Genomic DNA, 55,824 nt, shown 5'->3' with positions numbered 1-55,824 from the left:
AAAATATCCGGCGGATAGCGCCGCTGCCGCTGCCGTCGCGACACCGGCGTGTCGCCGGTGCGGGTCTCGATCCGGATCGGCAGCCCCATCTCGGCGACCGGCGTCTCCAGATTGCGCGCGATGTCGACCGCGAGGGCTTTGAGCGGCGAGATGTAGAGCGTGTGCAGCCCGCCAGTGCGGCGAACGGAGCGGCCGGTGGAGATGAGACTGGGGCGAACTTTCTCCGCGGCCGTCTCTTCGCCGCTTGCGAGTTCGTCAGGCTCCTTCCCACTGAAAGGGGGAAGGTTGGGATGGGGGTCAGCCGCTTGCTCCGTGCCCGCGGCTGACCCCCACCCGTCCCGCTCGGTTGCGCTCGCGCGCCCCCGAGCATGCCGACCTCCCCCTCTCAGGGGGAGGTGAGAATCCTTGCGGTCCTGCTCGCCACTCAACTCCACCAGCGTCGGCAAAAACCCCGCCAGCGTCTTGCCGGCGCCGGTCGGCGCGATCAGCAGCGCCGAGCGCTCCTCGCGCGCCTTCGCCAGCAGCGCGAGCTGGTGCTCGCGCGGCGACCAGCCGCGGGAAGCAAACCAGTCGCGAAACCGGCGCGGCAAAAGATCGGCCGCCTCGGGCGGCGTGACGGAAAACAGATCGAGCGTCGACACGCCCAAGAGGTAGGCGGTTCAGGCGGGTTCGTCGAGGGTGGACGGAAATGGCAGCAGGTGGCAGGGGGCATGCCCCCGTCGAACTTTTGATGACGCGAAGCGCCTCGAAAGTCACCTCGCCTCACTTGCGGGGAGAGGTCGGATCGCATCGCCAGATGCGATCCGGGTGAGGGGGTACAGGCCTCGCAACTTACACCGCCTGATGGAGAGATGCCCCCCACCCCGCCCTCTCCGCGCGAAGGGCGGGGAGAGGGGGACGAAAGAGCGTGCGCCTTCCCCTACTCCGTCACGGGCTTGTCGGAGATATCCCAGTCCTTGCCGTTGAAGATCGAGATGTAGAGCGTCTTCATCGGCGTGTAGTCGTCGGGCGTGTAGCTGTAATTGACGCCGTCGAGGAAGAACGGCGAGTGGTAGCCGGCGAGCGTGGTGGCGTGCTTGAGCACGTTGGCGCGGGTCAATTCGTCGCCGCAGCGGCGCAGGATTTCCGCCATCGAGGCCACCTGACCATAGCCGGCATAGGCGATGGTGTTATCAGGGTCGACATTGGGCAGATACTTCTTGCGCAACTCCTCGAACGCCATCGAATCCGGATCCTTCTCCCAGCGGCCCGGCCCCGCCTCCTTGGCGTAGCGGATCGCGACGATGTCCTTGGCATTCTCGAAGCCGGCGGCGCTGAGGATCGAGCGGCCGGTCGAGCCGGCCGACAGCAGCTGCAGCGGCTTCCAGCCGAGCTCGGCAACTTTGCGGACCGACTGCGACGTCGCCTTGCCGGTGGTGATGTTGTAGAAGACGTCGGCGCCCGACTTCGAGAGATTGATGAGCTGGGAATCGACCGTCGGATCGGTGAGATCGTAGGTCTGCTCCATGATCACCTGCGCGGTGCCGCCGGCATCGGCCAGCACCTTCTTGAAGGGCCCTAAGAAGTCGCGGCCGAAATCGTCGTTCTGGTAGAGGATGCCGATCTTGGCGTTCGGCTTCACGGCGACGACGTGCTTGGCGAGGATGCGCGCCTCGGTCGGATAGAGCGGCAGGCCCGCCATGGTCCATTTGTTGTTCTTCGGGTCATTCCACTTCGAGGCACCGGTGTTGAGCAGCAGCTGCGGCACGCCCTTGGAATTGAGATATTTATGCACGGCGGTCTGCGGCGCGGTGCCGAGCGAGCCGTACAGCGCCAGCACCTCCTCCTGCTCGACCAGGCGGCGCGTCGCCTCGACGCATTTCGGCGCGCTGTAGGCGTCGTCCATGGTGAGGAATTTTATCTTGCGGCCGTTGATGCCGCCCTTCTCGTTGATCATCTGGAAATAGGCTTCGCCGACGCGGCCGAGCACGCCATAGAGCGAGCCGGGTCCAGAATGCGGCACGGTCTGGCCGAGCTTGATCTCGGTGTCGCTCGCGCCCGGATCGTATTTCTTCTCGGCGGCCCAGACGAACGGTGCGGGCAGCACGGAGGCTGCGATGGCTGACAATGCGGTGGCGCCGAATTCGCGCCGGGTTTGCTTTTTCATTGTTTCTCTCCCTTGGAGCGCAAGCTGTCGCATTCCGCCATGCAGCGGGCAAGCGCGAAGTCATCACCGCGCGGCGCAATGCCGCGTCACGGCAAATGCGTAGCGTGTAGACTCAAGTTCTGGGCGCGAGGCAGATGACGCTGCACCCTCTCCCCTTGTGGGAGAGGGTGGCGCAATCGAGCGGAGCGAGATGAAGCCGGGTGAGGGGTATGTCTCCGCGGATGCAGACCCCTCATCCGTCGCGGACTACGTCCGCGCCACCTTCTCCCACAAGGGGAGAAGGGAAGAAGGCACTCACGCCTTTACGGCGACTGCGACGAGTCCCGGCGCCGGGACGTTATCCTCATTACGCGCCGACAGATCCTCGAGCAGCGCCAGTGTCAGTCCCGCCGCGGCGACCGACGCGCGGACATGCGCCGCACTGTGCGCATAGCGCAGGCCCTCGCCGATGATGACGCCCTCGCCGTCATGCGTTTCGGTCGTGAAGGCGAGCACGCCGCCCGGCACCAACACGCGTTCCGCCTCGGCGAGCACCGGCGCGAGATCGGCGACATAGACCATCGCGTCGGCGGCGAGGATCAGTTCCGCGCTGGCGTCCGGCTTGCTCGCAATGCCCTTCAGCATGTCGTCAGTCTCGAGCTCGGCATAGAGGCCGGTCGAGCGCGCCTTCTCGATCATGCGCGGCGACAGGTCGATGCCGGTGAAGCGGTCGACGTGTTTTGCGAACGCGCCGGCCGCAAGCCCGGTGCCGCAGCCGAGATCGATCGCGCGCTTGAAGAACGCCGGCTTCTTGGCGCTCGCGCGCACCGACAGCACCGCCTTGAACAGCAGCGCCGGCCCGCGATAGCCGAGGTCGCCGACCAGCGCGGCCTCGAAGCGCGGCGCATATTGGTCGAACAGGGTCTGAACATAGGCCGGCGGCATCGCGCTGACCGCCTCGGCGCCGAGCTGCATCAGGCGCAGGCCGGCGCCATGGCGGTCGTCGGGATCGGCCTCGCGCGCGGCGCAAAGGGCGGCGATGGCGGCCTCGCGCTGGCCGAGCTGCCGACGAATTTCGCCCAGCGTGAACCAGGCGGAGACGAAGTTCGGGGCGAGCTCGATGGCCTGCTCCAGCAGCTCGGCGGCGGCCGGCAGATCGCCCTTCAATTGCAGGTCGCGCGCGAACTCGAAGCGGCGGTCGGCGACGAGATCGCCGGAGGACAGGAACAGGCGGGCAGGCATTCGCTGTTAAGGAACCGATGTTGTCGTGAAAGCCGGGACTTTTTCCGAAGAAGCACGCGGCGGTCAAGCCCGCGCATGACGGCTAAACATCGCGGATCGAGCCCCTATATTGGCACCATGCGCCCGCACGACATCCTGATGCCCGTCCCGGCCGGCCTCGCTTGCAAGGTGGGCGGCTTCCATATCGACCCTGTCAAGCCGGTCGAGCGCGCGCTGATCACCCACGGCCATTCCGACCACGCCCGCCCCGGCCACGGCGCGGTGCTCGCCACCCAAGAAACGCTCGACATGATGCGGCTGCGCTATGGCGACGATTTCGCCGGCTCGACGCAGGCCGTCGCTTACGGCGAAGAGATCAGGCTCGGCGACGTCACGGTGACGTTCCATCCTGCCGGCCATGTGCTGGGTTCGGCGCAGATCGCCGTGACCTGCAAGGACACGCGCATCGTCGCCTCCGGCGACTACAAGGACGCGCGCGATCCGACCTGCGCGGCGTTCGAGCTGGTGCCGTGCGACGTCTTCATCACCGAGGCGACCTTCGGGCTGCCGGTGTTCCGCCACGGCGACGCCGCCGACGAGGTCAACAAGCTGCTGGCCTCCGCAAAATTGTTTCCGGAGCGCGCGCATCTGGTCGGCGCCTACTCACTCGGCAAGGCGCAGCGCGTGATCGCGCTGCTGCGCGAGGCCGGCTACGACGCGCCGATCTATCTGCACGGCGCGATGGAGAAGATCACATACTATTATCAGGAGCGCGGCATCCCGCTCGGCGAGCTCAGGCCGGCGCGCGGCATGAAGAAGGCGGAGCTCGCCGGCACCATCACGCTGGCGCCGCCGAGCGCGACATCCGACATCTGGACACGACGTTTCCCCGATCCCGTCACCGCCTTCGCCTCGGGCTGGATGCGGGTGCGCGCCCGCGCGCGGCAGGGTGGTGTCGAGCTGCCGCTGGTGATCTCGGATCATGCCGACTGGGACGGCCTGACCGCGACGATCGCCGCCACCGGCGCCGGCGAGATCTGGGTCACGCATGGCCAGGAAGATGCGCTGGTGCACTGGTGCAAGACCAGGGGCCTTGCCGCGCGGCCGCTCGACCTGGTCGGCTATGGCGACGAGGACGAAGGCGAAACGGCAGCGCTGACCGGCGAGGCCGAGTCCGCCGGCGAGGCTGGCGCATGAACCGCTTTGCCGAGTTGCTCGACCGTCTCGCCTACGAGCCGGGCCGCAACAACAAGATCAAGCTGCTGGTGGCCTATTTCCGCGCGACCGAGGACCCCGACCGCGGCTACGCGCTGGCGGCGCTGACCGGCGCGCTGTCGTTCAAGCATGCAAAACCCGGCTTGATCCGCGACCTGATCACCGAGCGCGCCGATCCGGTGCTGTTCGGGTATTCCTACGATTACGTCGGCGATCTCTCGGAAACCGTCGCGCTGATGTGGCCGAAGAGTACCGGCGCGTCTCACAACGAGTCTTTCCTGGGCCACCCCTCTCCCCAGCCCTCCCCCGCAAGGGGGGAGGGAGCCCAACCATCGCGCTCACCTCACGGCGATCTCGACGTGATGGACGTCGGTGAGGGACGCATCAGCGGAAAGGCTCCCTCCCCCCTTGCGGGGGAGGGTCGGGGAGAGGGGTACCGCGGGCGCGATAGCAGTGAGATTCCACGCACGCACAACAACCCACCCCCACCCACCCTCACCGACGTCGTCACCACGCTGCGCACGCTCGGCAAAACCGAGTTGCCGGCGCAACTGGCGCGCTGGCTGGATGAGCTCGACGAGACCGGGCGCTGGGCGCTGCTGAAACTCGTCACCGGCGCGATGCGGATCGGGATTTCGGCGCGGCTGGCGAAGACCGCGGCGGCGGCGCTCGGCGACAAGGACCCGCACGAGATCGAGCTGATGTGGCCGGGGCTGTCGCCGCCCTATCTCGACCTGTTCGCCTGGCTCGAAGGCCGCGGCGACAAGCCGATCAATCGCGATCCGACGCCGTTCCGCCCGGTGATGCTGGCGCATGCGATCGAGGATACGGATTTCGCCGGTCTCGACGCCGCCGATTTCAGCGCGGAATGGAAGTGGGACGGCATCCGCGTGCAGGCGGTGTCCGGCCGCGACGCGCGCGGCAATATCCAGGCGCGGCTCTATTCGCGCACCGGCGAGGACATCACCGGCAGCTTTCCCGATCTGGTGCCGTCGCTGCATCTGCCCGGCGCGCTCGACGGCGAACTTTTGGTGCTGCGCGACGGCCGCGTGCAGACGTTCAACGTGCTGCAGCAGCGGCTGAACCGCAAGGTCGTCTCGCCAAAGCTGCTCAAGGAGTTTCCGATCCATCTGCGGGCCTACGACCTGCTTGGCGACGACGAGAACGATTTGCGCGAGCTGCCGTTCGTCGAGCGCCGCGCGCATCTCGAACGCTTCGTCGCCAAGCTGAACGATCCGCGCATCGATCTGTCGCCGACCGTCCCGTTCGCAAGCTGGGACGAACTCGCCGCGGCGCGCGCCGATCCGAAAAGTGCCGGTGCAGGCGACGACGCCGACGCGGTCGAGGGCGTGATGCTGAAGCGGCGCGATGCACCCTATCTGCCGGGCCGCCCAAAAGGGCCGTGGTGGAAATGGAAGCGCGATCCGCACATCATCGACGCGGTGCTGATGTATGCGCAGCGCGGCCATGGTAAGCGCTCGTCCTATTATTCCGACTACACGTTCGGGGTCTGGACCCGCGGCGACGCCGGCGACGAGCTCGTGCCGGTCGGCAAAGCCTATTTCGGCTTCACCGATGAGGAGCTGTTGCAGATCGACCGCTTCGTCCGCCGCAACACCACGGAGAAATTCGGCCCGGTGCGCCATGTCGTGCATGAGCCCGACCAGGGGCTAGTGCTGGAAGTCGCCTTCGAGGGACTGCAGCGCTCGCCGCGGCACAAATCCGGCGTCGCGATGCGTTTCCCCCGCATCAGCCGCCTGCGCTGGGACAAGCCGCCGCGCGAGGCCGACCGGCTGGAAACGCTTGAACGGCTGTTAATGTCCGTGACAACGAATTAATTCCAACACCGCATGGCAGCCATTGATTGAGGTTCCCGGGTTCCCCATGTGCCCCGCCGTGACTTATAATCGAGGCGATTCCGCCAGGAGACAGCAATGCCGAACGACGTCAGGGATTTGCCGGCCGGCCAGAGTGACGGCCTGTACCGCTTTCTCGGCGGATCGCCGCTCTCGGTGGCGTTCCGGCTGATCCTGCTCTCGATCCTGGTCGGCGTCGTGCTCGCCGCTGTTGGCCTCGACCCGTGGAATATCCTCTACAGCATCCGCCGGCTGTTCCAGACCATCTGGGATTTCGGCTTCGACGCGATCAATTGGGCCTGGCGCTACTTCCTGCTCGGCGCCGTGATCGTGATCCCGATCTGGCTGCTGTCGCGGCTGCTCGGCGCGCCGCGCGGCCGCTAGGGAGAGCGTGCAGTCGATGCAATTGCAATTTGTCGGCTGCGGCGATGCGTTCGGCTCCGGCGGCCGCTTCAACACCTGCTTCCACGTCAGCGGCGCGCGGGTCAATTTCCTGATCGACTGCGGCGCTTCGTCGCTGCCGGCGCTGAAGCGGCTTGGCGTCGACCGCGACGCGATCGACCTGATCCTGATCACGCATTTCCACGGGGATCACTTTGCCGGCCTGCCGTTCTTCCTGCTCGATGCGCAGTTTTCCCGCCGCATAAGGCCGCTCGTGATCGCAGGCCCGGAAGGCATCGAAGCCAAGCTGCCGAAGGTGATGGAGGTGATGTTCGAGCACTCCTCCAAAACAAAACAGCGGTTTGATCTCTCGGTGGTCAGCCTCGCGCCGGAGCAAAGACGCGGCTTTGGCGAAGTGAGCGTGACGCCCTACCCAGTCGTGCACGGCGAATCCGGCGGGCCGTTTTTGGCGTATCGCATCGAGGCCGAAGGCCGCGTCATCAGCTACAGCGCCGACACCGAATGGACCGACGCGCTGATACCAGCCGCGCAGCATGCCGATCTCTTCATCGCGGAAGCCTATACCTACGACAAGACGGTGAAAAACCATCTCAGCCTGAAGGCGCTGGAAGCGCATCTGCCCGCCATCGCCGCCAAGCGCGTCGTGCTCACCCATATGAGCGACGACATGCTCGGCCGCGCTCTGCCCTACACGGCGGCGAGCGACGGCATGACGGTCGAGTTCTGACCATGCACGCGCCGGTCCATCCCAAGATCACGACGCGCCATGTGTTCGCCATCGCCGGCCCCGCGATGGTCGCCAACCTGACCACGCCGCTGATTGGCATCGTCTCGACCACGGCGATCGGCCGGCTCGACGACGCCGCGCTGCTCGGCGGCGTCGCCATGGCGTCGGTGATCTTCGACTGCCTGTTCTGGCTGTTCGCCTTCCTGCGCATGAGCACCTTGGCGTTCACTGCGCAGGCGCTAGGAGCGGGCGAGCCGCAGGAATTTTCCGCGATCCTGGTGCGCGGCTTCATCGTCGCCGGACTGATCGGCGCCGCCCTGATCGCACTGCAGGTGCCGCTCGCCGGGGTCACGTTCCAGCTGATGGGTGGCAGCGAGGGCGTGACGCGCGCGGCGAAAACCTACTTCATGATCCGGATCTGGTCGGCGCCGCTGGCGCTCGGCAATTACGTCATCCTCGGCTGGCTGGTCGGGCAGGCACGCGCCAATCTGGCGCTGGCGCTGCAGATCGTGATCAACGTCATCAACATGGTGGCGACCGTGCTGCTGGTGGAGGCCTATGGCGCCGGGATCGCAGGTGCTGCGATCGCCGCCGTGCTTGCCGAGGCGGCCGGGTTTGCTGCCGGCGTCATCGTGGCGTGGCGGATTTCGCAGAGTGGCTTCGCCGTTCCGCGTGCCACCCTGTTCGACCGTGCCAAGCTGATGCGGATGCTGGCGGTCAACCGCGACATCATGATCCGCACCGCAGCGCTGATCATCGTGTTCCTGTTCTTCACCGCAAAGGGCGCGCGCGAGGGCGACGTCACGCTGGCGGCGAATTCGGTGCTCAACAATTTCCTGCTGGTCTCCGCCTTCTTCCTCGACGGCCTCGCCAATGCCGCGCAGCAGCTGTGCGGCCGCGCCTTCGGCGCGCGCGATGCCCGCGGCTTCGCCGATTCGACCCGCCTGGTGCTGCTCTGGGGGATCGGCTTTGCGCTGGTCGTGTCGGCGCTGTTCGCGCTGTTCGGGCCCGCGCTGATCGACCTGATGACGACCAGCGCCGAGGTGCGGCGCACCGCGCGCGACTTCCTGCTGTTCGTGATTCTCGCCCCGCTGCCCGGCGTGTTCGCCTTCGGCTTCGACGGCATCTATGTCGGCGCCACCTGGGCGCGCGAGATGCGCAATTTGATGCTGGCCTCGCTGGCGAGCTTCCTCGTCGTCTGGTGGGCGCTGAGCGGGTTCGGCAACACCGGACTTTGGATTGCGCTGCTCGGCTTCTATATCGCGCGCGGCGGCTTTCAGGGCTTGCGCTATCCGGCGCTGCTGAGGAAGTCGTTCAAGTCTTGACCGCTCTCTCCGCCCCTTCTCCCCGCGTGCGGGGAGAAGGTCGGGATGAGGGGGAGTCTCCGCGAGGACGGTGATAGTTGTGCGCGTGGAGAGTCCCCCTCACCCGGATCGCATCTGCGATGCGATCCGACCTCTCCCCGCAAGCGGGGCGAGGTGAAGAGCAGGCTGCCGTAGCCCGGATGCAGCGAAGCGAAATCCGGGGTCTGTATCGGCGGTGAGGCTGTCCCGGATTGCGCTGCGCTCATCCGGGCTACGGGGCTAAGGAAGTCGTTCAAGTCTTGACGCGCTCTCTTCGCTCCTTCTCCCCGCGTGCGGGGAGAAGGTCGGGATGAGGGGGAGTCTCCGCGAGGACGCAAGCAGTTGCATTCGCGGAGACTCCCCCTCACCCGGATCGCATCTGATGATGCGATCCGACCTCTCCCCGCAAGCGGGGCGAGGTAAGAAGCACCTACTGCACCGGCCAGTCCTCGGCGGTGATGGTCGCAGCATCCGCGCCGACGATTTCCGAAAGCGAGTCGCGGCCGGTGCGCAGCAGCGTCGACGACAGATCGCGCTTGATGTCCTCGACCAGGCCGAGGCCCTTGTAGACCAGCGACGAATAGAGCTGGATCAGGCTGGCGCCGGCGCGGATTTTTGTCAGCGCGGCGCCGCCGGAGTCGATGCCGCCGACGCCGATCAGCGGAAACGCGCCTTCGACGCGCACATAGGTCTCGGCCACCATCCGCGTCGACAAACGGAACAGCGGCCGGCCGGACAGCCCGCCCTGCTCCTTGGCCCGGTTCTCCTCGCGCAAGGTCGAGGGCCGCGCCAGCGTGGTGTTGGCGACGATCATGCCGTCGACCCGGCGCGAACGCGCGATGTGCACGACGTCGTCGAGCTCGGCGAGGCTGAGATCCGGCGCGACCTTCAGCAGCACCGGCGAGTCGCCGGCGTTGCGGCGCACGCGCTCGCGGGTGTCGATCACCCGCGCCAGGAGATCGTCGAGCGCGGCGGATTGCTGCAGATTGCGCAGCCCCGGCGTGTTCGGCGACGACACGTTGACGGTGAAATAGCTCGCGACCGGCGCGAACGTCTCGATCAGCTTGACGTAGTCGGCGACGCGATCCGCCGAGTCCTTGTTGGCGCCGACATTGACGCCGATGATGCCGCCTTGGCTGGCGCGGGCGGCGAGCCGCCGCAGCGCCGCCTCGGCGCCGTCATTGTTGAAGCCCATGCGGTTGATCACGGCTTCGTCGCGCTCGAGCCGGAACAGCCGCGGCCGCGGATTTCCGGCCTGCGGCTTCGGCGTCACCGAGCCGATCTCGACAAAGCCGAAGCCGAGCCGCAGCAGCGCGTCGGGCACCTCCGCGCTCTTGTCGAAACCCGCCGCCATGCCGATCGGGTTCGGGAAGTTCAATCCGAAGGCGCGCACCGCAAGCTTGGGATCATCCGGCCGCTGCCGGATCGGCGGCAGCAGCTTCAGGCCCTGGATCGCCATGCGATGGGCGTCTTCCGGATCGAACCAGCGCAGCAGCGGCAGCGAGAAGGCGTCGAAGGCGCGGATCACGGCTTCAGCTCCGGAACGTCGTGGCCACCGTCGGAGCGCGCGCGCAGATCGAGGATCTCGATGACAGCGCCGAGATCGAGCTCGCCATAGAGATGCGGAAACAATTCGTCGTTGCGCGATGGCTCCCAGCGCAGCTCATCGCCGAGCGCGTCAGCATCGACCGCGACCAGGAACAGGCCGGTTTGGCCGAAATAGTGCTTGCGCGCGGTCTCGGCGACCTGGGCGGCGGTGGAAAAATGGATGTAGCCGTCGCGTAGATCGTCCGCACTGCCCCGGTACACGCCCTGCCGCTCGGCCTCGCGCCAGGCCGACGCGGGGGTGATTTTATAGATCGTAGGCACGTGCCGGCCTTCCCTTTTGTCCTTGAGTCTTCTGGGATTTTTTCCGGATTGATGGGGAAAAGCCCCAGAGGTGGGCGACCGTATCGACGGCCGCGGCGCAACTCAAGCGGCGCCACGCCACACCTGTCGCCAGATTTGCGCAAACCGCCACTTTCAGGCAATAATTCCTACCGCACCGGGGATGATCACGATGGCCAAACAACCCAAAGCCGCCCGGCCGCTGACCCACGCCCAGGTCTGGGCGGCCCTCGACCGGCTCGCCGAGCGCGCCGGCCTGTCGCCGTCAGGCCTTGCCAAGGCCTCCGGTCTCGATCCCACCACCTTCAACAAGTCCAAGCGCATCACCGGCGACGGCCGCGAGCGTTGGCCGTCGACCGAGTCGGTCTCCAAGGCGCTGGCGGCGACCAATGCCAGCATGGAGACTTTCGTGCAGCTGCTCGGCGACGGCCCGCGCGGCGGCCAGTCGGTGCCGCTGCTCGGCTTCGCCCAGGCCGGCGCCGGCGGCTATTTCGACGACAGCGGCTTTCCGGCCGGCAAGGGCTGGGACGAGGTGGCGTTGCCGGCGACCGGCGACGAGCACGCCTATGCGCTGGAGATCGAGGGCGACTCGATGCGGCCGGCCTATCGCGAAGGCGACATCATCGTGGTCTCGCCGGCGACCGCGATCCGCCGCGGCGACCGCGTCGTGGTGCGCACCACCGGCGGCGAGGTGATGGTGAAGGAGCTGCGCCGCCGCACCGCCAAGCTGCTGGAACTCGCCTCGCTCAACCCCGAACATCCGGACCGGACGCTGGAGGCCGAAGAGGTCGAGTGGATCGCGCGCATCGTGTGGGCAAGCCAGTAACTCAGGCCGTCATTGCCGGGCTTGACCCGGCAATCCATCACTCTTGAAAGAATCGATTTTGAGATGGATGCGCGGGTCAAGCCCGCGCATGACAGGTGAGTGCAGCTTACGTCGCGTAGTCCGGCTCCTTGCGGTCCAGCATCCGCTTCAGCGCATCGAAATGCCGCTGCGATGGGCTCGGGCCGGTGTAGAGGTGGTCGTCGCGGTAATCGCGCTTGGTCTTCTCGACCACATGCGCCGGCAATTGCTTGAGCGGCTGCTGGGTCCACATTGCGTAGATCTGCACCTGCGCGGCGCGCTCGATGTAATAGAGCCGGTCATAGGCATCGGCGACGGTCTCGCCGACGGTCGAGATGCCGTGATTGGCCATGAACAAAATGGTCTTGTCGCCGATCACATTGGCAAGCCGCGCGCCTTCCGCCGGATCGAGCGCGGGACCGGTGTAGAGATCGTCATAGGCGATCGCTTCCGACAGCCCGACCTCGGTCTGCCCGATCTCCTTGATGCGCGGATCCTCGAGCCGGGTCAGCGCGCTGGCGTACGGCATGTGGGTGTGAAACACCGCTTTGGCCTGCGGCAGCGCCTTGTGGATCGGCGCATGGATGCAATAGCAGGAGCGCTCGACCTCGCCCTCGCCGCGCTTCACCTCGGCATCGTCGATCCCGACCTCCATGAAGGACGACGCGGTCACCTCCGACCAGTGCATGCCGAACGGGATCTGGTAGTAGCGGTCGGTGCGGCCCGGCACCACGAAGGTGAGATGGTTGAAGATGCCTTCGGAGAAGCCGTGGATATAGGCGAGCCGGTGCGCGGCGGCGAGATCGACCCGCGCCTGCCATTCCTCGGCGCTGGTATCATTCCGCAGCGATGACGGCGAAACCCTGAACTGCATGCGCGTGCTCCCATCTGTGCCGGCCGCTCGACGGAGGCCGTGCTGATTTTATGGCAGGGAGTGTAGCGCAATCCGCGGCCAACCTCCGGTGAAAATGCCGATGGGCTGCCATCCGGATTTTGCGGGCCCGCTGCACCTATGCGATGATGCGCCGCAGGGGACATGACATCGGACTGGGCTGCAATGACCGACGACACCAAGCCAAAACCTCCGGCATTTGATCCGGATACAGTCGCTGAGAGCAATTACACCAGCTATCCGCCGCTGCACCGCGCCGCCAACCAGTCGCGCTACAACCGCCGGCTCGGCGACCATGCCGGCCTGACCAATTTCGGGGTCACCTTGACGCGGATTGTTCCGGGCGGGCAGTCCTCTTACCGCCACGCGCATTCGCGCCAGGACGAGTTCGTCTATGTGCTCGAGGGCGAGGTGGTGATGGAGACCAACGGCGGCGCGCAGGTGCTGACATCAGGCATGTGCGCCGGCTTCCCCGCCGGTTGCGGCGACGCGCACCGCTTCGTCAATCGCACCACGACCGACGTGAAGCTCCTGGTGATCGGCGATCGCACGGCCGGTGACGAGATCAGCTATCCCGATGTCGATATGCACGCCGTGCTGGGAGCGGACGGGGCCTATCGATTCACCACCAAGGCGGGCGAACCGCTGTAACCGGCGGCAGCCGGGCGCGCAATTGCCGCGCACGGAAGTCGTCGAACGGCTCGTGCCTCGCGAGTTGTTGCCGGATGGCGCCAACGGGTCGCGCGAACGCGCGCCCGATGACAGGCTCCGCACAATCAAGGGCTGTTGGACCACAGGCAAGATTCCCGGATTTCGCTTCGCTGCATCCCGGCTACGCTTCTTGCCTCGCCCCGCTTGCGGGGAGGGGCCGGAGCGCATGCAGCGAAGCGAAATGCGATCCGGGTGAGGGGGAGCCTCCGCGAAGCCATCTCTCACCGTACGCGCGGAAAGAGGCCCCTCACCCCAACCCTCTCTCCGCAAGCGCGGGGCGAGGGAGAACCACGAACTGCGCTACAACTACGCCGACCGCGCCAGCGCGCCGTCGATCATGTTGACCGCGTTCTGCACGCCGTAGACCGCGACGAAGGAGCCGAAGCGCGGGCCCTTCTCCTGGCCGAGCAGCACCTGGTAGAGCATGTTGAACCAGTCGAGCGAGACGCCGGGGCGGCCGTCCTTGCCCTTCTTCACCTGGTCGAGGAACGGCTCGCGGCGGCCGATCTCGTAGACCACGTTCTGAATGTCTTCCGCGCTCGCGTCCGCGGGCAAGCTCGACAGCGCATCGCGCAGATCCTGCAGCGCGGCGCGTTCGCCCTCGGTCGGCTCGCGGAATTGCTTCGTCGGCGCCACGAAGTCGCGATAATAGTTGATGGCGTAGCCGACCATCGCGTCGAGCTTCGGATGGGTCTGCGGCGTCACGCCGGGCCGATAGCGGCCGATGAAGCCCCACAGCGTTTCGGCATTCTCGGCGTTCGACGACGACACCAGCGTCAAGAGAAGCTGGAAGGTGACCGGCATGTCGGCCTGCGGCGGCTTGCCGGAATGGATGTGCCAGACCGGGTTCTGCAGCTGCTGCCGTGCTTCCTGCCGCGAAAAGCCGTCGAGGAACTGCTGGTAGTCGTCGACGTTGCGCGGGATCACGTCGAAGAACAGCCGCTTCGCCGCCTTCGGCTCGCGATACATGAACAGCGACAGCGATTCCGGCGAGGCGTAGCGCAGCCACTCGTCGATCGTCAGGCCATTGCCCTTCGACTTCGAGATCTTCTGGCCCTTCTCGTCGAGGAACAGCTCGTAGTTAAAGCCTTCCGGCGGCGTGCCGCCGAGCGCCGAGCAGATCTTGCCCGACAGCTTGACCGAGTCGATCAGGTCCTTGCCCGCCATCTCGTAGTCGACGCCGAGCGCGTACCAGCGCATCGCCCAGTCCGGCTTCCATTGCAGCTTGCAACGGCCGCCGGTGACGGGAACGGTGACGCTTTCCTTGGTATCGGGGTCTTCGTAGGAGATCGTGCCGGCCTTGGCGTCATGCGCCGTCACGGGAACGTACAGCACCGTCCCGGTGCGCGGGCAGATCGGCAGGAACGGCGAATAGCTCGCCGCGCGCTCCTCGCGCAGCGACGGCAGCATGATCGCCATCACCTTCTCGATCCGCTCCAGCATGCGCAGCAGCGCGGCGTCGAACTTGCCGGTGGTGTAATACTCGGTCGAGCTCGCGAACTCGTAGTCGAAGCCGAACTGGTCGAGGAAGGCGCGCAGCCGCGCATTGTTATGTTCGCCGAAGCTCGGATGGGTGCCGAACGGATCGGGCACCTTGGTGAGCGGCTTGCCGAGGTTCTGTTCCAAGAGCTCCTTGTTCGGCACGTTGTCCGGCACCTTGCGCAGGCCGTCCATGTCGTCGGAGAAGGCGAGCAGGCGGGTCTTGATCTTGTCCTCGGTGAGCACGCGGAACGCGTGGCGCACCATGGTGGTGCGCGCGACCTCGCCGAAGGTGCCGATATGCGGCAGACCCGACGGGCCGTAGCCGGTCTCGAACAGCACTTCGTCCTTGGGATTTTTCTTCAGCCGCGCCACAATCGCCTTCGCTTGCTCGAACGGCCAGGCGTTGGATTGTTCGGCAAGCGCCCGCAGGTCGCTCGGGCTGGCGGCAAGATCAATCACGGACATTCTTCTGGTTCTCTCCAAAAAGGCCGCGAAAACTAACGCTTTCGCGGGAAAATGCAAAACGGCTGCGGGACGGTCGCCGCCTCCCTCGCCCCGCTCTCTTGTCCGCCGAAGCCCGCCTTCGGGCGAAGGCGGATGCGGGGAGAGGGTTGGGGTGAGGGGCTAGATCCGCATCAACAGCAAGAAGACGGATTCGCGGAGGCTCCCCCTCACCCGAAATTCAAGCTGCGCTTGAATTTCGACCTCTCCCCGCAAGCGGGGCGAGGTGAAGAAACTCCGCGGTCAGAACGGGCTGATCGAAAAATACCGCAGCCACAGGTCGGTGAAGCGGCCTTTTTCCCAGATCCGGAACAGCGCCCAGTTCAGCGACTGCCGCAGCAGGTCGTTGCCCTTGCGCACGGCGATGCCGACGCCCTCGCCGAAATAGCGGCTCTCGACGAACGGGCCGCCGGAAAAGGCGCAGCATTCAGCGGAATCGGTGCCGTTGACCCAGAACGCCAGCGAGATCGCATCGCCAAAGATGAAATCGACCTCGCCGCGGCGCAGCGCCGCGCGCAGCGCGTCGTTGTCAGGATAGGCATGGATCTCGGCATCGGTGAACATCGCCTTGAGATAGGCCTCGTGCGAGGTGCCGCCGATCACGCCGACCTTCTTGCCCTCGAGATATTCGGGGCGGATCTCCGGCAGCACGTTGTCGCGCCGGGAAACAAAACGCGCCGGCGCACGATAATACGGATCGGTGAAATCGACCCTGGCGCGCAGCTGCGGCGTCACCGCCATCGAGGCGATGATGGCGTCACCCCGGTTGGTCGCGAGCGCGTCGATCAAGGTCTCGAACCGGCGCATCTGGATGGTGCAGGTGACCTTGATCTCCTCGCAGAGCGCTCGCGCCAAATCGACATTGAAGCCGGCCGGATTGCCGTCGGGGCCGGTGAAGTTGAACGGCGGATAGTCGGTTTCGGTCAGGAAGCGGATCACGGTCAGCCGCGACAGGTCCGGCCGCTCCGGCCGGCGCCGCGGGTCCCAGAACCCGGGCACCGCCTGCGGTGCCGCCTCGACGGCGGGCTTGGACGGGGTGGTCTGCGCCGGCGGGGCGGCCGCGGCCGGCGGCGCCGCGGGTGCAGCCGGCGCAGGGGCCGGCTTTGCGGTTGGGGCTGGAGCAGGCGCGGTCTTTGCCGCCGGAGGCTGCGGCGCTGGTGCTTGCGCCGCCGCGGGCCGTCCCGAAACCAGCAGCGCAGCCGCCGTCATCCCCACAGCCAGACAGAGCTGGCGCGAGCGGACGGCAAAGGGCTGGATGGACGGCACTGGCATAAACTAAGCGATTTCAAGGGAATTGGACGGCCTTATAGACCATCCGGCGCGCGATGCGAGCGCCGATTCGGTCGATTCCGCCTGCGACCAGGGGGATCAGAGATACCGTTTCAGGTCGGTCGCCGCCGCTTCGGGCGTCCGTTTCAGGTTGAACGGCGAGACGAAACGGCCGTCGCGGTCCATCAGATAGATCAGCGCGGTGTGGTCCATCGTGTAGTCGCCATCCTTCAGCGGCACCTTCTTGGCGTAGACGCGATAGGCCGACAGCACCTTGGCGATCGCGGCCGGGTCGCCGGTCAGGCCCCTCAGGTGCGGATCGAAGCTCGAAAGATACTCCTTCATCGCAGCCTGGGTGTCGCGCTCCGGATCGACCGAGACGAAATAGGCGTTGACGCGGTCGGCGTCCTTGCCCATCGCCTTCAGCACCTCCGAGATCTCGAACAGCGAGGTCGGGCAGACGTCGGGGCAATGGGTGAAGCCGAAGAAGATCAGGGTCGGCTTGCCCTTGAGGTCGTTGTCGGTGACGGGCTTGCCGACCTGATCGGTAAGCTGGAACGGCCCGCCGATCGCCGACGGCGCGGCGACGGTGCGCAGGCCCCCGACCAGCCACAGCGTCAGGAACAGGCCGACCGCGAGGCTGGCGGCGAAGGCGGCGAAGATCACCAGCGGGCGGGTGGTCCGGGTCATGACGTCAGGCGATCCTTGTCAGAAGCAGGCCGAGATGCCGGCAGCGATCATCTCGAAGAACACCGCGGTCCCGTAGTGGAACCAGAGCGCGGCGGCGGCAAGCAGGGCCAGCCCGCCGATCCCGGCGGCGCCCCACAGGATCGCAGACGCCAACCGGCCCTGCGCCGGGGCGGCGATATCGTGAGGCTGGGCGGAGATCGGCTGAACCATGCATGTGAGATAAGCCGGGTTCCGGCGAGCGGCAAGCGCCATGGCGGCGGCGTGCCGTCACATCATGGCGAGGGAGTTTTCCACCCGCCTGATTGGTCGTGGCCGTGCCCGGCCTTGCCTGACTGACGGAAGAAGCAGCCGCCGCTTACCGCGTAGACGGTTTGTTCGCCGAAGCCTGGGCGTCGTAGAAGCAGGGCCGGTACAGCGCCTGCAGCTGCTTGCCGCGCAGGAAGATCATGCGCCGGGTCAGGCCGCCTCGCGCCGTGATCCATTTCCGCACCGCCGGGGGATACATCAAGTACAGCATGTGCGTTGCTTCGGGATTGGTGATGGCGCGTCCATCATCGCCGTAGTCCCAGGCGGCATGGAAGCCGAGCGTGGCGTGCGAGGTCACACAGATCCGATCGTGAGGAACCTTGCCGAGCACGATGGTGCAGGCCGAGGCGCACAGACCGTCGATGATCACGGTTTCGCCCGATGTTCGCAGGTCTTGATATCTGTCGACGTAGATTCCGATTTTTCCGCCGCGATCGTCGGCGATCCTGACCACTGCTTGAGACGCCCCCATTCCCGCCAGCAGCAGAACCGCAGCGAGCAACCCCGTCATCAACTTCATTGGCCTGCCCCAGTCGAAATCGAATCTGTTGGTCTTGTGATGCAAGATTGGCGTGAGCGTGTTGCGGACTCGGATTTTTGTCCAGACGACGCAGGCCAGTCAAAACAAATTCAAATTGGGTGTTGCGCCCACGCTGCAGTCACGTGTGGAAAGGTCCCAATCTGGAACAGATTGCCGCAACCGCTTGATGCCGCGCCGCCACAGGCAACGGGCTTTCGGGGACGATTTGCCGTTGACCCCGTGCAATGACGGGGTCTTCAATCTCGGCGGGTGGGGGAAATCAGAATGGCTGACGATGCAGACGTAATCGTGGTCGGCGGCGGACTTGCGGGTCTGGTCGCGGCAACCGAGATCGCCGACGCCGGCAAGCGCGTCATCCTGCTCGATCAGGAAGCGGAACAGAGCCTCGGCGGCCAGGCCTTCTGGTCGTTCGGTGGCCTATTCCTGGTCGATTCGCCGGAACAGCGGCGGCTTGGCATCAAGGATTCTTACGAACTTGCGCTGCAGGACTGGATGGGCACCGCGGGCTTCGATCGCGAGGAGGACCACTGGCCGCGCCAATGGGCCGAGGCCTATGTCGCCTTCGCCGCCGGCGAGAAGCGCGACTGGCTGCGCGCGATGGGCCACCGTATTTTCCCGGTCGTCGGCTGGGCCGAGCGCGGCGGCTATGACGCGATGGGCCACGGCAATTCGGTGCCGCGCTTTCACGTCACCTGGGGCACCGGCCCCGGCATCGTCGAGCCGTTCGAGCGCCGCGCGCGCGAGGCCGCCACGACCGGACGGCTGATCTTCAAGTTCCGCCATCGCGTCGATGCGCTCAGCGTCGCCAACGGCGGCGTCGACGGCGTCAGCGGCGCGATCCTGGAGCCGAGCAGTGTCGAGCGCGGCAAGAGCTCGTCGCGCAACGTCGTCGGCGATTTCACGCTGCGCGCGCAGGCGGTGATCGTCGCCTCCGGCGGCATCGGCGGCAACCATGATCTGGTGCGGCAAAACTGGCCGAAGCGGCTCGGCGAGCCGCCGAAATTCATGATCTCCGGCGTGCCGGAGCATGTCGACGGCCGCATGATCGGCATCACCGAGGCCGCCGGCGCGCGGCTGATCAACCGCGACCGCATGTGGCATTACGTCGAGGGCATCCAGAACTGGAACCCGATCTGGCCGCGCCACGGCATCAGGATTCTGCCGGGACCGTCGTCGCTGTGGTTCGACGCGACAGGCAAGCGGCTGCCGGCGCCGCTGTTCCCCGGCTCCGACACGCTGGGGCAACTGCATTACATCATGGGCACCGGCTACGATTATTCCTGGTTCATCCTGACCCAGAGCATCATCAAGAAGGAATTCGCGCTCTCCGGCTCCGAGCAGAACCCCGACCTCACCGGCAAGAGCTGGCGCATGACCATCAAGCGCGCCACCAACAAGGGCGCGCCGGCGCCGGTGGAGGCGTTCAAGCAGCACGGCGTCGACTTCATCGTGCGCGACAATCTCGGCGATCTTGTCGCCGCCATGAACAAGCTCGTCGGCAGCGATCTGTTGAAGCTCGATCACATCAAGGCGCAGATCGAGGCACGCGACCGCGAGATCGCCAACCCCTATGTCAAGGATGCGCAGGTGATGAACCTGCACAATGCGCGCCGCTACATCGGCGACAAACTGATCCGCACCGCCAAACCGCATCGCATCCTCGACCCCGAGCACGGCCCGCTGATCGCGGTGAAGCTGAACATTCTGACCCGCAAGACGCTCGGCGGCTTCGAGACCGATCTCGATTCGCGCGTGTTCGGCAACGATCACCAGATCATCCGCGGCCTCTACGCAGCCGGCGAAGCCGCCGGCTTCGGCGGCGGCGGCGTGCACGGCTATCGCTCGCTGGAGGGCACCTTCCTCGGCGGCTGCCTGTTCTCCGGCCGCAACGCCGGACGCGCCGCGGCAAAGGCGGTGGGCTAAAGCATGATCCGGAAAAGTGTGAAGCGGTTTTCCGGAAAGATCATGCTCAAACAAAGAGCTAAAGCGCTATGATGATTCAACCCAATCTCATCGCGCTTTAGTCGCGGCCCGCCGGGGTGAACCGACGGGCCTTGTTGCTCTGTCCGTATGTCTTCAGGCCGTCTTGGTGAAAAGCGTCAGGACGCCGTCGGTGAGATTGACCGCGACAACTTGTGCCGAGGTCATGCCCTTCGCCTTGAGCGCGGATACGGCTTCCTTGGACCCGTCGATGGAACCCCGCAGCCTCTGCAGATCGTCCTCGCTTGCCTTTGCGACCACAGCCTCGATCCTTGACCGGACCTCGGGCTGCAGTTCCTTGACGTCTACGACCTGTATGCTCCGGATGGTGGCGGACTCTTCTGACTGAGCCTGCGGCGGCGTCTTCGGTTGCGTTCCCTGCATTTGCGCCCAAGCAGGCGTTCCAAGCGAGAGCGCAGCAGCGATGACCGATGCCGTAAAGATGCGCATGCGTATTCCTTATGTTGATTGCCCCCAACATCCCGCGACAACGAGCCTTCCTTGCATAAGGTTCCGGCCGGAACTCCACTCTCTCGACGAGTGCGGTATGTAGTTGCGGGAGCGTCACAGGGGGCGCATTGCCAATATGGCGAAAACAACCCCATGCAAAGTAGCCCCGGCGGTCCGGCGGGTGACATGGCCACGGGCGTTCGATGGCCGCTTGACACGTCGGGCAAGTCAGGGGTATTCTTCCAATATTCCGAAATTGTCCCAAGTGGCGCGCCGCGCATGGCGGTAAGCTCCACTGTCATCGTCCGGCCTGTGCGCAATGCGCACATGGACCGGGCGATCCAGTATTCAGAGGCGGTTGTGATTGATCGAGAGGCCGCGGCGTACTGGGTCCCCCGGTCCCGTTTCCGCCAGGCTTCGACGGGGCTCGGGATCAGGCACGCCGAAGCACCTTGCGAAGGCGGCGAGCCGGGGGACGACACTGGGTATGTGGTGCGCCATGCCGTGACGCGATTTGCGTGCGAGGACGTATTCCGTTCGCACGGAAATGCGATAAGCGTTGCGCATGGCGGACTACGATCTTGCGATCATCGGCGACGGCTTGAACGGCACCAGCGTTGCGCGTGACGCCGCCGGCCGCGGCCTGCGCCGGCACCATGCCTTGCGACGGCGGATGGCCGGCCGAGCGCGTGGCCCTGTTCACGCGGTGGGCCGCGGCGCTGAACGCGCCAACCGGATCGTGAAGCCTCGCCCGGTTGAACCGTCCGCGCAGGCGTGGTGCAATCGCCATCGCACGGACGGACCTGCTCGGCGATGCGGCTGCGACCAATCGGCATGTTGGCTTTGACCGGCGCGCTCGTCTTGAGCACGGCGGCCGCGCGCGCTGACTCCCTTGTCGTCAATGGCACGACGCGGACGTTCATGGCGCGGGTGCCGGATAAGCGGCCGGCGCCGCTCGTCATCGTACTGCACGGCAAGACCCAGCGCGGCGCCGACATGGTCACGCGCACCTCGTGGCCATTGATCGCGAGGCGCGACGATTTTGCCGTGGTGTTTCCCGACGGGCTGAACCAGGCCTGGGCCGACTCCCGGCCGGACGAGCGGCGCGCCGCCAATCCGCCGCCCAAGGGCACCGACGACGTCGCCTTCATCACCCAACTGGTCGGAAAGTTCGTGGCCGACGGCATCGCCGACCCGAAACGCGTCTATGTCACCGGCATCTCCAATGGCGGCGCGATGGCGATGACGCTGGCCTGCGAGCGCGCCGATCTGTTCGCCGCGGCGGCCAGTGTCGTGATGAACCTGACCGCCGAATCCGCAAAGGCCTGCAAGCCGTCGCGTCCGATCCCGATGCTGTTGATGAACGGCACCGTCGATCCGCTGATTCCCTATGACGGCGGGCGCGGCAGCAGCTATTTCGCCGTCGACGGGTTCTGGTCGACGACGCAGACGCTGCAATTCTGGCGCCGGCTCGACGGCTGCGAGAGCAAGGATGCCGCGACCACCGACCTTGCCGACCGCAACCCCGCGGATCAGTCGACCGTGACGCGGATCGAGTCGAACTGCCCGCAGGGCCGCGACGTCGTGCTCTACCGGGTCAATGGCGGCGGCCACCGGATGCCCGGGAATTTTCCGGACGCAAATTATCCGAAGCTCGCCGCGGCGCTGCTCGGACCGCAAAACGGCGACATCGACGGCGCCGACACGATCTGGGCGTTCTTCGCGCGATTTCCGTGAGCGGTGCTGCAAATTGTGCAGTGGCGGTCGCCGCTTTGACGCGGTAGAGAGTGCCCGCCCTTCAAGTGGAGACCCAAATGAGCATTCAGCGTTTCGAAACCGGCCCGCGCATGAGCCAGGTCGTGGTGCACGGCAACACCGTCTATCTCGCCGGCGTCGTCGCCGGCAAGGCTGCGGGCGGCAGCGTGGCCGACCAGACCAAGGACATCCTGTCGATCATCGACGGCCATCTCGCCAAGGCCGGCACCGACAAGTCAAAGCTGCTCAGCGCCAACATCTACATCACCGACATGAAGACGTTCCCCGAGATGAACGCGGTGTGGGACGGCTGGGTCTCGCCGGGCAACACGCCGGCGCGCGCCACCGTCGAGGCCAAGCTCGCGGCGCCACAGTACAATGTCGAGATCATGGTGGTCGCGGCGAAGTAACGCGACCGCGTCCACCGCAACGAGCTTCCCCATGCCCCGGCTTGCAAACTGCAATTCGGGGCGTGGTTTTGTCGGCGCCTTACGCGCTCATCCGCGGCGCTTCCGAGGCATCGCCGATATCGGCCTGCAACCAGCGGGCGATCCGACGCCACGAATTGTTCAGCGCCTTGCAGCCCATGAAGAGGCCGAGGTGACCGCACGGTTCGGTGGCGCGCTCCTGCCATGCCGGCGGCGTGCCCAACAATCGGGTGGTCGCCAGCGCCTGGTCGCGCGGCACCACGATGTCGTTGTCGGCGGCGAGGAGGAAAACCGGCACCTTCACCTCGGCGAGATCAACCGCGCGGCCGAGCGCGACGAAGTCGCCGTGGGCGATCCGGTTCTGGCGAAAGATCCAGTCGGTGACCTGAAGATAGTAGGTACCGGGCAGATCCAGCGTCTCGCGATTCCAGCGCTCGAACCGATCGCGCAGCGCTCCGCCGGTCTCCGATCCGGTGAGATCTCGCTGCAACGCCGCTTCTGCGTCTTTCAGGGTGAGGGGCATGCTCCATAGCTGCAGCATGTTCGCGCCGCTGATGATGCCGTCTCCCTGACGCGCCAGCACCTCGAAACCCGGCTGCGGAAGCGAGACCACCATTTTGGCAATTTGCGATGGTACCGAGATGTCGATCGGACTACCGGCGAGCACAAGCCGCCGCACCTTGCCCGGAAAGCGCGCGACATACAGCAGCGACAGCCATCCGCCCTGGCAGAGTCCGGCAAGATCAACCGGAGGCCCGATTTCATCGACGGCGACATTGAGCTCTGCAAGATAGGTATCGATCGAGAAGTAGCGCATCTCGGGCGTGGCCGAGCGCCAGTCGGTGAGATAAAGGCGCGTAATGCCCGCGTTTCGCAGCACCTCCACCAGGCTGTGGCCCGGCGCGAAATCCGCAATCAACGAACGGTGCAGCGCGTAGGGCGCGCACACCAGCAACGGCCGGCCTTCGGCGCTTCGTGAAAAATCCACGAGGCGCATCGACGGCAGTTGCAGGGCTCCCCTGTTCGGCGTCGTCCATGGCAACGGCGCCTCGTCTTCGGGCCTCTGTGCGTGGTCGGCGAACCATTGCCAATAAGTGTCGAGCATGACCCTCGTGGCCTCAAACGGCCACAGCCAGACCTGCTGCGCCAAACCGGCGCCCGCATGCTGTTCGGGAGGTCCCGTCTTGTCGCTCAAGACTGTTCACCGATTGACGGATGTCGACCTGGTCGGGGGCGGCATGGGGCAAACGTTCGCGCCCGGCCAAAGACCGACGAATTCAGGTCCATCATTCTACGCCAAATCCGGCGGAAGCGGCAGCCATAAAGGGTTTCGGCGGCTGAGTATTTTCAAGGGGCATTCGGACAAAAGGCTTTCCATCCCGTCGTTGACCTCCAAATGATATTTTGCCTTGTGCGAACACAGCCCGCGATCATCTTTTTCGCCGAAAACCACGAATTTGTCGTTCCACCTCGCTCTTTGAGGAGCCGTTGTCAAACCGAGCAATGGCGCGGCCTAACCGATTTTCTCTAAACTCGATCTGCTTGTTCGTGTAACCGCCCCACACGCGACGACCGCCGAATGCAGCCCAACCACTTCGTCCAGTCAGCTTTCCGTTATACAGAGAGCCATAAACACTCCCCGGATCGGCAAATTCATAAACAGCCTCGATCACGATGGGCAAAATTTCTTCAATTTGACGGGCATGATGGCGAGCGCGTCTATCAGCCTTCTGTTGAAACTCGTTTCGTCTTGCTTTCGTATCCAACTGCTGCATTTGAATTGCTCCAGGCCCTCAATTGAAAATTGACGCTGATTGATACCGGCAGTTCGCTCAAGAACCTCATACAGAAATGCATTAACCCGCTCAGCGATTTCCATTACATCGACGCTCGTTCCGTCAATCTCAATGCGAGCGGTGCCCATTTTGAAAACGTCGCCTTCCACCACGCCTTCCTCTACAACCGCGCCATAAATCGCAATTTGTTGAGAGCTGGTGACAACCCGCAACTTTTGTCCGGTTAATTGACCGTGCTTGATCGCGAACGCGGCATCACGAAGCAAACGATAGTCTGAGTTATCTGCAGCAAGCGCATCTCGAAACTTATCGTCCTTCTCAGGAACGCACTTCCCAGCGACGACCAAAGCAGCGAAACAAGGGCAGAAACAAGTCTTTGGGTATCGCGTCTGCGAGTTCCGCCATAGGTTGACCCTCCGTAGATAGCACGCCGCAATATATCAGTTCGTCACGCACTTCCTAGAGGTTGTTGATCCCGCCACGCACCCATACGGGCCGCCCGACTAGTGGATGCTGGTGAAGCCGCAAGCTGTCGAGGAAACGACGCCGAGTTGACGGACCGCGAGATGTTGCGCAGGGGCGCCACGGCACCGTAGGTGCTGCCGAAGTACACAAAGCGCACGACGCGACAAATCGTTAACGGGGCGAAGAAACGTCGCGCCGCGCGAACGAAAGACGGCCAATTGTCCGAATGAACATCAGTTCGCTTGTCCGAATTGCAAACTGATCGTACGGCAAGTAGCTGAAATCATTGGAGCGGGTGAAGGGAATCGAACCCTCGTATTCTTGGAAGGCAGCCGACAACTATGCGGCGCGTGCGGTGCCCTTCTCCGCCTCGATCTTGCGCGCGAACAGCCAGCGGAAATAGGTCAGCGGCGCATCGGCGCCGATCGCGAGCAGCTGATAATCCGGATCGGCGTCGAACACCCGCTGCTGCGCCTCGATGATGTCTTTGTCCTCGTTGAAACCTTCCTCGAGGCTGTGGCGCAGCGACAGCGCGATGTTCGGATTGTCGATGTCGAAATCGTGCAAATAGTTCCAGAAGAAGTGCGTGGTCGAGCGCGTCTCCGGCGTCATGAACTGCGCGTTGCGATAGGAACGCGTGCCCGGGACCTGGACGCCCTTCTCCACACCCTGCCCCGCCGGCGCGAAGGTGGTGTCCAGCGTGAAAATGCCCGGGACGATCATGCGGCCGATGTTGCGGCGGTCGATCGGGTCGGTTTTGTTCGGGATCACCTTCTTGTGGTAGGGCGGCGGCTCGGCGCCCATGTGCCAGCGCTCGACCCGGAAACCGTCGTCCAGCTTCTCGATCGCGACCGGTTTGGTCTTGTAGGCGTACTCCTCGGAACCGCCGAGCGTGTTGGTGTGCACGAAGGCGAGATGGGCGAAATCGCTGAGGTTGTCGACGATCAGCAGCCAGTTGGCCTTGTAGTGCATGTAGCCCGGCAGTCCGCGCCATTTCGGGTCTTCGAGCGGCGGATAGTCGAGGATCAGCTTCGGATCGGCCTTCTCGGGATCGCCGGTCCAGATGAAGATCAGATTGTAGCGCTCGACGACGGGATAGCTGCGCACGCCGAGTTTTGCCGGGATCGCATCCTGGCCGGGGATCTGGATGCACTTGCCGTCGGCGGCGAACTTCATGCCGTGATACATGCACCTGATATCGTCACCCTCGACGCGCCCCATCGACAGCGGCGCGGCGCGATGGCAGCAGCGGTCGTCGAGCGCGACGACCTTGCCGCTGGAGCCGCGATACAGCACGATCGGCCGCTCCAGGATGGTGCGCGCGACCATCTTGCCGTCGATCAGCTCGTGATTCCACGCCGCCACATACCAGGTGTTGCGCAGAAAAATTCCGTCGTGGTCGGCCATGTCTCGCTCCCGATGCAATGTTGGTCGCTCGCGAGGTTAGGTGATTGCAGCCGCCTGGATAATCCGATTTGGCTGGACACACTGTACCGCTGGATGGACAATCGGCCATGGAGTGGCGCGATTGGGAGCTGTTTTGCGAGGTTGTCGAGCACGGCGGCTTCACCGCGGCCGCGCGCGTGCTCGGCCATCCCAAATCGAGCCTCAGTGCTGCGGTGCAGCGGCTGGAGGCCAATCTCGGGCTGCGGCTGATCGAGCGCACCACGCGGCATTTGCGGCTGACCGATTCCGGCGAGACCATCTATCGCAAGGTGCGCCCGCTGTTCGCCGCGCTGCACGACACCCACAGCGAGGCGCTGGCGATGAGCAGCGCGGTCGCCGGCACGCTGCGCATCAAGGCACCCTACGAATTCGGCGCGCATCATGCCGGGCCGGTCGCCTGCGCGGTGATGAGCCGCTATCCGGAGCTTTCGATCCGGATCGATGTCGAGCACGACATCGTCAACCCCGTCGCCGAGAATTACGACATCGTGTTCGCGATGCTGGAGGCGCCGCTGCCGGCGGCCGGCATCGTGATCCGCCGCGTCTTCACCCTGGAGCGCGGCCTGTTCGCCGCGCCGGCGCTGCTGGAGAAATTCGGCGAACCACGCACGCTGGACGACCTGCGGAGGCTGCCGCTGCTGACTGGCCCCAGCGATCCGCCATGGGCGATCACCGCGCCCGGCGGCGCGGTCGAGCATCTCGCGGTCGATCACGCGCGCCTCACCTCATCGAACGCCCATGTCCGCCTGCAGGCCGCGCTCGCCGGCCATGGCGTGCTGCGGGTGACAGCGGCCTACGCCCGCACCGCGGTGGCGGCCGGCGAGTTGCGGCGGCTGCTGCCGGACCACACCTGCGAACCGCTCAACGTGCATGCGCTGCTGCCGGCGCGACAATTCGTCCCGGCAAAGGTGCGCTGCTTCCTCGACGCGATGGAGGTGCATGCGCGGGGCGATCCCGAGGCCTATATCAAGCCGTAGGGTGCCGGATCGGTCGATTTTCCGGGCGGGCACTGATTTTCCCGGGAACCTGTTCGTGTCAGCCGCATCCAATGACCGTATCCGTGATCAGTGAGGGTGACCCGCCATGCGTCAGGCCCAGGCAACGACCGTTCTGCCGATCGGCGCAGCAGACGCCGAACTGGTGCGGCGCGCGCTCGCTCGCGACGAGGCGGCCGTCCGCGCCATCATGCAGGCGAATAATCGCCGGCTGTTCCGGCTCGCCCGCGGCATCCTGCGCAACGACAGCGAGGCCGAGGACGTGGTGCAGGACACCTATGTCCGCGCCTTCACCCATCTCGACCAGTTCCGCGGCGAGTCCAGCCTGTCGACCTGGCTGTCGCGGATCGCAATGAACGAGGCGCTCGGCCGCGTGCGCCGCAGGCCGGCCGGCGTCGAATGGTCCGAGTTGCCGCAAGGCGGTCACGAAGCGCAAATCATCCAGTTTCCTCTTTCGTCAGCAGACGATCCGGAACGCTCCATGGCCCAGCGCGAGATCCAGCATGTCGTCGAGCACGCGATCGACGAGTTGCCCGAGGCTTTCCGCCTCGTCTTCATCACCCGCGTGATCGAAGGCATGAACGTCGAGGAAACCGCCGACATCCTCGATCTCAAGCCGGAGACCGTGAAGACGCGGCTGCACCGCGCCCGCGCCATGCTTCGCGACAATGTCGAGCGAAAGATCGGCCCGATCGTGCTGGAGGCCTTTCCCTTCGCCGGCCGCCGCTGCGAGCGGCTGACCGAGGCGGTGCTGAAACGGCTCGGCTACGGCGCGTAAGATTTTCGGGAACCTCTGCGCGGCCGCGCCATCCAATCCCTGTGCAATCAACCACGCGCCGGCATGCCGCCGGACGCCACAGGAGTGTCAAACCATGTTCGTTCGATTGAGCATCGCCGTCGCCGCGCTGAGCCTGCTCGGCAGCGCCGCGCTCGCGCAGGGCGCGAAGCCGACCGATCCGCAGATCGCCCATATCGCCTATACCGCCGGCGTGATCGACATCAACGCCGCCAAGCAGGCCGAGTCGAAGGCCTCCAGCAAGGAGGTCAAGGCGTTCGCCCAGGACATGGCGCGCGACCATGAGGCCGTGAACAAGCAGGCGCTCGATCTCGTCAAGAAGCTGAAGGTGACGCCGGAGGACAACGACACCAGCAAGACGCTGTCCAAGCAGGCCGCCGACAAGCTTGCCGAGCTCGGCAAGCTGAAGGGCGCCGAGTACGACAAGGCCTACATCGCCAACGAGGTCGCCTACCACAAGGCCGTCAACAGCGCGCTGGAAACCCAGCTGATCCCCGCGGCGAGCAACCCCGAGCTGAAGAGCCTGCTGCAGACCGGCCTCAAGCTTTTCCAGGGCCACCAGCAACACGCCGAGCACGTTGCGGCCAGCCTGAAGTAGGAGGAAAACGCATGTCGCCAGGACGCCATCTCACGACGCTGGTCCTGCTCGCGCTCGGCGCGCTGGCCGTCCCGGCACATGCAGCCACCATCCAGATCGTAATGGAGAATCTCGTGGTCTCGCCGGCCGAGATATCGGCCAGGGTCGGCGATACCATCGAATGGATCAACAAGGACGTTCTTGCCCACACCGCCACAGCGAGGAATGGCGACTTCGACGTGACGATCGCGCCGAAGAAGACGGTCACCTCGGTGCTCGGCAAGGCCGGCACGGTAGAATATTATTGCCGCTACCATCCCAACATGAAAGCGGTGCTGAAGATCGCGCCGTAACGCCGCGATGACTTGCGAGGTAATCGATCGAACGACGCGAACCTTCGATAGTCCGGACAGCCGAACCATCCGGCAGCATCGAAGGAGACAGCCATGACCGACCACGCAACCATCGCACGCCGCTATATCGAGCTCTGGAACGAGCGGACGCCGAGCCGGCGCCGCGAGCTGCTGAGCGAGAGCTGGACCGCGGATGCGCGCTATATCGACCCGCTGATGAGCGGCGACGGCCATGAAGGCGTCGACGCGCTGATCGCAGGCGTGCAGCAGAAGTTTCCCGACTTCAAGTTCAAGCTGCTCGGCGAGCCCAACGGCTTCGGCGACCACGTGCGCTTCTCCTGGGGCCTCGGCCCCGACGGCGTCGATAGCCCGATCAAGGGCACCGACTTCGCAGTGCTGAAGGAGGGCCGGATCAGGAGCATCACCGGCTTCCTGGACCAGGTACCGGGCGCCTGAGGCACCCGTCATTCCGCAGGGCAATCGCATATGTGGCGCACAAGCTTATCAGCTGGCTCACTTCGCCTCTCCCGCTTGCGGGGGAGGCCGACGCGCATCGTGAGATGCGTGGCGGGTGGGGGTGTCTCCACGGTGGGATTCGCAGTGCGGAGACACCCCCACCCCGCCCTCCCCCGCAAGCGGGAGAGGGAGCCCACCGCCAATGCCAACATCACTCTAATCCCCATATGCGATTGCCCTGCGTCATTCCGGGGTTCGCGGAGCGAGAGCCCGGAATGACGAAGGCATGGGCTTCCCGCCCCGCTTCCACGGCGGCGATGTCGCTGATACTCTTCCCGAAACAACCGGGAGGATACCATGAAGGCAGCTCGCGCCTTCACGCCTGATGTCGTCAGCGACATTACGCCGGCGCTGCTCGCGATCGGCCGCGACAGCTTTCCGCAGGCGCTGATCGGCACACTGCGCCGCGTCGCCGATGTCGGCCACTGCATGGTGTTCTCGTTTGCCGGCCCGCGGTCGGCGGCGTGCCTGCTCGACGTCGGCAACATCCCGACCGGACGCGACCTCGGCATCGCCTATTCCGAGCATTTTCACCAGGCCGATCCGAACCGCGATGCGGTGTTCGAGGGCCAGGCGCAGGCCGCGCCGATCGTGCTGCCGAATTTTGCCCGCCGCATGTACAGCGACGGCTATCGCAAGATCTTCTTCGACGATTCCGACATTGTCGACAAATTCGCCTCCGCGATCTGGACCGGCGATACCTGCTTCTATGTCAATTTCTATCGCATTACCGAACAGGGCCGGTTCACGCGGGAGCAGATCGCGCGCCTGACCGCGGTGGCACCGGCGGTGAGCGCGGCGGTCGCGCGGCATTTCCAGTACGACGAAGCGCCGGATCGCGATCCGATGGCCCGGCTGAAGACGCTGTTCGCGACCGCCGAGCCGCTCGCCAGACTGACCGCGCGCGAGAAGGAGGTCTGTCTGCGCATCCTCTCGGGCTTCAGTTCCGAAGCGATCGCGGCCGAGCTCGGGATCGGCCTGCACTCCGCCCTCACCTATCGCAAGCGCGCCTATGACAAGCTCGGCATCTCCTCGCAGAACCAGCTGTTCGCGATCGCATTGCGTCTGGTGGCGTCGTCCCGGCCACTGAACTGAAGAGCGCCCGGCCTGTCCCAAGGCGTGGGGACAGAAATCACCGTTCGGCTGGACTATCCTGCGGCGAGACAAAGGACCACGCCGTGAGCACCGCCCCCCGTTTCGACATCGACGTACCTGCGTTCTGGCAGGACCCCTACCCGGCACTAGCGCGGATGCGCAAGGAGGCCCCGATCGCCTTCGTACCGCAGCTCGGCAGCACCTTGCTATGCAGCCGCGACGACATCTTCGTCTCGGAAAAGCAGATCGACGTGTTCTCGTCGCACCAGCCCGAAGGCCTGATGAACAAACTGATGGGCCACAACATGATGCGCAAGGACGGCGATGCGCACATGAACGAGCGCAAGGCGATCTTCCCCGCGATCTCGCCGAAAACCGTGCGGTCGCACTGGACCGCGCAATTCGAGGGACATGCGCGGCGCATTCTCGATGAGCTGAAGCCCGGCGGCGCGGTCGATTTCGTGCAAGCCTTCGCGCTGCCGTTCTCGGCCGAATGCCTGAAGTCGATCACCGGCCTCACCAACATGCGCTTCCAGGACATGAACGCCTGGTCGCAGGGCATGATCGACGGCATCGCCAACTATGTCGGCGATCCCGCCGTCGAGGCGCGCTGCCATGCCGCGACCTCGGGCATCGATGCCGCGATCGACGACATGGTCCCAGTGCTGCGCAAGACGCCCGATCTCAGCCTGCTCGGCGTGATGCTGCAGACCGACATGCCGATGGAGAGCGTGCGCGCCAACATCAAGCTCGCGATCTCGGGCGGCCAGAACGAGCCGCGCGATGCGATCGCCGGCGCGGTGTGGGCGCTGCTGACCCATCCGGACCAGCTTGCATTGGCGCAGAGCGGCGCGATCCCGTGGCTGCAGGTGTTCGAGGAATATGCCCGCTGGATCTCGCCGATCGGGATGTCGCCGCGGCGGATCGCAAAGCCCTGGACCATCCGCGACGTCGCGTTCGAGACCAACGAGCGCGTGTTCCTGATGTTCGGCTCGGCCAACCGCGACGAGAAGCATTTTGAGCGGCCCGACGCCTTCGACATTCGCCGCGACGCCAGCAAGAGCATCGCGTTCGGCGCCGGTCCGCATTTCTGCGCCGGTGCCTGGGCCTCGCGCGCCATGGTCGCCGATGTCGCGCTGCCGCTGATCTTCACGCGGCTGAAGAATTTGCGGCTGGTCGAGGGCAAGCCGCCGCGGATCGGCGGCTGGGCGTTCCGCGGGCTATTGGATCTGCCGGTACAGTGGGATTAGCGGCCCCAGCGCAGCACGACCGGATCGAGCGATTTCGCGATCTCGATCAGGCCGGCGCGGGTCGCCGGGTGCAGCGGCTGCAGCGGGTGGCGCACCATGTCCGACTTGATGACGCCGCCCTCGCGCATCAGCACCTTGCAGGCCGATAGCCCGCATTGCCGGTTCTCGTAGTTGATCAGCGGCAGCCAGCGCGCATAGGCGGCCATCGCCTCGTCGCGGCGCCCGGCGAAGAACGGATCGATGATCTGGCGGATGCCGTCGGGATAGCCGCCGCCGGTCATCGCGCCGGTGGCGCCAGCGTCGAGATCGGCCATCAGCGTGATCGCCTCCTCGCCGTCCCAGGGCCCCTCGATCGCGCTGCCGCCCTTTTCGATCAGGCCGCGCAGCTTTGCCGCCGCCATCGGCACCTCGATCTTGAAGTAGCTGATATTGGCGAGTTCCTTCGCCATCCGCGCCAGGAAATCGACCGAGAGCGGCGTGCCGGCCACCGGCGCATCCTGGATCATGATCGGGATGCCGATGGCATCCGAGACCACGCGATAGAATTCGTAGATGCTTCCCTCCGGGACGCGGAACGTCGCGCCGTGATACGGCGGCATGATCATCACCATTGCAGCGCCGGCGGCCTGCGCCTGCCGGCTGCGCGCGGCGCACACCGCCGAGGAGAAATGCGTGGTCGTGACGATCACGGGAATGCGGCCGGCGACGTGCTCGAGCACCGCATGCATCACCGTCTCGCGCTCGGCGTCGGTGAGCACGAACTGCTCGGAGAAATTGGCGAGGATGCAGATGCCGTGCGAGCCGGCATCGATCATGAAGTCGATGCAGCGGCGCTGCCCGTCGAGATCGAGATCGCCGCTGGCATCGAAGATGGTCGGCGCGACCGGGAAGACGCCGCGGTAGGGACGTTGTGCCGGAGATGTCATGTCGAACCTCGCTTGCGATTGACTTACTTGAGCATGATCTTTTCGGAAAACCGCTTCACACTTTTCCGGATCATGCACTACGGAACGGCAGCGCGGGCCCGTCGAGCTTGCGCAGGCCCGGCTCGCGCCGCTCCAGCCACCAGCCGTATTGCTTCGGCCAGGAGGCGAAAACCTCGCCGCTTCCGCCGCCGAGCGCAAGCTCGGCATGCAGCGGCCAGTTCGGATCGAACAGCGCCTCGCGGCCGATCGCGACCAGATCGGCGTGGCCGTTGGCCAAGACGTCTTCGGCCTGCTGCGGATGCAGGATCAGGCCGACCGCGATGGTGGCGATATCGGCCGCGCGGCGGATCTCGCTGGCATAGGGCACCTGGAAGCCGTAGCCGCGCGGAATCCGCGCCGCGGTGGCCGAGCCGAGCAGGCCGCCGGACGAGCAGTCGATCAGGTCGACGCCGCGCGCCTTGGCTTCGCGGGCAAACGCAATCTGATCCTCGATCTGCAAGCCGCCATCGATGCCGTCGACCGAGGAGATCCGCACCGACAGCGGCCGTTCCGCCGGCCAGGCGGCGCGCACGGTCTCGATGATCTCGAGCGGATAGCGCATCCGCCCGGCGCGGTCGCCGCCATAGGCATCGGTGCGGCGGTTCGACAGCGGCGAGAGGAATTCGTGCAGCAGATAACCGTGCGCGCAGTGCACCTCGACGAATTCGAAGCTGGCCTCCGCCGCGCGCAGCGTGGCGCGCCGCCACTGCTCGCGCAACGCGGCGAGCTCGTCGACGTCGAGCGCGTGCGGCATCAGCCAGCCCTCGTCCATCGGGATCGCGCTCGGCGCTACCGTCCGCCACGGCAAATCGCCGCGGGCGTGGTCGGCGGCATCGAGCGCGGCATTGCCGTACCAGGGTCGCTGCATGCTGGCCTTGCGGCCGGCATGCGCGAGCTGGATCGACGGCACCGCGCCGTTATCCTTCAGGAACGCGGCGATGCGCGCGAGCGGGGCAATCTGCGCGTCATTCCAGATCCCGACGTCGCCATGGGTGATGCGGCCCTCGGCGGTGACCGCCGCGGCCTCAACCATCACGAGCCCGGCGCCGCCCTGCGCGAACTTGCCGAGATGCACGAGATGCCAGTCGCCGGCGATGCCGTCGGTCGCCGAATACTGGCACATCGGCGAAATCAGGATGCGGTTTCGGGAGCTCACGCCGCGAAGCGTGATCGGCTGAAACAGAAGCGGCTGCGACATCGGGACCTGCGGGAGGGTGGAGCGGAAACGATGCCGCGAAGCTAAGCGGCTCGCCAATTCGCCGCAAGGCACGCGACAGCGCGGGCGATCAGAGGCGAATGCATGCAAGGTTGGGAATTGGAGCGGGCGAAGGGAATCGAACCCTCGTATGCAGCTTGGGAAGCTGCCGTTCTACCATTGAACTACGCCCGCGATCGCCAACCGGTCGGACTTCTCCGGCCGGACCCGGCGGACCATAGCCCGGGCGGCGGCGCAGGATCAAGCACGCATTCATTTCCGTCGCGGGCCGGCCCTTCTAAAGCGCGATGAGATCAGGTTGAATCATCATCGCGCTTTAGCCCTTTGTTTGAGCATGATCTTTTCGGAAAACCGCTTCGCACTTTTCCGGATCATGCTCTAGTGCCCGAGCCGCACCAGCACGTCGTTGATGACAAAGGGTGCGGCGGCGGATGCATCGCAGCTGCCGCTGCGCGCGTAGATGCAGGCATCGGCGTTGCCGACGCGGGTGCAGCTGCGCGGTGAGAAATCGGCCGGCAGTTCGCCGGCCGCGTCGGGGCGCGCAAGGATGCGGTTGAAGGCGGGCCGGGTCGCCCGCAGCAGCGCCGGAAGGCGGCCCTGCGCAACCGGGTCGGCGGCCTGCAGCGCGTAGAGCGGCGATGCGCCGGCCAGGCGGTCCCGCCCGGGGAAGAGCTGGAAACGGATATCGTAAAGCGCGAGGCCACAGAGCTCCGGATCGCTGCGCAGTTCCGCGGCGAGCCGCGCGGCACCGATCCCACGCGTCCAGTAGTCGCGCATCGGTTCGCTGGCGCCGGCCAGCAGCGCGGACACCAGCACCCAGCCGCCGGCGACGATCGGCAGCGCGAACGGACGCCATGCACGCCGCGCGCGCAGCGCCTGCACCCAGTCGGCCGATCCCAACGCCGCCACGATGGTGAACAGCACCACCGACAGAAAGATGAAGCGGTATTCCTTGTGCGCGATCAGGCTGTGAAAGACCAGGTTCACGAGCGCCACCGCCAGCAGCAGCGGTGCATGCCGCCGGCCACGCCAGATCGCGGCGAGCGGCAGCACGATCGCCGCCGACCAGACGACCAGGAAGTTGACGAGATAGGCCGAAGGCGGCGACACGCCGAAATCGGCCGCGCGATCATGATAGAGGTTCTGCGCGATATTGCCGATCAACCAGCCGAACGGCACCGCGCCATGCGCGATGTCGATCACGCCGGCGAACAACAGAGCGAGCAGCCCGCCGGCGACCAGCGGAATCAGGTTTCGCCATGCGGTCCAGCATGTCCCGAGCGCGAGCACGGCGATCGCCGGCGCATACTGAAAGCGGCAGACAAAGGCGGTCGCCAGCAACGCACCGCCGATGACGAGCCGCTGCTGCGACGGGCCGTTGGTCAACAGCAGCGCCGCCGGCACGATCAGCGCGGTCGCGAGCGGCTCACCCAAGGTGTGCGGAGCAAGCAGGATCAACTCGAACCAGATCGCGGCGGCGAATGCCGTGATGATGGCGTGGGTGCGCGAGATCCGCGCGCCGATGAACCAGGCGCTGACCACGATCGACAGCGACAGCAGCGCGGCCACCAGACGCGGCACCACGAAAGCGCCGGCGCCGCCCGGCGCAATCCAGTCACCCAGCGCGACCGGACCGGCCAACAATGTCGGCAGGAACCAGCCGCGGATGCCCTCACGCCACTCCCACGTGACGATGCTGTCGTGGCCGAGCATTCGCCACGCCGGCTCGAGGTATTGGAAGACCTCATCGGGATACATGACGGTGGGCCAGAAGGCGAGCGCCAGGCGGACCGTCAGCGCCAACACCAGCACCACCGCCAGCGGGTGAACACGCCGGATCGATAGTCCAGCCACACCTTCGCGGCCAGGCGCCGGACGGGCGCCCGCTGCCGTCAGTGTTCCGTCGATTGCGTCAGGGAGCAGCATGTTGCCGAACAGATAGCGTCGAAAGCCTTTAGGATGTGTGACCGAAACTTGCACATCGGAGGTTGCCTGATGGCCAGGAACCGGCGTCATCGTTAACCGAGCGTCAAGATTCCGGATGCGCGCGACGGCAAGGGTGTTATGATCCTGCCTGTGGGGTTGGTGGCGTCATGGCGGGGCGTGGGTACACCATTTTCGACACGGCGGTCGGCCGATGCGGCATCGCATGGGGCGAGCTTGGCGTCGTCGGCGTGCAGCTTCCCGAACTTCGCGAGATCGAGACCCGCAAGCGGCTGTTCCAGCTCTATCCCGATGCGCGCGAGCTGCGGCCGCCCGAAGAGATCGAGACGGCAATCGAGGGCATCGCTGCGACGCTGCGCGGCGGCAACGGCGATCTGAGCGGCGTGGCGCTCGACATGACCGGCATCCCGGCCTTCAACCAGCGCGTCTACCAGTTTGTCCGCAGCATTCCCCGCGGCGAAACCCGCACCTATGACGAGGTGGCGAGCGCCTTGCGCGTCTCCGGCGCGGTCTATTCGGTGGCGCAGACGATCGGCCGCAATCCCTTCATGATCATCGTGCCCTGCCATCGCGTACTCGAGGCCGGCAACTATGCCGACCGGATCTCGCCGAACGGCGGCAGCATCTCCAAGCGGCGGCTGCTCTCGATCGAGGGCGCGCGAACGATCGCGAGCAAGACCTTGTTCGACGTTCTGCTGCCGGTTGCGCCACCACGACCCCATCCCTAAATCTGGGGCATGAACCGCACCCCGCTGCTGCAGCGCGAGCGCATTTCCGTGACCGAGTTTCGCTGCACCGCGGAGCCCGGCGACAAGCCATTCGCCGAGCAATTCCTCAGCCATTCGGTGTCGTATGTCCGCAAGGGCAGCTTTGGCTGCCATTGCCGCGGCCGCTTCCACGAACTGGTGACAGGCTCGATCCTAGTCGGCCATCCCGGCGACGAATACATCTGCACCCATGACCACGTGGTGGGCGACGAGTGCCTGTCGTTCTTCCTGGACCCGGAGCTGGTGGAGACCATCGGCGATCGCGCCGCGGTCTGGCAGATCGGCTCGGTGCCGCCGCTGCCCGAACTGATGGTGCTCGGCGAGCTCGCGCAAACGGCGGCAGCTGGCAACAGCAATGTCGGGCTCGACGAGATCGGCCACCTCCTGGCCAGCCGCCTGGTCGAGCTGGTGTCCGATCGCCCGGCAAAGCCGCTCACCGCCAATCTGCGCGACCGCCGCCGCGCGGTGGAGGCGGCGCTGTGGATCGACGCCAATTCGCACCGCGCCATCGATCTCGACGACGCCGCGGTGCAGGCCGGCCTCAGCACCTTCCATTTTCTGCGGCTGTTCTCCGCCGTGCTCGGCGTCACCCCGCATCAATATCTGGTGCGCTCGCGGCTGCGCCACGCGGCGCGCCGGCTTGCCGACGACGACAGCCCGATCACCGACATCGCCTATGACGTCGGCTTCGGCGACCTCTCCAATTTCGTGCGCAGCTTCCATCGCGCCGCCGGCGCGCCGCCGCTCAAGTTCCGCCAGGCCTCGCGCGGCGACCGCAAGATTTTCCAAGAACGTCTCGCACTGCAATAGCTAGGGTTGCTCCAGGTCGCGCGTCAACGCGCTAACTTTGGAGAGCCTTCATGTACGACCACATCGGATTGCACGTCGCCGATCTCGACGCCAGCGTGCGCTTCTATACTGCTGCACTGGCGCCGCTCGGCTTCGTGCTCTGCTCCCGCGACGACAGCGGCGCCGGCTTCGGCCCAAAGGACGCCCCTGCGCTCTGGCTCTATCTGGACAAGGGCAAAAAGGCCGGTGACGCCCACATCGCCTTCCGCGCCCCCGATCACGACGCGATCAAGCAATTCCATAGCGCAGGCGTGAAGGCCGGCGGCAAGGACAATGGCGCGGCGGGTCACCGCAAGGACTACAGCCCGACCTATTATGCCGCGTTCCTGATCGATCCCGACGGCAACAATGTCGAGGCGGTCTGCGCTTAAGGAGCCGCTGCTCGTGTTCCGTCATTGCGAGCGAAGCGAAGCAATCCATCGCTCCGCACGCGTGGAAGGATGGATTGCTTCGTCGCTTCGCTCCTCGCAATGACGGTCTTCCACATCACAAAGGATCAAACCATGGCTTCCATCTACAAGGACATTCCTATCGACGCACCGGCCGACCATGTCTGGGACGTGCTACGCGATTTCGGCGCGGTGCATACAAGGCTGGCGCCGGGCTTCGTGACCGACAGCAAGCTCGACGGCGATGCGCGCATCGTCACCTTTGCCAACGGCTCGGTAGCTCGCGAGACGCTGGTCGATTGCAGCGACAGCCGGCGACGGCTGGTCTATGCGATCAAGAGCGAGCGGCTGACGCAGCACTCGGCCTCGGCCCAAGTGTTCGCCGAGGGCGACGGGCGCTGCCGCATGGTGTGGATCACCGACGTGCTGCCGAATGAGATCGCGTCCTATATCGACGCGCAGATGGACCTCGGCGCCGCCGCGATGCAGAAAGCGCTGGCGCAATCCGCGAAGGCGAAGAGCGCGGCGTAGCGCGGCCCGATCGGAACAACTCTGTCACCGTCACCCTGAGGAGGCCGCTTCTTCAGCGGCCGTCTCGAAGGGTCGACGGCCTCCGCTTCATCCACGAGCATGTTGAAGCATCTGGGCCGTGCATCCTTCGAGGGCCGCTGAAGAAGCGGCCACCTCAGGATGACGGGACTGAGTTGCTCTGCTTGCTCAGTGTCATCACCCGCGGATGCGGGTGATCCAGTATTCCAGAGGCCGCAGTGCTTGAGCCGATGGGCCGCGGCGTACTGGATCGCCCGGTCCATGTGCGCAATTGCGCACAGGCCGGGCGATGACAGCAGTGGATGAGGAGATAGCCTCACATCCTCGATGGTGGGCCAGGATTGCTCAAGAGAGCGCCGGCCGCACCTTGGCGATCGGCGCGGGCTTGCCCCAGCGGGTCAGGACCACGCTGAGGCATGACATCACGCCAAGCACGCCCATCGAGGCGGCGGCGAGTGCGAAGAAGTTTTGCGCACTCGCCTCATGGGTCGACAGCCACCAGCCGCCGGCGCAGATGAAGATCAGCCGCGCGGTCTGCGCCAGCACAGGACCGACCACCTTCGCCGCACCCTGCGAGGAGAAATACATCGACATCGCAAGCCCAATGAAGGCGTACATCGGCGCTGCCGTCGACAGGTACTGATGGCTGGTGGTCCGCACATGCGGATCATTGGTGAACAGATTGACCCAGAGATCGGGGAAGATTGCGATCAGACTGCCGATCACGCCGACCGAGAGAAATGACACCGTGCCGGCGGTCCAGGCGATCCGCCGGGCGCGCGCGATGCGGTCGGCGCCAACAGCCATGCCGATCATCGGCACCGAGGCGATGCCGACGGCGAATGCGACCGAGGTCAGCATGAATTCGAGCCGCGCGCCGATGCCGTAGCCGGCCAGCACAGCGGTGCCGAACTGCGCCAGCATGTGGGTGAAGATCGAGATGGTCAGCACCGATTGCAGCGGCGAGAAGCAGGAGATGGCGCCGACCTTGAGAATGTCGATGAACATCGCCCATTGCACCCGCAACCCCCAGAGCTTCGGCACCACGCGGGCGCGGCCGGAGAACAGATACCAGCCCATCACGCTGATGCTGATCGAATAGGCGATCAGCGAGCCGGCGGCGACGCCGCGCATGCCGAACTGCGGCACCGGGCCGAGCCCGAGTCCGAGCGTGCCGCCCAGGATGATCTGCCAGCACGCGGACGACAGGATCATGGTCGAGGGCAGCTTCATGTTGCCGGTGCCGCGCAGGATGGCGGCCATGGTGTTCATCAGCCAGGGCAGCACGGCGCCGCCGAAGAAGATTTGCGAATAGCCGATCGCCTGCGCCAGCACATTGCCGCGGCCGCCAAGCAGTTCGAGCAGGCGCGGCCCGAAGATGAGCATGCCCAGCATGAAGGTCAGGCCGAAGCACAGCCCGATCAGCAGCGCATGCGCCGCGAGCGTCGAGGCGCGCTCGACGTCGCCGGCGCCGAGCGCACGCGCGATCGACGATGCGACGCCGCCGCCCATGGCGCCGCCGGACATCGTCATGGTGAGAATGACGCAGGGAAACAGCAGCGCCATCGCTGCCAGCGACTCGACGCCGAGCCGGCCGATATAGGAGGTCTCCGCGATCACCACGCAGGTGCCGGCGGACAGCGCGATCACGTTCGGCCAGGCCAGCCACAGCAGCGTGCGCAGGATCGGCCCGTCGAGCAGCTTGTTGCGCGCGGGCGTCGTCACCGGCGGCGGCAGCGGCCGCTCGGCTTCGTCGACAGGTATTTCGGCGAGGCCGAGATCGGACATCTGTTCTCCCGCGCGCGCGATCTTCAGCCGCCGCGCCACGGTGTTTCCCTACCATGGCCGCGGCCGATTTCACGTGCGCGGGACGCAAGGGGGGCCTGCGTGATTGCCGGTGAACCTGGACGCTAGCCGATCGACCAGACTAACGGCGCATTGGCGGCCCCGTTCGGCTGCAGATGCACCGGAATATGCCGTCCGCAGCCGGCCGCCAGGCCCTCGAACAGGCCGATCAGCACGCTGGCGCAGGCCGGATGATAATCGGCGACATCGGCCATCAGCTTCCAGCCCTGCTGGCGGATTTCGAACTGGCCTTCTGACGCGCTGATCTCGGCGACATCATCCTGCGCCTCGAAAAGCGCGCGCAGGAACGCGGCAAATTCCGCCGCACGGCCGCGGTTGCCGCCGAGTGCCTGCGCCACCTCGTCGAAATACTGCATGCCAATCAGTTTGCCGGTGAGATGCAGCAGATAGCGCGCATCCTCCGGGCCGAACACCTGCACCATCACAGGCGCGGCGGTCCTCACATATTCCATCGCGTAGTTGCGATAGGCCTTCTCCAGCCGCGGCTTCGGCCAGCGGTCGACCGGCAGCGCCGGCGCGGCCTTTGGATCGAAGGGCGGCGCTTCGAGGTGGCGCGCGAAGACGAGACGCTGGTCGAGCTCGAGCGGATGATCGTATTCGCAGTAATAGCCCTCGAGCCCGTCCTGCCCGTCGACGCTCTGCTTGGTGCAGACGAAGCCGAGCCTGAGGTCGCCGAGCGCAACGCCGTTATTGGCGTGCCAGCCGCGCAGCATCGCGCGCGAGACCTCGCCCGGCACGCCGCAGATCGCGGTGCCCTTCCAGATCCAGCGCGGCGGCGGGTAGCGGATCCAGGCCTTGCGATCGGTCTCATGCATGTATTCGACATGCACGCCACCGATCCAGTTGGAGAGGTAGTGATACTGCGCGGCGGCGACCGCCGGCGGCAGATGATCGAGGCCGAGCTTCTTCAAGCCGGGCAGGAAGCGCTCCTGCTGCTGGCGGCGAAACACCCGGAAGACAAACTCGGCCGCGTCAGCCGTACCGCGCCGCGTCACCACGGTGAGGATCAGGCCGGTGAAGAAGGCATGATAGAGATCGGCGACGCTGCGCCATTTCCGCCATTGCGCTTCGTGTGCGCTCTCGCCTGCGGTCATGTTCGCTCCCGATGTGTTGCTTTGCGCAAGTGTGTCATCGCAAGAGAGCCGGCGCAACCAACCACATATTCGCTGTCATCGCCCGACTCGATCGGGCGATCCAGTATTCCAGAGGCGATCGTTATCGATCGAGAAGCCGCAGCGTACTGGATTCCCCGCTTTCGCGGGGAATGACAGCGGAGGGAATTGACGCACAATCGTAGCCCGGATGGAGCGAAGCGCAATCCGGGGCAGGTGCATCCGCGGACACAGCAGCCCCGGATTTCGCTGCGCTTCATCCGGGCTACGGAATTTTCTTACACGCGAAAATGCTTGGAGAGCTTCAGGCCCTGCGCCTGGTAGTTCGAGCCGATGCGCTGGCCGTAGAGCGCGTCGGGACGCTCCAGCATGCGCTCGTAGACCAGGCGGCCGACGATCTGGCCGTGCTCGAGGATGAACGGCACCTCGCGCGAGCGCACTTCGAGCACGGCGCGCGCGCCCTTGCCGCCGGCGCCGGCATAGCCGAAGCCGGGATCGAAGAAGCCGGCATAGTGGACGCGGAATTCACCGACCAAAGGATCGAACGGCACCATCTCCGCGGCGTAGTCCGGCGGCACCTGCACGGCTTCCTTCGAGGCCAGGATGTAGAACTCGCCGGGATCGAGGATCAGGCTGCCGTCGGGGCGCGCCTTGATCGGCTCCCAGAAATCGTCGACCGGATAGCCGGCGCGGCGGTCGACGTCGACCACGCCGGTGTGGCGCTTGGCGCGGTAGCCGACAAAGCCGTTGGAATTTTCTCCGGAGAGATCGACCGACAGCGCTACGCCCTCGGCGAGATCGGCATTGTCGATGTCGACCAGCCGCTCGGCGGCATGCAGCGCCTCGAGCTCGTCGGCACTAAGGATGGCTTCGCCGATCCGGAAGCGGACCTGGCTCAATCGCGAACCCTCGCGCAGCAGCACCGGAAAGGTCTTCGGGCTGATCTCGGCATAGAGCGGACCGTGATAGCCGGCGCCGATCATGTCGAAGCGGCGAGTGCCGTCGGCGATCACGCGGGTGAAGACGTCGAGCCGGCCGGTCGAGCTCTTCGGGTTGGCGGCGGCGACGATCTCCGGCGGCAGCGCCAGGCTTTCCAGCAGCGGCACGATGTAGACGCAGTTGGTCTCCAGCACCGCGCCGTCGGACAGGTCGATCTCGTGCAGCTTCAATTCGTCGATCCGCTCGGCGACAGTGGCGTCGGGCCCCGGCAGGAAGCTGGCGCGGACGCGGTAGGCGATGTCGCCGAGCCGCAGGTCGAGGCTGGCCGGCTGGATCTGGCTCTCGACGAAGTCATAGGCGGGCAGAATCAGCCCGGCGTCCGCCATCTCCGCGATCATGCGGTCGGGCAGGATTCCGTTGGATTCATCTTCCAGCGTGAACGACACGATGTGGTCCTTCGGCGGTCCCTCGACTGCCCCTCGGGATGGCCCAAAATCATACATTGAGCGGCCATCCAAGCCCTAGATATAGGCTTTTACGGGTTATCCGATGACCGCCTTGACGAAAAGGGCGCGAGGGAATATCAGCAGCGTTATCCCGTGGTGATTTGAGCCGGCCGGCTTGCAGCCACGTTAAATAAGTCGCTAAACAGGCCGGGGACAGTGTGATCCCGGCTTGTGGAGGTAGCTCCAGGCCGGTTTTTTTTGTGGCCGTTTTCCCCGGAGGGACGGCCGCGTCGGAGGTCACATGTCTGAGTCTGAAGTCACCCGCTATCGCCCTGAAACCCGCCTGGTCCATGGCGGCACGCTGCGCTCGCAATTCGGCGAGACGTCGGAGGGGCTGTTTCTCACCCAGGGCTACGTCTACGACAGCGCGGAGCAGTGCGAGGCGCGCTTCAAGGGCCAGGACCCCGGCTTCATCTATTCGCGCTATTCCAACCCGACGATTGCGATGTTCGAGCGCCGCATGATCGAGCTCGAGGGCGCGGAAGCCGCACGCTCGACCGCGACCGGGATGGCCGCGGTGACGACCGCGATCCTGGCGCCGCTGAAGGCGGGCGACCACGTGGTGGCGTCGAAGGCGCTGTTCGGCTCGTGCCTTTACGTGGTGCAGGATTTGTTGCCGCGCTACGGCATCGAGACCACGCTGGTCGACGGCCTCGATCTCGACCAGTGGCAGCGCGCGCTGCGGCCGAACACCAAGACCTTCTTCCTGGAGAGCCCGACCAATCCGACGCTCGACGTGCTCGACATCGCGGCGATCGCCAAAATCGCGCACAGCGGCGGCGCGCGCCTGATCGTCGACAACGTGTTCGCGACGCCGATCTGGCAAAGCCCGCTGTCGCTCGGCGCCGACGTCGTGGTCTATTCCGCGACCAAGCACATCGACGGCCAGGGCCGCTGTCTCGGCGGCATCATCCTGTCGTCGGAAGCCTTCATCGCCGAGCACATCCATAATTTCATGCGCCAGACCGGCCCGTCGCTGTCGCCGTTCAACGCATGGGTGCTGCTGAAGGGCCTCGAAACGCTCGGCGTCCGCGTCCGCGCCCAGACCGACACTGCGGCGAAGATCGCCGAAGCGCTGGCGACGCATTCGAAGGTGACGCGGCTGATCTATCCGGGCCGCGCCGACCATCCGCAGGCCGACACCGTGAAGAAGCAGATGGGCGCCGGCTCGACCCTGGTCGGCTTCGAGGTCAAGGACGGCAAGGCCGGCGCCTTCCGCTGCCTCAACGCGCTGAAGATCGCGCGCATCTCCAACAATCTTGGCGACTCCAAGAGCCTGGTCACGCATCCGGCGACCACGACGCATCAGCGTCTGGCGCCGGAGGCCCGCGCCGAGCTCGGCATCAGCGAAGGTTTTATTCGCTTCTCGGCCGGCCTGGAGCATCCCGACGATTTGATCGAGGATCTCGCGCGCGCGCTGGAGAAGGTGTGAGGCTGAGGTAGAAGCCGAGAGCGGGCTGTACTCCCTCTCCCGCTTGCGGGGGAGGGCTGGGGTGGGGGTCTCTCAACGGGTCATATTGCGGAAACAGCCCCCACCCGCCGCGCTGCGCGCGTCGGCCTCCCCCGCAAGCGGGAGAGGCGAGCGGAGCGAGCCGTTACGTCGCCGCCGTGGTGACGCCGCCGTCGACCACGATGGTCTGGCCGGTCATGAAGGTCGAGGCGTCGGAGGCGAGATACGCCACGGCGCCGGCGATCTCGTCGGGCTCGCCGATGCGGCGCAGCGGCGTCGATGCGGTGCGGCGCTTCAGATTGTCCGGATCCTCCCACAGCGCGCGGGCGAAATCGGTCTTCACGAGGCCCGGCGCCACGCAATTGACCCGCACGCCCTTCGGCCCCCACTCGCCGGCGAGGCTGCGGCACAGCGCGAAATCCGCCGCCTTCGAGATGCCGTAGGCGCCGATCACCGTCGAACCACGCAGGCCGCCGATCGAGGAGATGATCACGACCGAGCCCTTGCCGCGCTCGGCCATCTGCGGGATCGCGAGCGCCGAGAGCCAGATGTTGCTCTTGACGTTCGAGCCCATGATCTTGTCGAAGGCCTCGTCGGTGATGTCGAGCAGCGGGCCGTAATACGGATTGACCGCGGCGTTGCAGACCAGGATGTCGATCTTGCCGTAGTGCTTCAGCGTCCCCGAGATCAGCGCCTCGACCTCGGTGCGGCGCGCGATGTTGCAGGGGATGACGAGCGCATCGCCGCCGGCCTTCTTGATGCCGTCGGCGACCTCCTGGCAGGCATCGGCCTTGCGCGAGGAGATCACGACCTTGGCGCCGAGCTTGGCCAGCAGTTCGGCCGAGGCGCGGCCGATGCCGCGGCTCGAGCCGGTGACGACGGCGACCTGGCCGGTGAGATCGAATGGCGTGTTCTTCATTGTTGTTGCCTCCCTGAGGTTCACACGTCATTCCGGGGCGCGACGCAGTCGCGAACCCGGAAATCAAGGGTTGGCGCGAGATTCCGGGTTCTCGCTTCGCGAGCCCCGGAATGACGGTTGGAAAGAGCTACGCCAGCAGCCCGCCGCCCTCGCTGACGCGGCGGAGGTGATAGTCGGTGTCGCCGAGCGTGTTCTCGATCATGGTCAGGCGCTTGAAATAGTGGCCGATCTTGGCCTCCATGGTCATGCCGATGCCGCCATGGAGCTGGATCGACTGCTGGCCGACGAATTTCAGCGACTTGCCGACCTGCACCTTGGCCGCGGCGACCGCCGACGAACGCTCCTTGGCGTCGTCGAAGTCGGACGCCATGGTCGCGAACATCGACATGCTGCGGGCCTGCTCCAGCGCCACGAACATGTCGGCGGCGCGGTGCTGCAGGCTCTGGAACGAGCCGATCGCAACGCCGAACTGCTTGCGGGTCTTGATGTACTCGACGGTCTCCTTCAGCGACTCGTCCATCGCGCCGACCGCCTCCGCGCACAGCGCGGTGCGGGCCTCGTCGGCGACGCGCTCGATCAGCGGCAGGCCGTTCCCGGGATCGCCGATCGCAGCGTCAGCGCCGACCTCGACATTGGTGAAGGTGATGTCGGCCGCGTGCAGGCCGTCCTGGGTCGGATAGCCCTTCTTGGTGACGCCCTTGGCGTCCGCCGGGACCAGGAACACGCCGATGCCGGTCTTGTCGCGCTGGCCGCCCTTGGTGCGCGCGGTGACGACGAGCACGTCGGCGTTCTCGCCGTTGAGCACGACGAATTTTTCGCCGTCGATGACCCAGCCGTCGCCCTTCTTCTTGGCGGTGGTGACGACGTCATGCAAATCGTAGCGCGAGTTCTTCTCGAGCTGCGCGAAGCCGAAGGTCTGGCTGCCGTCGATGATGCCGGGGATGTACTTCGCCTTCTGCGCGGCCGAGCCGCCATGGCGCAGGAAGCCGCCGGCGATCACGACAGTGGCCAGATAAGGCTCGACCACCAGCGCCTTGCCGAGCGCTTCCATCACGATCATGGTCTCGACCGCACCGGCACCGAAGCCGCCATCGGCTTCCGCAAACGGCAGACCGAGCAGGCCCTGCTCGGCGAGCTTGCCCCAGAGCGTTTTGCTCCAGCCGCCCTTCTCCTGCATGTACTTCTTGCGCGCATCGAAGTCGTAGGCATCGGTCAGAAGCCCGTCGACGCTTTCCTTGAGAAGCCGCTGCTCCTCGGACAGATCAAAATCCATGTTACCATCTCTCCAAAATCACGCGGGCGCTTGCCCCGATCTCCCCTCGTCATCCCCGCGAAAGCGGGGATCCAGTACGCCGCGGCCGTCATTGCGACCCACGACGGCCGCGGCGTACTGGGTCCCCCGCATGCGCGGAGGACGACAGTTGAATGCGCGGCTTACAGCCCCAGCACCGCCTTGCTGATGATGTTGCGCTGGATCTCGTTCGAGCCGCCGTAGATCGAGACCTTGCGGTTGTTGAAGTAGCTCGGCGCGATCTGCGCGGTCCAATCCATGCTCTCGTTGGAGCCCGCATCGCCATGCTCGTCATAGGGCGCGGCGAACGGCCCGATGATCTCCATCAAGAGCTCGGTCGTGGTCTGCTGGATTTCCGAGCCCTTGATCTTGAGCACCGAGGACGCCGGATTGGGCTTGCCCTTGCCGTGCTTGCCCTCGTCGGCGACGACGCGCAGCTGGGTCAGCTCGAGCGCCTTCAGCTCGATCTCGCACGCGGTGAGCTTTTCGCGGAACGCGGGATCCTCGATCACCGGGCGGCCGCCGGCCTCGACCTTGGACGCCAGCGCGCGGATGCGGCGCAGCCGCTCCTTCGAGACGCCGACCCGGGCGATGCCGGTGCGCTCATTGCCGAGCAGGAATTTGGCGTAATCCCAGCCCTTGTTCTCCTCGCCGATCAGATTTTCGTAGGGCACCTCGACGTCGTCGAAGAACACTTCGTTGACCTCATGGCCGCCGTCGATGGTCTGGATCGGCCGCACGGTGACGCCCTTCGACTTCATCGAGAACACGATGAAGGAGATGCCCATCTGCTTCTTCGCCGCGGGATCGGTGCGGCAGAGGCAGAAGATCATGTCGGCATGCTGGGCCAGCGTAGTCCAGGTCTTCTGGCCGTTGATGATCCACTTGTCGCCACGGCGCTCGGCCTTGGTCTTCAGCGAGGCGAGGTCCGATCCCGAGCCCGGCTCGGAAAAGCCCTGGCACCACCAGTCGTCGACATTGGCGATGCGCGGCAGGTATTCCTTCTTCTGCTTCTCATTGCCGAAGGTGTAGATGACAGGGCCGACCATGCTGACGCCGAAGGCGAGCGGCTGCGGCGCCGGATAGGACTGCAGCTCTTCGTTGAAGATGTAGTGCTGCACCGAGGTCCAGCCCGTGCCGCCATATTCCTTCGGCCAGTGGGTGACGCCCCAGCCCTTCTTGTTGAGGATGCGCCACCAGGTGACCATCTCGTCCTTCGACAGATGGCGGCCTTCCTGCAGCTTGCGGCGGGTCTCCGGCGGCACGTTGTTCTTGAAGAACTCCCGCACCTCCTCGCGAAACGCTATCTCTTCCTTGGTGAAAGCGAGATCCATCGGATCCTCCTTTAGTAAGATTCCAGAACTCTTTCTTGGTCGTCCCGGCGAAGGCCGGGCGACGGAATTCAGCGCGATCCTGATGCAGCCTGTTGCAATTGCGATTGAGGTGTCTTCGGCTGCTGCTGGCGCAATTCGTGGCGCGACAGTTTTCCGACCGGCGTGCGCGGCAGCTCGGCGACGAACTCGACCGCCGCCGGCAATTCGTGCTTGCCGATCTTGCCGGTGAGGAACGCGCGCAACTCTTCGGCCGAGAACGGCGCCTGCCCGTCACGCAGCTTGATGAACGCCTTGGCCGCCTCGCCGCGGTAATCGTCCGGGATGCCGATCACGATCACCTCCTGCACGGCGGGATGCGTGTAGATCGCCTGCTCGATCATCTGCGGATAGACGTTGAAGCCGCCGGAGATGATCATGTCCTTCTTGCGGTCGACCAGAAAGAAATAGCCGTCGGCGTCCATGTAGCCGATGTCGCCGGTGAGGAAGCGGTCGCCGACGAAGGCCTCGGCGGTCTCCTTCGGCCTATTCCAGTAGCCTTTTGTGACATTCGGGCCGCGGATGCGGATCTCGCCGACCTCGCCGACCGGCATCACTTTCGTCGAATCCTCCAGCGACACCACGTCCATCTCGATGCCGGGCAGCATCAGCCCGATCGAGCCGGGCTTCTCCGGCCCCTCCTTCGGATGGCCGGTGCCGGGCGAGCAGGTCTCGGTCATGCCCCAGCCGCTCTTCAGCTTCATGCCGACGCGGCGCTCGAAGATCTTTGCCACCTCGACCGGCAGCGGCGCGCCGCCGGAGCCGCAGGAGACCAGCGACGACAGGTCGCGCTTGTCGAGATCGGGCAGCGCCGCGATCGCGATCCACATCGTCGGCACGCCCGGAAACGCGGTGGCGCGCTTGACCTCGATGTCGCGCATCACGGCCTCGACGTCGAAGCGCTGGTGCAGCGAGATCAGATGGCCGCGCCGGATCGACGACAGCAGCACGACGGTCAGCGCATAGATGTGAAACAGCGGCAGCACGCAGATCACGCGCTCGATCGCGTTGCGCTCGAGCCGGGCCGGCTTGCCCCAGACATCGTAGATCGACACCGCAGCGGTCAGGTTGCCGTGGCTCAGCATCGCGCCCTTGGGCAGGCCGGTGGTGCCGCCGGTATATTGCAGCAGCGCGACGTCCTCGACATCGACCGCGGGCCATTGCGACGGCCGGCTCGCGCCGTCGACGAACTGCCGGTGCGTGATGATCGCGGGATTGTCGGGCACCGCGGTCTGTGGCGTGCCGACCTTGCCCCAATTGTCGTCCTCGCAGACGATCAGCCGGTCGAGCAGCCCCTTGTCGAGAAATTTCAGCGCGGTCGGCAGCAGCGCGGACAAATTGCTGGTGACCAGCACGCGCGCGCCGGAATCCGACAGCTTGTGCGACAGCGCGATTTCGCCGTCGAGCGGCGACAGATGCACGATGCGAGCGCCGGCCTTCAGCGCCCCGAAGAAATTGATCGGGTGATCCGGCGTGTTGCCGAGGAACAGCGCGACCGAGGCGCCCTTGCCGTAACCCGCGCGCATGAATGCGGCGGCGGCGGTTTCGACCAGGGTCTCCAGCTCGCTGTAGCTGATCGGCCGGTCGCGGAATTCGAGCACCGGGCGCGCGCCGAATTCGGCGGCCGCGGTCGAGAGCAAGTCCGGCAGCGTGCCGCGCGTGATCGCGTCGCTCCAGTGCACGCCCTTGGGATAATATTGTTCGCCGGGATAGGTCATGAATGTTCTTGCATCTGTGAGGTGACCCGACTGCGCGGGCTCCCCTCCCCCTTGCGGGGTCGAGACGAGCGGAGCTCGCTCTTAGGGGTTGGGGGAAGGGGCACCACTCGGGCAGTCCCGATGCGGACACCCCTCTCCCTAACCCTCCCCCGCAAGGGGGGAGGGAACCCTACGATCGAGCCCGTGGCCACGAAGCGGATCACGCCGCCTTCGACGGCGCGGCGAGCGAGGCGAAGGTCTTGCCCTCGTCGGCGAGCTTCTTGAGCAGCGGCGCCGGCTCCAGCGACGGATCGTTGGTCTCCTTGGCGTAGAAGGAGAGACGATCGGCGATGTGCTTCAGGCCCACGGTGTCGGCCCAGTACATCGGGCCGCCGCGATAGATCGGCCAGCCATAGCCATAGAGCCAGACCACGTCGATATCGGACGGCCGTGCCGCGATGCCCTCGGCGAGGATCTTCGCGCCCTCGTTGATCATCGGGTACATCATGCGCTCGAGGATCTCGTCGTCGCTCACGACGCGCTTCTTGCGGCCGAGCCGCGCCAGGGTCTCGTCGATCAGCTTCTCGACCTCCGGATCGGGCAGCGCCGCGCGCGAGCCCGGCTCGTACTTGTAGTAGCCCTTGCCGGTCTTCTGGCCGAAGCGGCCGGCTTCGCACAGCGCATCCGCGATCTCCGACTTGATGCCGCGGTCCTTGCGCGAGCGCCAGCCGATGTCGAGGCCGGCGAGATCGCCCATCGCGAACGGCCCCATCGGCATGCCGAACTTGGTCACGACAGCGTCGACCTGCTGCGGCAGCGCGCCTTCGAACAGCAGCTTCTCGGACTGCTTGCCGCGCTGCGCCAGCATGCGGTTGCCGACGAAGCCGTCGCAGACGCCGACCACCGCCGGCACCTTGGCGATCTTGCGCGCGATCGAAACCGCGGTGACCAGCGCATCCGGCGCGGTCTTGTCGGCGCGCACGATCTCGCACAGCTTCATCACATTGGCCGGCGAGAAGAAGTGCATGCCGAGCACGTCCTGCGGACGCTTGGTCGACTTCGCGATCTCGTCGATGTTGAGATAGGAGGTGTTGGAGGCGAGCACCGCGCCGGGCTTGGCGTATTGGTCGAGCTTGCCGAACACTTCCTTCTTGACCGCCATGGTCTCGAACACCGCCTCGATCACCAGATCGGCGTCGCCGACGTTCTCGATGCCGACCACGCCGTTGATCAGCGCCATGCGCTTGGCGGGCGCGTCCGCCGGGATGCCGCCGCGCGCCGCGGTGGCCTCGTAGTTCTTCTGCATGATGCCCATGCCGCGCTTCAACTGCTCCTCGCCGGTCTCGACCAGCGTGACCGGGATGCCGGCGTTAGCAAACGACATCGCGATGCCGCCGCCCATGGTGCCGGCGCCGAGGATGGCGACGCGCGCCACGTTGCGCGACTTGGTGCCGTCGGGCACGCCGGCGATCTTGGCGGCCTCGCGCTCGGCGAAGAACGCATAGCGCTGCGCCTTCGACTGCGGCCCGTTCATCAGCTTGAGGAAGCCCTCGCGCTCCTTCTTCAGACCCTCCTCGAACGGCAGGTCGATCGCGGCACCGACGGCGTCGGCCGCGGCGAACGGCGCGTCGAGCCCGCGCGCCTTCTTGGTCAGCGCGGCAACCGCATTGGTGAAGATCGAGCGATCGGCCTTGGCTGCGGCGAGCTTGCTGTCATCATCGCGCAGCTTGCGCAGCGGCCGCTTCTCGGCGACCAGCTTGCGGGCAAACGCCTCGCCGCCCGATGCCGGGCCTTCGACGATCTCCTCGATCAGGCCGGCCTTGAGCGCTTCCTGCGCGCCGATCGGATCGCCGCCGACGATCATCTTGACCGCGAGCTCCGGACCAACCGCGCGCGGCAGCCGCTGGGTGCCGCCGGCACCCGGCAGCAGGCCGAGCTTGACCTCGGGCAGGCCGAGCTTGGCGTCCTTGGTGGCGACGCGATAGTGGCATGCCAGCGCGACCTCGAGACCGCCGCCGAGCGCGGTGCCGTGGATCGCGGCAACCACCGGCTTCGGCGAGCTCTCGATCAGGCTCAGCACCTCGGCAAGGCCGGGCGGCTGCGGCGGCTTGCCGAATTCGGTGATGTCGGCACCGGCGATGAAGGTGCGCCCGGCGCAGGTCAGCACGATGCCGGCAACCTGCGGATCGTCGATCGCGCGCTTCACGCCATCGAAAATACCGCCCCGCACCGCGGCGCTCAGCGCATTCACAGGGGGACTGTTAACCGTGACGACGGCAATGTTGTCATGACGTTCGAAGCTGACGACTTCACTCACCGGGATCTCCCTGAATGCTTGTTCTTGAACTTGTGCTGAGTGGCTACGCGACTGGCGTTGCGAAGCCACTTTCCGAGGTGCTTCATACTAATTTCGCACTGCGAAACTAAATTCCACATCTTGACAGGGAGGGTTATTTTGAAGCACGAGCCTTGTCAACGAGCATCACGAGCGCCAGGGAATGAAACGTCCAACCAAGAAGGCAGCGACCGATCGCAATTTTGTCGTCGCGCTTTCCCGCGGACTTGATGTCCTGCGCGCATTCCAGCCCAATGACGGGCTGCTCGGCAATCAGGAGATTGCGGCTCGCACCAAATTGCCGAAGCCGACGATTTCCCGGCTGACCTACACGTTGACCAAGCTGGGATACCTTACACCTGTTCCAAGGTTCGAGAAGTACCAGCTCGCGCCGTCGGCGATGGCGCTGGGCTACGCGGCGCTGGCCAATCTCGGTGTTCGGCATTTGTCCGAGCCGTATCGTGAAGAAGTGATGCGCGCGACCGGCGGCGCCGTCGCGGTCGGCGGCCGCGATCGTCACAGCATGATCTATTTCGGCCAGAGCCGGAACGGTTTGGCGCTCGGCGTGCAACTCGACGTCGGTTCGCGAGTACCCATCGCGACCACGGCGATGGGCCGTGCCTACATTTGGGCATTGCCGCCGGACGATCGGGCGGCTTTACTGCGCGAGCTGCGTGATCACTATGGCAGCCGCTGGGCCAAGATGCGCGACGGCATCGAGCGCTCCGGCGAGACGGTGGCGAAGTACGGATTTGCGATGTCCGCAGGTGACTGGCAGACCGACGTCGCCGCGGTCGGCGTGGCCTTGAAGCTGAACGACGGAACCGGCCCTTACGCATTCAATTGCGGCGCGCCGGCATTCCGCTTCACGGAAGATCTGCTGATCAACGACATTGGACCTCGTCTTGTGGCGATGGTAAGGAACATCGAATTGGCGCTCGGTGGGATGGCGCCGCAATCCAAAAAACAAGAAAGCAAAAAGGCTAGAGTAGGAGGGAAACTTGCACGTTTGGCCGAGGGGATCAGATAGCCGCCATCACGACCGGCGACATGCATCGCAGGGTCTCTCGCACCGCACGACGACGGCGGGCGAGACGAGATGACGCAGGCACAGCTCGCGCAGGGAAATAATCCCCTGCTCGCGGTTCGCGACGTCAGCGTCGTGTTCGGCGGCATCATCGCACTCAATGGCGTGTCGTTCGACATGCGCCAGGGACAGATCCTTGGCCTGATCGGCCCGAACGGCGCCGGCAAGACGACGCTGTTCAACTGTCTGTCGCGGCTGTACCAGCCGTCCTCCGGCGACATCCTGATGGAAGGCCAGAGCATCCTGACGCGGCCGCCGCACCGGATCGCCGAGATCGGCATCGGCCGCACCTTCCAGAACGTCGCGCTGTTCCCCAACCTGTCTGTCATCGACAATGTGCGGGTCGGCGCCCATTCGCGCACCTCGAGCGACATCGTCAGCGACTCGCTGCGGCTCGCCTGGGTCCGCCGCGGCGAATCCGACATGAACGAGAAGGTGCACGGGATTCTCGGCTATCTCGACCTCGAGGATGTCGCCCACACCGTGGTGTCGGGCCTGCCGTTCGGCACCCAGAAGCGTGTCGAGCTGGCGCGCGCCTTGGCCGCGGACCCCAAGATCCTGTTGCTCGACGAGCCGGCCGGCGGCCTCAACCATGAGGAAGTCTATGTGCTGGGCGACCTGATCCGCAAAATCCGCGACGACCGCCACATCACCGTGCTGCTGGTCGAGCATCACATGGGTCTCGTGATGTCGATCGCCGACCACGTCGTCGCGCTGAATTTCGGCCGCAAGCTTGCCGAGGGAACGCCGGCCCAGGTCCAGGCCGACCCGGATGTGATCAAGGCCTATCTGGGGAGCAAGGACCAATGACCGCGATGCTCAACGTCAAGGACCTGCGCGCCTATTACGGCCAGGTCCAGGCCCTGCACGGCCTCAACTTCTCGCTCAACGAAGGCTCGCTGACCACGCTGCTCGGTGCCAACGGCGCCGGCAAGACCACGACGCTGCGCGCGATCTGCAACATGGTGCGCTCGACCGGCGCGATCGAGTTCGAGGGCAAGCCGATCGGCACCCGCTCGACCGAGAACGTGGTGCGCCTCGGCATCGCCCATGTGCCGCAGGGCCGCGGCACCTTCACCACCATGACGGTGGAGGAAAACCTGCAGCTCGGCGCCATCAGCCGCTCCGACAAGAAGGCGATCGTCGACGACATCGAGCGGATGTACACCCACTTCCCGGTGCTGAAGCAGCGCTACACCCAGCAGGCCGGCACGCTGTCCGGCGGCGAGCAGCAGATGCTCGCGGTCGCCCGCGCGCTGATGCTGCGGCCGCGGCTGATGCTGCTCGACGAGCCGTCATTCGGCCTCGCGCCGCTGATCGTGCGCGACCTGTTCGGCATCCTCGGCAAGATCAATCGCGAGGAGAAGGTGACCATCCTGGTGGTCGAGCAGAACGCCCAGCTCGCGCTCGAGCTCGCCGACCAGGCCTATGTGATCGAAACCGGACGGATCGTGATGTCGGGCAATGCCAAGGACATCGCGAACAACGAAGACGTCCGCAAATCCTATCTCGGCTACTGAGGAGCAGGCCATGGAGCTTTTTGCCAACCAGGTCCTGGCCGGTATCGCGACCGGCGCGATCTACGCCTGCATGGCGCTCGCCGTGGTGATGATCTACCAGGCGATCGACCATCTGAACTTCGCCCAGGGCGAAATGGCGATGTTCTCGACCTTCGTCTCCTGGCAGCTGATGCAGTGGGGCGTGCCCTACTGGGGCGCCTTCGTCCTCACCGTCGCGTTCTCGTTTGCCGCCGGCATCGTGATCGAGCGGCTGCTGTTCAAGCCGCTGGCCAAGGCGCCGATCCTGACCAACGTCGCCGGCTTCATCGCGCTCTACGCGATCATCAACTCGGTCGCCGGCCTGATCTGGGACTTCACCATCAAGCAGTACCCGACGCCGTTCGGCTCCTCGCCGTTCCTCGGCAGCCAGCTGATCTCGACTCACCAGGCCGGCATGATCGGCATCACCCTGCTGATGCTGGTGCTGCTGTTCTTCTTCTTCCGCTACACCCGCGTCGGCCTTGCGATGCGCGCGGCCGCCTCGCTGCCTGAATCGGCGCGGCTGGTCGGCATCAACACCTCGTGGATGATCGCGCTCGGCTGGGGCATGGCGGCCGCGATCGGCTCGATCGCCGGCATGATGATCGCCCCGGTGGTGTTCCTGGAGCCGAACATGATGCTCGGCGTGCTGATCTACGGCTTTGCCGCCGCCGTGCTCGGCGGCCTCTCCAGCCCGTTCGGCGCGGTGGTCGGCGGCTTCCTGGTCGGGATCTTCGAGAACCTGGTCGGAACCTACATCCCCGGCGTCGGCAATGAGCTGAAACTTCCGATCGCGCTTGCGCTGATCGTCACCGTCCTGGTCGTCAAACCGGCAGGCCTGTTCGGCCGCGCCATCGTCAAGCGAGTTTGATCATGAGCGCCGCCGCTGAAGAAGTCGTCACAGAAGCCCCGGCCGTCGAGGCCGTTCCCAAGCGTGCCATGACGCTCGGCTATGGCACCTCGCTCGTGGTGCTTGCCGCGCTCGTCATCATCCCGCTGCTCGTGAAGAACTTCATCATCTTCCAGATGACGATGCTTCTGATCTACGGGCTTGCGGTGCTGGCACTGAACATCCTGACCGGTGGAAGCGGTCAGTTCTCGCTCGGCCAGAGCGCGTTCTA

55 protein-coding genes, 1 tRNA gene and 1 riboswitch (2 of these 57 cut by a window edge) are annotated in these 55,824 nt (G+C 65.5%); of the genes, 29 read left to right on the top strand and 27 right to left on the bottom strand.

Features of this window, described 5'->3' with window-relative positions:
- The 3 genes from XH93_RS04725 to XH93_RS04715 all read right to left on the bottom strand — a co-directional run.
- On the bottom strand, window positions 1–641 hold the beginning of the coding sequence (locus XH93_RS04725; RefSeq protein ID WP_246799675.1) for a ligase-associated DNA damage response DEXH box helicase. 2,131 nt of this gene lie to the left of the window's left edge; 641 of the gene's 2,772 nt are visible here — the first part of the coding sequence; the start codon lies at window positions 639–641; its stop codon lies off the left edge, out of view.
- Between the two features lie 278 nt (window positions 642–919).
- Complete coding sequence (locus XH93_RS04720) at window positions 920–2,146, bottom strand: ABC transporter substrate-binding protein (RefSeq protein WP_194472630.1); 1,227 nt, start codon at window positions 2,144–2,146, stop codon at window positions 920–922.
- Between the two features lie 294 nt (window positions 2,147–2,440).
- Window positions 2,441–3,367 (bottom strand): class I SAM-dependent methyltransferase, encoded by a 927-nt coding sequence (locus XH93_RS04715; RefSeq protein ID WP_194472629.1) that lies wholly within the window; start codon window positions 3,365–3,367, stop codon window positions 2,441–2,443.
- Window positions 3,368–3,484: 117 nt separating this feature from the next.
- Here XH93_RS04715 and XH93_RS04710 point away from each other — a divergent pair, with 117 nt between their 5' ends.
- The 5 genes from XH93_RS04710 to XH93_RS04690 all read left to right on the top strand — a co-directional run bounded on the left by XH93_RS04710 (window position 3,485) and on the right by XH93_RS04690 (window position 8,871).
- Entirely contained in the window at window positions 3,485–4,543 is a 1,059-nt protein-coding gene (locus XH93_RS04710; RefSeq protein WP_194474992.1) for a ligase-associated DNA damage response exonuclease, read from the top strand.
- Entirely contained in the window at window positions 4,540–6,399 is a 1,860-nt protein-coding gene (locus XH93_RS04705) for a cisplatin damage response ATP-dependent DNA ligase (RefSeq protein ID WP_194472628.1), read from the top strand. The genes XH93_RS04710 and XH93_RS04705 overlap by 4 nt, the downstream gene beginning before the upstream one ends.
- Window positions 6,400–6,495: 96 nt before the next feature.
- Window positions 6,496–6,801 (top strand): DUF6460 domain-containing protein, encoded by a 306-nt coding sequence (locus XH93_RS04700; RefSeq protein WP_139486957.1) that lies wholly within the window; start codon window positions 6,496–6,498, stop codon window positions 6,799–6,801.
- Between the two features lie 16 nt (window positions 6,802–6,817).
- On the top strand, window positions 6,818–7,546 hold the full coding sequence (locus tag XH93_RS04695) for an MBL fold metallo-hydrolase (protein ID WP_194472627.1): 729 nt from the start codon (window positions 6,818–6,820) through the stop codon (window positions 7,544–7,546).
- A gap of 2 nt (window positions 7,547–7,548) precedes the next feature.
- Entirely contained in the window at window positions 7,549–8,871 is a 1,323-nt protein-coding gene (locus XH93_RS04690) for an MATE family efflux transporter (RefSeq protein ID WP_194472626.1), read from the top strand.
- 448 nt (window positions 8,872–9,319) lie between these two features.
- On the opposite strand, the gene XH93_RS04685 is transcribed toward XH93_RS04690, so the two are convergent.
- Window positions 9,320–10,417 (bottom strand): quinone-dependent dihydroorotate dehydrogenase, encoded by a 1,098-nt coding sequence (locus tag XH93_RS04685; protein WP_139486960.1) that lies wholly within the window; start codon window positions 10,415–10,417, stop codon window positions 9,320–9,322.
- Complete coding sequence (locus XH93_RS04680; RefSeq protein WP_139486961.1) at window positions 10,414–10,758, bottom strand: DUF952 domain-containing protein; 345 nt, start codon at window positions 10,756–10,758, stop codon at window positions 10,414–10,416. Before XH93_RS04680 ends, XH93_RS04685 begins: the two co-directional genes overlap by 4 nt.
- A 190-nt stretch (window positions 10,759–10,948) precedes the next feature.
- Between XH93_RS04680 and XH93_RS04675 the strand changes: the two genes are divergently transcribed.
- Window positions 10,949–11,602 carry a helix-turn-helix transcriptional regulator gene (locus tag XH93_RS04675; RefSeq protein WP_139486962.1) on the top strand — a complete coding sequence of 218 codons (654 nt, stop codon included), beginning with the start codon at window positions 10,949–10,951 and terminating at the stop codon, window positions 11,600–11,602.
- 106 nt (window positions 11,603–11,708) lie between these two features.
- Here the strand turns inward: XH93_RS04675 and XH93_RS04670 are convergent, their stop codons facing one another.
- Window positions 11,709–12,494 (bottom strand): class II aldolase/adducin family protein, encoded by a 786-nt coding sequence (locus XH93_RS04670; RefSeq protein WP_194472625.1) that lies wholly within the window; start codon window positions 12,492–12,494, stop codon window positions 11,709–11,711.
- A 183-nt stretch (window positions 12,495–12,677) separates the two neighbouring features.
- Here XH93_RS04670 and XH93_RS04665 point away from each other — a divergent pair, with 183 nt between their 5' ends.
- Window positions 12,678–13,163, top strand: coding sequence for a cupin domain-containing protein (locus tag XH93_RS04665; RefSeq protein WP_194472624.1), 486 nt, complete (start codon window positions 12,678–12,680; stop codon window positions 13,161–13,163).
- 366 nt (window positions 13,164–13,529) lie between these two features.
- Here XH93_RS04665 and XH93_RS04660 read toward each other — a convergent pair whose 3' ends face one another.
- The 5 genes from XH93_RS04660 to XH93_RS04640 all read right to left on the bottom strand — a co-directional run bounded on the left by XH93_RS04660 (window position 13,530) and on the right by XH93_RS04640 (window position 17,991).
- Window positions 13,530–15,170 carry a lysine--tRNA ligase gene (locus XH93_RS04660; protein ID WP_194472623.1) on the bottom strand — a complete coding sequence of 547 codons (1,641 nt, stop codon included), beginning with the start codon at window positions 15,168–15,170 and terminating at the stop codon, window positions 13,530–13,532.
- 279 nt (window positions 15,171–15,449) lie between these two features.
- Window positions 15,450–16,478 (bottom strand): transporter substrate-binding domain-containing protein, encoded by a 1,029-nt coding sequence (locus tag XH93_RS04655; protein WP_246799484.1) that lies wholly within the window; start codon window positions 16,476–16,478, stop codon window positions 15,450–15,452.
- Between the two features lie 96 nt (window positions 16,479–16,574).
- Complete coding sequence (locus XH93_RS04650; protein ID WP_139486966.1) at window positions 16,575–17,165, bottom strand: SCO family protein; 591 nt, start codon at window positions 17,163–17,165, stop codon at window positions 16,575–16,577.
- 18 nt (window positions 17,166–17,183) lie between these two features.
- A complete protein-coding gene (locus XH93_RS04645; RefSeq protein ID WP_371814927.1) occupies window positions 17,184–17,318 on the bottom strand; it encodes a hypothetical protein in 135 nt (44 codons plus the stop codon).
- A gap of 202 nt (window positions 17,319–17,520) precedes the next feature.
- Entirely contained in the window at window positions 17,521–17,991 is a 471-nt protein-coding gene (locus tag XH93_RS04640; RefSeq protein WP_139486967.1) for a hypothetical protein, read from the bottom strand.
- Window positions 17,992–18,276: 285 nt separating this feature from the next.
- On the opposite strand from XH93_RS04640, the gene XH93_RS04635 reads away from it, so the two are divergent.
- A complete protein-coding gene (locus tag XH93_RS04635; protein ID WP_194472621.1) occupies window positions 18,277–19,935 on the top strand; it encodes an FAD-binding dehydrogenase in 1,659 nt (552 codons plus the stop codon).
- Window positions 19,936–20,088: 153 nt separating this feature from the next.
- Here XH93_RS04635 and XH93_RS04630 read toward each other — a convergent pair whose 3' ends face one another.
- Entirely contained in the window at window positions 20,089–20,442 is a 354-nt protein-coding gene (locus XH93_RS04630; RefSeq protein WP_246799483.1) for a hypothetical protein, read from the bottom strand.
- Window positions 20,443–21,276: 834 nt separating this feature from the next.
- On the opposite strand from XH93_RS04630, the gene XH93_RS04625 reads away from it, so the two are divergent.
- The gene (locus tag XH93_RS04625; RefSeq protein ID WP_246799482.1) at window positions 21,277–22,179 is read left to right on the top strand and encodes a PHB depolymerase family esterase; all 903 of its coding nucleotides are present in this window, start codon (window positions 21,277–21,279) and stop codon (window positions 22,177–22,179) included.
- Between the two features lie 77 nt (window positions 22,180–22,256).
- On the top strand, window positions 22,257–22,607 hold the full coding sequence (locus XH93_RS04620; RefSeq protein ID WP_139486977.1) for a RidA family protein: 351 nt from the start codon (window positions 22,257–22,259) through the stop codon (window positions 22,605–22,607).
- A 79-nt stretch (window positions 22,608–22,686) separates the two neighbouring features.
- Here XH93_RS04620 and XH93_RS04615 read toward each other — a convergent pair whose 3' ends face one another.
- The gene (locus XH93_RS04615) at window positions 22,687–23,820 is read right to left on the bottom strand and encodes an alpha/beta fold hydrolase (protein ID WP_371814926.1); all 1,134 of its coding nucleotides are present in this window, start codon (window positions 23,818–23,820) and stop codon (window positions 22,687–22,689) included.
- Between XH93_RS04615 and XH93_RS04610 the strand changes: the two genes are divergently transcribed.
- Entirely contained in the window at window positions 23,810–24,025 is a 216-nt protein-coding gene (locus XH93_RS04610) for a hypothetical protein (RefSeq protein WP_194472619.1), read from the top strand. The genes XH93_RS04615 and XH93_RS04610 overlap by 11 nt on opposite strands.
- A gap of 30 nt (window positions 24,026–24,055) precedes the next feature.
- Here XH93_RS04610 and XH93_RS04605 read toward each other — a convergent pair whose 3' ends face one another.
- Window positions 24,056–24,400 (bottom strand): hypothetical protein, encoded by a 345-nt coding sequence (locus XH93_RS04605; protein WP_194472618.1) that lies wholly within the window; start codon window positions 24,398–24,400, stop codon window positions 24,056–24,058.
- A gap of 29 nt (window positions 24,401–24,429) precedes the next feature.
- Here XH93_RS04605 and XH93_RS04600 point away from each other — a divergent pair, with 29 nt between their 5' ends.
- On the top strand, window positions 24,430–24,648 hold the full coding sequence (locus XH93_RS04600) for a hypothetical protein (RefSeq protein ID WP_194472617.1): 219 nt from the start codon (window positions 24,430–24,432) through the stop codon (window positions 24,646–24,648).
- 577 nt (window positions 24,649–25,225) lie between these two features.
- Here the strand turns inward: XH93_RS04600 and XH93_RS04595 are convergent.
- Window positions 25,226–26,293: an aromatic ring-hydroxylating dioxygenase subunit alpha gene (locus XH93_RS04595; protein WP_194472616.1), complete on the bottom strand. Its 1,068-nt coding sequence runs from the start codon at window positions 26,291–26,293 to the stop codon at window positions 25,226–25,228.
- 107 nt (window positions 26,294–26,400) lie between these two features.
- On the opposite strand from XH93_RS04595, the gene XH93_RS04590 reads away from it, so the two are divergent.
- The 7 genes from XH93_RS04590 (at window position 26,401) to XH93_RS04560 (ending at window position 31,914) form a co-directional block, all read left to right on the top strand.
- Window positions 26,401–27,309: a LysR family transcriptional regulator gene (locus XH93_RS04590; RefSeq protein ID WP_194472615.1), complete on the top strand. Its 909-nt coding sequence runs from the start codon at window positions 26,401–26,403 to the stop codon at window positions 27,307–27,309.
- Window positions 27,310–27,415: 106 nt separating this feature from the next.
- Window positions 27,416–28,105 (top strand): RNA polymerase sigma factor, encoded by a 690-nt coding sequence (locus XH93_RS04585; RefSeq protein ID WP_194472614.1) that lies wholly within the window; start codon window positions 27,416–27,418, stop codon window positions 28,103–28,105.
- Window positions 28,106–28,199: 94 nt separating this feature from the next.
- Window positions 28,200–28,721 carry a DUF4142 domain-containing protein gene (locus tag XH93_RS04580; RefSeq protein ID WP_194472613.1) on the top strand — a complete coding sequence of 174 codons (522 nt, stop codon included), beginning with the start codon at window positions 28,200–28,202 and terminating at the stop codon, window positions 28,719–28,721.
- Window positions 28,722–28,732: 11 nt separating this feature from the next.
- Window positions 28,733–29,053 carry a cupredoxin domain-containing protein gene (locus XH93_RS04575; RefSeq protein ID WP_194472612.1) on the top strand — a complete coding sequence of 107 codons (321 nt, stop codon included), beginning with the start codon at window positions 28,733–28,735 and terminating at the stop codon, window positions 29,051–29,053.
- A gap of 93 nt (window positions 29,054–29,146) precedes the next feature.
- On the top strand, window positions 29,147–29,509 hold the full coding sequence (locus XH93_RS04570; RefSeq protein ID WP_139486983.1) for a nuclear transport factor 2 family protein: 363 nt from the start codon (window positions 29,147–29,149) through the stop codon (window positions 29,507–29,509).
- Between the two features lie 357 nt (window positions 29,510–29,866).
- On the top strand, window positions 29,867–30,664 hold the full coding sequence (locus tag XH93_RS04565; protein ID WP_194472611.1) for a helix-turn-helix transcriptional regulator: 798 nt from the start codon (window positions 29,867–29,869) through the stop codon (window positions 30,662–30,664).
- Window positions 30,665–30,747: 83 nt separating this feature from the next.
- On the top strand, window positions 30,748–31,914 hold the full coding sequence (locus XH93_RS04560) for a cytochrome P450 (RefSeq protein WP_194472610.1): 1,167 nt from the start codon (window positions 30,748–30,750) through the stop codon (window positions 31,912–31,914).
- On the opposite strand, the gene XH93_RS04555 is transcribed toward XH93_RS04560, so the two are convergent.
- The 4 genes from XH93_RS04555 to XH93_RS04540 all read right to left on the bottom strand — a co-directional run bounded on the left by XH93_RS04555 (window position 31,911) and on the right by XH93_RS04540 (window position 36,021).
- Complete coding sequence (locus tag XH93_RS04555; RefSeq protein ID WP_194472609.1) at window positions 31,911–32,840, bottom strand: dihydrodipicolinate synthase family protein; 930 nt, start codon at window positions 32,838–32,840, stop codon at window positions 31,911–31,913. The two genes, XH93_RS04560 and XH93_RS04555, sit on opposite strands and share 4 nt — an antisense overlap.
- 70 nt (window positions 32,841–32,910) lie before the next feature.
- Window positions 32,911–34,077 carry an NADH:flavin oxidoreductase/NADH oxidase gene (locus XH93_RS04550; protein ID WP_194472608.1) on the bottom strand — a complete coding sequence of 389 codons (1,167 nt, stop codon included), beginning with the start codon at window positions 34,075–34,077 and terminating at the stop codon, window positions 32,911–32,913.
- Between the two features lie 118 nt (window positions 34,078–34,195).
- A tRNA-Gly gene (locus XH93_RS04545) sits at window positions 34,196–34,269 on the bottom strand.
- Window positions 34,270–34,473: 204 nt separating this feature from the next.
- A complete protein-coding gene (locus tag XH93_RS04540; RefSeq protein WP_194472607.1) occupies window positions 34,474–36,021 on the bottom strand; it encodes a 4-amino-4-deoxy-L-arabinose transferase in 1,548 nt (515 codons plus the stop codon).
- Window positions 36,022–36,188: 167 nt separating this feature from the next.
- Here XH93_RS04540 and XH93_RS04535 point away from each other — a divergent pair, with 167 nt between their 5' ends.
- The 4 genes from XH93_RS04535 (at window position 36,189) to XH93_RS04520 (ending at window position 38,575) form a co-directional block, all read left to right on the top strand.
- Window positions 36,189–36,767, top strand: coding sequence for a methylated-DNA--[protein]-cysteine S-methyltransferase (locus tag XH93_RS04535; protein WP_139486989.1), 579 nt, complete (start codon window positions 36,189–36,191; stop codon window positions 36,765–36,767).
- Between the two features lie 9 nt (window positions 36,768–36,776).
- Window positions 36,777–37,616: an AraC family transcriptional regulator gene (locus XH93_RS04530; RefSeq protein ID WP_139486990.1), complete on the top strand. Its 840-nt coding sequence runs from the start codon at window positions 36,777–36,779 to the stop codon at window positions 37,614–37,616.
- Between the two features lie 50 nt (window positions 37,617–37,666).
- Window positions 37,667–38,026 carry a VOC family protein gene (locus XH93_RS04525; protein WP_194472606.1) on the top strand — a complete coding sequence of 120 codons (360 nt, stop codon included), beginning with the start codon at window positions 37,667–37,669 and terminating at the stop codon, window positions 38,024–38,026.
- A gap of 132 nt (window positions 38,027–38,158) precedes the next feature.
- The gene (locus XH93_RS04520; protein ID WP_194472605.1) at window positions 38,159–38,575 is read left to right on the top strand and encodes an SRPBCC family protein; all 417 of its coding nucleotides are present in this window, start codon (window positions 38,159–38,161) and stop codon (window positions 38,573–38,575) included.
- A 363-nt stretch (window positions 38,576–38,938) separates the two neighbouring features.
- Here XH93_RS04520 and XH93_RS04515 read toward each other — a convergent pair whose 3' ends face one another.
- The 3 genes from XH93_RS04515 to XH93_RS04505 form a co-directional block, all read right to left on the bottom strand.
- Complete coding sequence (locus XH93_RS04515; protein WP_194472604.1) at window positions 38,939–40,381, bottom strand: MATE family efflux transporter; 1,443 nt, start codon at window positions 40,379–40,381, stop codon at window positions 38,939–38,941.
- 122 nt (window positions 40,382–40,503) lie between these two features.
- Window positions 40,504–41,553: a hypothetical protein gene (locus tag XH93_RS04510; protein ID WP_194472603.1), complete on the bottom strand. Its 1,050-nt coding sequence runs from the start codon at window positions 41,551–41,553 to the stop codon at window positions 40,504–40,506.
- Between the two features lie 296 nt (window positions 41,554–41,849).
- Entirely contained in the window at window positions 41,850–42,908 is a 1,059-nt protein-coding gene (locus XH93_RS04505) for a 2'-deoxycytidine 5'-triphosphate deaminase (RefSeq protein ID WP_371815095.1), read from the bottom strand.
- A 191-nt stretch (window positions 42,909–43,099) separates the two neighbouring features.
- A riboswitch (SAM riboswitch) is annotated at window positions 43,100–43,179 on the top strand.
- A gap of 78 nt (window positions 43,180–43,257) precedes the next feature.
- Between XH93_RS04505 and XH93_RS04500 the strand changes: the two genes are divergently transcribed.
- Window positions 43,258–44,448: an O-succinylhomoserine sulfhydrylase gene (locus tag XH93_RS04500; RefSeq protein ID WP_194472602.1), complete on the top strand. Its 1,191-nt coding sequence runs from the start codon at window positions 43,258–43,260 to the stop codon at window positions 44,446–44,448.
- Between the two features lie 163 nt (window positions 44,449–44,611).
- On the opposite strand, the gene XH93_RS04495 is transcribed toward XH93_RS04500, so the two are convergent.
- From XH93_RS04495 to XH93_RS04475, 5 genes are all read right to left on the bottom strand, one after another.
- Window positions 44,612–45,385, bottom strand: coding sequence for an SDR family NAD(P)-dependent oxidoreductase (locus XH93_RS04495; protein WP_194472601.1), 774 nt, complete (start codon window positions 45,383–45,385; stop codon window positions 44,612–44,614).
- Window positions 45,386–45,512: 127 nt separating this feature from the next.
- Window positions 45,513–46,658, bottom strand: a complete 1,146-nt coding sequence (pimD, locus tag XH93_RS04490) for a pimeloyl-CoA dehydrogenase small subunit (RefSeq protein ID WP_194472600.1) — start codon at window positions 46,656–46,658, stop codon at window positions 45,513–45,515.
- Between the two features lie 161 nt (window positions 46,659–46,819).
- Window positions 46,820–48,010, bottom strand: coding sequence for a pimeloyl-CoA dehydrogenase large subunit (pimC, locus tag XH93_RS04485; RefSeq protein WP_139486999.1), 1,191 nt, complete (start codon window positions 48,008–48,010; stop codon window positions 46,820–46,822).
- A gap of 68 nt (window positions 48,011–48,078) precedes the next feature.
- Window positions 48,079–49,764, bottom strand: coding sequence for a dicarboxylate--CoA ligase PimA (pimA, locus tag XH93_RS04480; protein WP_194472599.1), 1,686 nt, complete (start codon window positions 49,762–49,764; stop codon window positions 48,079–48,081).
- A gap of 199 nt (window positions 49,765–49,963) precedes the next feature.
- Window positions 49,964–52,060: a 3-hydroxyacyl-CoA dehydrogenase NAD-binding domain-containing protein gene (locus XH93_RS04475; RefSeq protein WP_194472598.1), complete on the bottom strand. Its 2,097-nt coding sequence runs from the start codon at window positions 52,058–52,060 to the stop codon at window positions 49,964–49,966.
- A 181-nt stretch (window positions 52,061–52,241) separates the two neighbouring features.
- Between XH93_RS04475 and XH93_RS04470 the strand changes: the two genes are divergently transcribed.
- The 5 genes from XH93_RS04470 to XH93_RS04450 all read left to right on the top strand — a co-directional run.
- A complete protein-coding gene (locus XH93_RS04470) occupies window positions 52,242–53,108 on the top strand; it encodes an IclR family transcriptional regulator (RefSeq protein WP_139487002.1) in 867 nt (288 codons plus the stop codon).
- 69 nt (window positions 53,109–53,177) lie between these two features.
- Complete coding sequence (locus XH93_RS04465) at window positions 53,178–53,975, top strand: ABC transporter ATP-binding protein (protein WP_139487003.1); 798 nt, start codon at window positions 53,178–53,180, stop codon at window positions 53,973–53,975.
- Window positions 53,972–54,685, top strand: a complete 714-nt coding sequence (locus XH93_RS04460; protein ID WP_139487004.1) for an ABC transporter ATP-binding protein — start codon at window positions 53,972–53,974, stop codon at window positions 54,683–54,685. The genes XH93_RS04465 and XH93_RS04460 overlap by 4 nt, the downstream gene beginning before the upstream one ends.
- Window positions 54,686–54,695: 10 nt before the next feature.
- Entirely contained in the window at window positions 54,696–55,574 is an 879-nt protein-coding gene (locus XH93_RS04455; RefSeq protein WP_139487005.1) for a branched-chain amino acid ABC transporter permease, read from the top strand.
- Between the two features lie 2 nt (window positions 55,575–55,576).
- Window positions 55,577–55,824: the 5' portion of a branched-chain amino acid ABC transporter permease gene (locus XH93_RS04450; protein WP_194472597.1), read on the top strand. The gene runs 772 nt beyond the window's last position; 248 of the gene's 1,020 nt are visible here — the first part of the coding sequence; the start codon lies at window positions 55,577–55,579; the stop codon falls past the right edge of the window.

The organism is Bradyrhizobium sp. CCBAU 51753 (assembly GCF_015291565.1).
Lineage (GTDB): Bacteria > Pseudomonadota > Alphaproteobacteria > Rhizobiales > Xanthobacteraceae > Bradyrhizobium > Bradyrhizobium ivorense.
Note: the sequence above shows the minus strand (reverse complement) of the source record. Positions and strands in the feature narration are given on the sequence as shown.

Excerpts from the sequence above, each read along its gene's own strand:
- pimC (WP_139486999.1), bottom strand. The coding sequence starts at position 48,010 with ATGGATCTCGCTTTCACCAAGGAAGAGATAGCGTTTCGCGAGGAGGTG.
- XH93_RS04590 (WP_194472615.1), top strand. The coding sequence starts at position 26,401 with ATGGAGTGGCGCGATTGGGAGCTGTTTTGCGAGGTTGTCGAGCACGGC.
- XH93_RS04510 (WP_194472603.1), bottom strand. The coding sequence starts at position 41,553 with ATGACCGCAGGCGAGAGCGCACACGAAGCGCAATGGCGGAAATGGCGC.
- XH93_RS04670 (WP_194472625.1), bottom strand. The coding sequence starts at position 12,494 with ATGCAGTTCAGGGTTTCGCCGTCATCGCTGCGGAATGATACCAGCGCC.
- XH93_RS04520 (WP_194472605.1), top strand. The coding sequence starts at position 38,159 with ATGGCTTCCATCTACAAGGACATTCCTATCGACGCACCGGCCGACCAT.
- XH93_RS04675 (WP_139486962.1), top strand. The coding sequence starts at position 10,949 with ATGGCCAAACAACCCAAAGCCGCCCGGCCGCTGACCCACGCCCAGGTC.
- XH93_RS04540 (WP_194472607.1), bottom strand. The coding sequence starts at position 36,021 with ATGCTGCTCCCTGACGCAATCGACGGAACACTGACGGCAGCGGGCGCC.
- XH93_RS04620 (WP_139486977.1), top strand. The coding sequence starts at position 22,257 with ATGAGCATTCAGCGTTTCGAAACCGGCCCGCGCATGAGCCAGGTCGTG.
- XH93_RS04580 (WP_194472613.1), top strand. The coding sequence starts at position 28,200 with ATGTTCGTTCGATTGAGCATCGCCGTCGCCGCGCTGAGCCTGCTCGGC.
- XH93_RS04585 (WP_194472614.1), top strand. The coding sequence starts at position 27,416 with ATGCGTCAGGCCCAGGCAACGACCGTTCTGCCGATCGGCGCAGCAGAC.
- XH93_RS04640 (WP_139486967.1), bottom strand. The coding sequence starts at position 17,991 with ATGAAGTTGATGACGGGGTTGCTCGCTGCGGTTCTGCTGCTGGCGGGA.
- XH93_RS04700 (WP_139486957.1), top strand. The coding sequence starts at position 6,496 with ATGCCGAACGACGTCAGGGATTTGCCGGCCGGCCAGAGTGACGGCCTG.
- XH93_RS04515 (WP_194472604.1), bottom strand. The coding sequence starts at position 40,381 with ATGTCCGATCTCGGCCTCGCCGAAATACCTGTCGACGAAGCCGAGCGG.
- XH93_RS04505 (WP_371815095.1), bottom strand. The coding sequence starts at position 42,908 with ATGATCGCGGAGATGGCGGACGCCGGGCTGATTCTGCCCGCCTATGAC.
- XH93_RS04550 (WP_194472608.1), bottom strand. The coding sequence starts at position 34,077 with ATGTCGCAGCCGCTTCTGTTTCAGCCGATCACGCTTCGCGGCGTGAGC.
- XH93_RS04720 (WP_194472630.1), bottom strand. The coding sequence starts at position 2,146 with ATGAAAAAGCAAACCCGGCGCGAATTCGGCGCCACCGCATTGTCAGCC.
- XH93_RS04465 (WP_139487003.1), top strand. The coding sequence starts at position 53,178 with ATGACGCAGGCACAGCTCGCGCAGGGAAATAATCCCCTGCTCGCGGTT.
- XH93_RS04705 (WP_194472628.1), top strand. The coding sequence starts at position 4,540 with ATGAACCGCTTTGCCGAGTTGCTCGACCGTCTCGCCTACGAGCCGGGC.
- XH93_RS04535 (WP_139486989.1), top strand. The coding sequence starts at position 36,189 with ATGGCGGGGCGTGGGTACACCATTTTCGACACGGCGGTCGGCCGATGC.
- XH93_RS04630 (WP_246799483.1), bottom strand. The coding sequence starts at position 20,442 with ATGCGCATCTTTACGGCATCGGTCATCGCTGCTGCGCTCTCGCTTGGA.
- pimD (WP_194472600.1), bottom strand. The coding sequence starts at position 46,658 with ATGGATTTTGATCTGTCCGAGGAGCAGCGGCTTCTCAAGGAAAGCGTC.
- XH93_RS04605 (WP_194472618.1), bottom strand. The coding sequence starts at position 24,400 with ATGCAGCAGTTGGATACGAAAGCAAGACGAAACGAGTTTCAACAGAAG.
- XH93_RS04595 (WP_194472616.1), bottom strand. The coding sequence starts at position 26,293 with ATGGCCGACCACGACGGAATTTTTCTGCGCAACACCTGGTATGTGGCG.
- XH93_RS04690 (WP_194472626.1), top strand. The coding sequence starts at position 7,549 with ATGCACGCGCCGGTCCATCCCAAGATCACGACGCGCCATGTGTTCGCC.
- XH93_RS04555 (WP_194472609.1), bottom strand. The coding sequence starts at position 32,840 with ATGACATCTCCGGCACAACGTCCCTACCGCGGCGTCTTCCCGGTCGCG.
- pimA (WP_194472599.1), bottom strand. The coding sequence starts at position 49,764 with ATGACCTATCCCGGCGAACAATATTATCCCAAGGGCGTGCACTGGAGC.
- XH93_RS04455 (WP_139487005.1), top strand. The coding sequence starts at position 54,696 with ATGGAGCTTTTTGCCAACCAGGTCCTGGCCGGTATCGCGACCGGCGCG.
- XH93_RS04470 (WP_139487002.1), top strand. The coding sequence starts at position 52,242 with ATGAAACGTCCAACCAAGAAGGCAGCGACCGATCGCAATTTTGTCGTC.
- XH93_RS04575 (WP_194472612.1), top strand. The coding sequence starts at position 28,733 with ATGTCGCCAGGACGCCATCTCACGACGCTGGTCCTGCTCGCGCTCGGC.
- XH93_RS04665 (WP_194472624.1), top strand. The coding sequence starts at position 12,678 with ATGACCGACGACACCAAGCCAAAACCTCCGGCATTTGATCCGGATACA.
- XH93_RS04695 (WP_194472627.1), top strand. The coding sequence starts at position 6,818 with ATGCAATTGCAATTTGTCGGCTGCGGCGATGCGTTCGGCTCCGGCGGC.
- XH93_RS04715 (WP_194472629.1), bottom strand. The coding sequence starts at position 3,367 with ATGCCTGCCCGCCTGTTCCTGTCCTCCGGCGATCTCGTCGCCGACCGC.
- XH93_RS04495 (WP_194472601.1), bottom strand. The coding sequence starts at position 45,385 with ATGAAGAACACGCCATTCGATCTCACCGGCCAGGTCGCCGTCGTCACC.
- XH93_RS04500 (WP_194472602.1), top strand. The coding sequence starts at position 43,258 with ATGTCTGAGTCTGAAGTCACCCGCTATCGCCCTGAAACCCGCCTGGTC.
- XH93_RS04460 (WP_139487004.1), top strand. The coding sequence starts at position 53,972 with ATGACCGCGATGCTCAACGTCAAGGACCTGCGCGCCTATTACGGCCAG.
- XH93_RS04525 (WP_194472606.1), top strand. The coding sequence starts at position 37,667 with ATGTACGACCACATCGGATTGCACGTCGCCGATCTCGACGCCAGCGTG.
- XH93_RS04650 (WP_139486966.1), bottom strand. The coding sequence starts at position 17,165 with ATGACCCGGACCACCCGCCCGCTGGTGATCTTCGCCGCCTTCGCCGCC.
- XH93_RS04530 (WP_139486990.1), top strand. The coding sequence starts at position 36,777 with ATGAACCGCACCCCGCTGCTGCAGCGCGAGCGCATTTCCGTGACCGAG.
- XH93_RS04625 (WP_246799482.1), top strand. The coding sequence starts at position 21,277 with ATGTTGGCTTTGACCGGCGCGCTCGTCTTGAGCACGGCGGCCGCGCGC.
- XH93_RS04635 (WP_194472621.1), top strand. The coding sequence starts at position 18,277 with ATGGCTGACGATGCAGACGTAATCGTGGTCGGCGGCGGACTTGCGGGT.
- XH93_RS04655 (WP_246799484.1), bottom strand. The coding sequence starts at position 16,478 with ATGCCAGTGCCGTCCATCCAGCCCTTTGCCGTCCGCTCGCGCCAGCTC.
- XH93_RS04660 (WP_194472623.1), bottom strand. The coding sequence starts at position 15,170 with ATGTCCGTGATTGATCTTGCCGCCAGCCCGAGCGACCTGCGGGCGCTT.
- XH93_RS04565 (WP_194472611.1), top strand. The coding sequence starts at position 29,867 with ATGAAGGCAGCTCGCGCCTTCACGCCTGATGTCGTCAGCGACATTACG.
- XH93_RS04710 (WP_194474992.1), top strand. The coding sequence starts at position 3,485 with ATGCGCCCGCACGACATCCTGATGCCCGTCCCGGCCGGCCTCGCTTGC.
- XH93_RS04570 (WP_139486983.1), top strand. The coding sequence starts at position 29,147 with ATGACCGACCACGCAACCATCGCACGCCGCTATATCGAGCTCTGGAAC.